At 41.9% G+C, this 57,368-nt stretch carries 49 protein-coding genes, 1 tRNA gene and 2 pseudogenes; 29 read left to right on the top strand and 23 right to left on the bottom strand.

From position 1 onward, the window contains the following. Positions 1–484: 484 nt before the first annotated feature. Complete coding sequence (locus V7K21_RS17870) at positions 485–808, bottom strand: hypothetical protein (protein ID WP_335176446.1); 324 nt, start codon at positions 806–808, stop codon at positions 485–487. 563 nt (positions 809–1,371) lie between these two features. Between V7K21_RS17870 and V7K21_RS17865 the strand changes: the two genes are divergently transcribed. Next, entirely contained in the window at positions 1,372–3,042 is a 1,671-nt protein-coding gene (locus V7K21_RS17865) for an ABC transporter ATP-binding protein (RefSeq protein ID WP_335176444.1), read from the top strand. A 56-nt stretch (positions 3,043–3,098) separates the two neighbouring features. Here V7K21_RS17865 and V7K21_RS17860 read toward each other — a convergent pair whose 3' ends face one another. After that, positions 3,099–4,040, bottom strand: coding sequence for a hypothetical protein (locus V7K21_RS17860; protein ID WP_335176442.1), 942 nt, complete (start codon positions 4,038–4,040; stop codon positions 3,099–3,101). 1,016 nt (positions 4,041–5,056) lie between these two features. Between V7K21_RS17860 and V7K21_RS17855 the strand changes: the two genes are divergently transcribed. The 5 genes from V7K21_RS17855 to V7K21_RS17835 all read left to right on the top strand — a co-directional run bounded on the left by V7K21_RS17855 (position 5,057) and on the right by V7K21_RS17835 (position 9,401). Beyond that, entirely contained in the window at positions 5,057–5,788 is a 732-nt protein-coding gene (locus V7K21_RS17855) for an alpha/beta fold hydrolase (RefSeq protein WP_335176440.1), read from the top strand. A gap of 94 nt (positions 5,789–5,882) precedes the next feature. After that, positions 5,883–6,461, top strand: a complete 579-nt coding sequence (locus V7K21_RS17850) for a hemerythrin HHE cation-binding protein (RefSeq protein ID WP_335176438.1) — start codon at positions 5,883–5,885, stop codon at positions 6,459–6,461. A 463-nt stretch (positions 6,462–6,924) separates the two neighbouring features. Beyond that, positions 6,925–8,754, top strand: a complete 1,830-nt coding sequence (locus V7K21_RS17845) for an FAD-dependent oxidoreductase (RefSeq protein WP_335176437.1) — start codon at positions 6,925–6,927, stop codon at positions 8,752–8,754. Positions 8,755–8,861: 107 nt separating this feature from the next. After that, the gene (gene patX, locus V7K21_RS17840; protein WP_442948898.1) at positions 8,862–9,104 is read left to right on the top strand and encodes a heterocyst-inhibiting protein PatX; all 243 of its coding nucleotides are present in this window, start codon (positions 8,862–8,864) and stop codon (positions 9,102–9,104) included. Positions 9,105–9,149: 45 nt separating this feature from the next. After that, positions 9,150–9,401 carry a hypothetical protein gene (locus V7K21_RS17835; RefSeq protein ID WP_335176433.1) on the top strand — a complete coding sequence of 84 codons (252 nt, stop codon included), beginning with the start codon at positions 9,150–9,152 and terminating at the stop codon, positions 9,399–9,401. A gap of 457 nt (positions 9,402–9,858) precedes the next feature. Here V7K21_RS17835 and V7K21_RS17830 read toward each other — a convergent pair whose 3' ends face one another. Further along, on the bottom strand, positions 9,859–10,917 hold the full coding sequence (locus V7K21_RS17830) for a class I SAM-dependent methyltransferase (RefSeq protein WP_335176431.1): 1,059 nt from the start codon (positions 10,915–10,917) through the stop codon (positions 9,859–9,861). Positions 10,918–11,207: 290 nt separating this feature from the next. Between V7K21_RS17830 and V7K21_RS17825 the strand changes: the two genes are divergently transcribed. Continuing rightward, complete coding sequence (locus tag V7K21_RS17825; protein ID WP_335176429.1) at positions 11,208–11,408, top strand: hypothetical protein; 201 nt, start codon at positions 11,208–11,210, stop codon at positions 11,406–11,408. Between the two features lie 121 nt (positions 11,409–11,529). Here the strand turns inward: V7K21_RS17825 and glnA are convergent, their stop codons facing one another. After that, positions 11,530–12,954 (bottom strand): type I glutamate--ammonia ligase, encoded by a 1,425-nt coding sequence (gene glnA / locus V7K21_RS17820; RefSeq protein WP_335176427.1) that lies wholly within the window; start codon positions 12,952–12,954, stop codon positions 11,530–11,532. A 357-nt stretch (positions 12,955–13,311) separates the two neighbouring features. Between glnA and apcB the strand changes: the two genes are divergently transcribed. From apcB to V7K21_RS17805, 3 genes are all read left to right on the top strand, one after another. Then, positions 13,312–13,821: an allophycocyanin subunit beta gene (gene apcB / locus V7K21_RS17815; RefSeq protein ID WP_335176425.1), complete on the top strand. Its 510-nt coding sequence runs from the start codon at positions 13,312–13,314 to the stop codon at positions 13,819–13,821. A 511-nt stretch (positions 13,822–14,332) separates the two neighbouring features. Continuing rightward, entirely contained in the window at positions 14,333–14,767 is a 435-nt protein-coding gene (locus tag V7K21_RS17810) for a DUF29 family protein (RefSeq protein ID WP_335176452.1), read from the top strand. Continuing rightward, entirely contained in the window at positions 14,768–15,586 is an 819-nt protein-coding gene (locus tag V7K21_RS17805) for a TlyA family RNA methyltransferase (RefSeq protein WP_335176423.1), read from the top strand. Here the strand turns inward: V7K21_RS17805 and V7K21_RS17800 are convergent. Together V7K21_RS17800 and V7K21_RS17795 are read right to left on the bottom strand one after the other, a co-directional pair. Then, positions 15,583–15,840: a Calvin cycle protein CP12 gene (locus tag V7K21_RS17800; RefSeq protein WP_335176421.1), complete on the bottom strand. Its 258-nt coding sequence runs from the start codon at positions 15,838–15,840 to the stop codon at positions 15,583–15,585. The two genes, V7K21_RS17805 and V7K21_RS17800, sit on opposite strands and share 4 nt — an antisense overlap. Positions 15,841–16,254: 414 nt before the next feature. Next, positions 16,255–17,601, bottom strand: coding sequence for a GTP-binding protein (locus tag V7K21_RS17795; RefSeq protein WP_335176419.1), 1,347 nt, complete (start codon positions 17,599–17,601; stop codon positions 16,255–16,257). A 683-nt stretch (positions 17,602–18,284) separates the two neighbouring features. Between V7K21_RS17795 and V7K21_RS17790 the strand changes: the two genes are divergently transcribed. The 4 genes from V7K21_RS17790 (at position 18,285) to V7K21_RS17775 (ending at position 23,083) form a co-directional block, all read left to right on the top strand. Beyond that, a complete protein-coding gene (locus tag V7K21_RS17790; protein ID WP_335176417.1) occupies positions 18,285–19,979 on the top strand; it encodes an ABC-F family ATP-binding cassette domain-containing protein in 1,695 nt (564 codons plus the stop codon). A gap of 295 nt (positions 19,980–20,274) precedes the next feature. Beyond that, positions 20,275–21,873, top strand: a complete 1,599-nt coding sequence (gpmI, locus tag V7K21_RS17785) for a 2,3-bisphosphoglycerate-independent phosphoglycerate mutase (RefSeq protein ID WP_335176415.1) — start codon at positions 20,275–20,277, stop codon at positions 21,871–21,873. 150 nt (positions 21,874–22,023) lie between these two features. After that, the gene (gene secG, locus V7K21_RS17780) at positions 22,024–22,257 is read left to right on the top strand and encodes a preprotein translocase subunit SecG (protein ID WP_012410686.1); all 234 of its coding nucleotides are present in this window, start codon (positions 22,024–22,026) and stop codon (positions 22,255–22,257) included. 10 nt (positions 22,258–22,267) lie between these two features. Beyond that, positions 22,268–23,083, top strand: a complete 816-nt coding sequence (locus V7K21_RS17775) for a peptidase (protein WP_335176412.1) — start codon at positions 22,268–22,270, stop codon at positions 23,081–23,083. A gap of 81 nt (positions 23,084–23,164) precedes the next feature. On the opposite strand, the gene V7K21_RS17770 is transcribed toward V7K21_RS17775, so the two are convergent. From V7K21_RS17770 to V7K21_RS17750, 5 genes are all read right to left on the bottom strand, one after another. Further along, positions 23,165–24,313 carry a glycosyltransferase family 4 protein gene (locus tag V7K21_RS17770; protein ID WP_335176410.1) on the bottom strand — a complete coding sequence of 383 codons (1,149 nt, stop codon included), beginning with the start codon at positions 24,311–24,313 and terminating at the stop codon, positions 23,165–23,167. A gap of 354 nt (positions 24,314–24,667) precedes the next feature. Then, positions 24,668–26,308: an MFS transporter gene (locus V7K21_RS17765; protein ID WP_335176450.1), complete on the bottom strand. Its 1,641-nt coding sequence runs from the start codon at positions 26,306–26,308 to the stop codon at positions 24,668–24,670. After that, a complete protein-coding gene (recO, locus tag V7K21_RS17760) occupies positions 26,295–27,224 on the bottom strand; it encodes a DNA repair protein RecO (protein ID WP_335176408.1) in 930 nt (309 codons plus the stop codon). Before recO ends, V7K21_RS17765 begins: the two co-directional genes overlap by 14 nt. Positions 27,225–27,691: 467 nt before the next feature. Continuing rightward, the gene (deoC, locus tag V7K21_RS17755; RefSeq protein WP_335176406.1) at positions 27,692–28,372 is read right to left on the bottom strand and encodes a deoxyribose-phosphate aldolase; all 681 of its coding nucleotides are present in this window, start codon (positions 28,370–28,372) and stop codon (positions 27,692–27,694) included. Positions 28,373–28,453: 81 nt separating this feature from the next. Next, positions 28,454–29,722, bottom strand: coding sequence for a DNA cytosine methyltransferase (locus tag V7K21_RS17750; RefSeq protein WP_335176404.1), 1,269 nt, complete (start codon positions 29,720–29,722; stop codon positions 28,454–28,456). A 288-nt stretch (positions 29,723–30,010) separates the two neighbouring features. Between V7K21_RS17750 and V7K21_RS17745 the strand changes: the two genes are divergently transcribed. Further along, positions 30,011–31,291: a glycosyltransferase family 4 protein gene (locus V7K21_RS17745; protein ID WP_335176402.1), complete on the top strand. Its 1,281-nt coding sequence runs from the start codon at positions 30,011–30,013 to the stop codon at positions 31,289–31,291. A gap of 926 nt (positions 31,292–32,217) precedes the next feature. Here V7K21_RS17745 and V7K21_RS17740 read toward each other — a convergent pair. Further along, positions 32,218–32,394: a hypothetical protein gene (locus tag V7K21_RS17740; protein ID WP_335176400.1), complete on the bottom strand. Its 177-nt coding sequence runs from the start codon at positions 32,392–32,394 to the stop codon at positions 32,218–32,220. Positions 32,395–32,487: 93 nt separating this feature from the next. Here V7K21_RS17740 and rsfS point away from each other — a divergent pair, with 93 nt between their 5' ends. From rsfS to V7K21_RS17715, 5 genes are all read left to right on the top strand, one after another. Continuing rightward, entirely contained in the window at positions 32,488–32,946 is a 459-nt protein-coding gene (gene rsfS, locus V7K21_RS17735) for a ribosome silencing factor (protein WP_335176398.1), read from the top strand. After that, on the top strand, positions 32,943–33,443 hold the full coding sequence (locus tag V7K21_RS17730) for a CGLD27 family protein (RefSeq protein WP_273768532.1): 501 nt from the start codon (positions 32,943–32,945) through the stop codon (positions 33,441–33,443). The genes rsfS and V7K21_RS17730 overlap by 4 nt, the downstream gene beginning before the upstream one ends. A gap of 227 nt (positions 33,444–33,670) precedes the next feature. Further along, positions 33,671–34,624, top strand: coding sequence for an asparaginase (locus tag V7K21_RS17725; protein ID WP_334961887.1), 954 nt, complete (start codon positions 33,671–33,673; stop codon positions 34,622–34,624). Positions 34,625–34,670: 46 nt separating this feature from the next. Then, a tRNA-Met gene (locus V7K21_RS17720) sits at positions 34,671–34,747 on the top strand. Between the two features lie 103 nt (positions 34,748–34,850). After that, complete coding sequence (locus V7K21_RS17715; RefSeq protein ID WP_335176396.1) at positions 34,851–36,308, top strand: YcjF family protein; 1,458 nt, start codon at positions 34,851–34,853, stop codon at positions 36,306–36,308. Between the two features lie 286 nt (positions 36,309–36,594). Here the strand turns inward: V7K21_RS17715 and V7K21_RS17710 are convergent, their stop codons facing one another. Further along, entirely contained in the window at positions 36,595–37,644 is a 1,050-nt protein-coding gene (locus tag V7K21_RS17710; protein ID WP_335176395.1) for an anti-sigma factor antagonist, read from the bottom strand. Positions 37,645–37,842: 198 nt separating this feature from the next. Between V7K21_RS17710 and V7K21_RS17705 the strand changes: the two genes are divergently transcribed. Further along, positions 37,843–38,640: a 7-carboxy-7-deazaguanine synthase QueE gene (locus tag V7K21_RS17705; RefSeq protein WP_335176393.1), complete on the top strand. Its 798-nt coding sequence runs from the start codon at positions 37,843–37,845 to the stop codon at positions 38,638–38,640. Between the two features lie 281 nt (positions 38,641–38,921). Here the strand turns inward: V7K21_RS17705 and V7K21_RS17700 are convergent, their stop codons facing one another. Beyond that, positions 38,922–39,566, bottom strand: a complete 645-nt coding sequence (locus V7K21_RS17700; protein ID WP_335176391.1) for a DUF3318 domain-containing protein — start codon at positions 39,564–39,566, stop codon at positions 38,922–38,924. Between the two features lie 57 nt (positions 39,567–39,623). Then, a complete protein-coding gene (locus V7K21_RS17695) occupies positions 39,624–40,202 on the bottom strand; it encodes a hypothetical protein (RefSeq protein WP_335176389.1) in 579 nt (192 codons plus the stop codon). 544 nt (positions 40,203–40,746) lie between these two features. Here V7K21_RS17695 and V7K21_RS17690 point away from each other — a divergent pair. Continuing rightward, positions 40,747–41,082 (top strand): annotated as a pseudogene (locus V7K21_RS17690) (transporter substrate-binding domain-containing protein); the annotation flags it as partial. Positions 41,083–41,144: 62 nt separating this feature from the next. Here V7K21_RS17690 and V7K21_RS17685 read toward each other — a convergent pair. Next, the gene (locus tag V7K21_RS17685; protein WP_335176387.1) at positions 41,145–41,963 is read right to left on the bottom strand and encodes a methyltransferase domain-containing protein; all 819 of its coding nucleotides are present in this window, start codon (positions 41,961–41,963) and stop codon (positions 41,145–41,147) included. Between the two features lie 103 nt (positions 41,964–42,066). Between V7K21_RS17685 and V7K21_RS17680 the strand changes: the two genes are divergently transcribed. Then, the gene (locus V7K21_RS17680; RefSeq protein WP_335176385.1) at positions 42,067–42,951 is read left to right on the top strand and encodes a LysR family transcriptional regulator; all 885 of its coding nucleotides are present in this window, start codon (positions 42,067–42,069) and stop codon (positions 42,949–42,951) included. A 4-nt stretch (positions 42,952–42,955) separates the two neighbouring features. Here the strand turns inward: V7K21_RS17680 and V7K21_RS17675 are convergent, their stop codons facing one another. The 6 genes from V7K21_RS17675 to V7K21_RS17650 form a co-directional block, all read right to left on the bottom strand. Next, on the bottom strand, positions 42,956–43,582 hold the full coding sequence (locus tag V7K21_RS17675) for a retropepsin-like domain-containing protein (protein ID WP_335176383.1): 627 nt from the start codon (positions 43,580–43,582) through the stop codon (positions 42,956–42,958). A gap of 338 nt (positions 43,583–43,920) precedes the next feature. After that, positions 43,921–45,051, bottom strand: coding sequence for a hypothetical protein (locus V7K21_RS17670; protein ID WP_335176382.1), 1,131 nt, complete (start codon positions 45,049–45,051; stop codon positions 43,921–43,923). Positions 45,052–45,207: 156 nt separating this feature from the next. Continuing rightward, the gene (locus tag V7K21_RS17665; protein WP_322672299.1) at positions 45,208–46,611 is read right to left on the bottom strand and encodes a ferredoxin:protochlorophyllide reductase (ATP-dependent) subunit N; all 1,404 of its coding nucleotides are present in this window, start codon (positions 46,609–46,611) and stop codon (positions 45,208–45,210) included. 176 nt (positions 46,612–46,787) lie between these two features. Continuing rightward, the gene (locus V7K21_RS17660; protein ID WP_335176380.1) at positions 46,788–47,576 is read right to left on the bottom strand and encodes a DUF5331 domain-containing protein; all 789 of its coding nucleotides are present in this window, start codon (positions 47,574–47,576) and stop codon (positions 46,788–46,790) included. Between the two features lie 32 nt (positions 47,577–47,608). Further along, positions 47,609–48,475, bottom strand: a complete 867-nt coding sequence (gene bchL / locus V7K21_RS17655) for a ferredoxin:protochlorophyllide reductase (ATP-dependent) iron-sulfur ATP-binding protein (protein WP_012410753.1) — start codon at positions 48,473–48,475, stop codon at positions 47,609–47,611. 740 nt (positions 48,476–49,215) lie between these two features. Beyond that, a complete protein-coding gene (locus tag V7K21_RS17650) occupies positions 49,216–49,470 on the bottom strand; it encodes a TIGR02450 family Trp-rich protein (protein ID WP_335176448.1) in 255 nt (84 codons plus the stop codon). Between the two features lie 711 nt (positions 49,471–50,181). Between V7K21_RS17650 and clpB the strand changes: the two genes are divergently transcribed. Then, positions 50,182–52,800, top strand: a complete 2,619-nt coding sequence (gene clpB / locus V7K21_RS17645; RefSeq protein ID WP_335176378.1) for an ATP-dependent chaperone ClpB — start codon at positions 50,182–50,184, stop codon at positions 52,798–52,800. A gap of 77 nt (positions 52,801–52,877) precedes the next feature. Here the strand turns inward: clpB and V7K21_RS17640 are convergent, their stop codons facing one another. Next, positions 52,878–53,435: an SRPBCC family protein gene (locus tag V7K21_RS17640; protein WP_335176376.1), complete on the bottom strand. Its 558-nt coding sequence runs from the start codon at positions 53,433–53,435 to the stop codon at positions 52,878–52,880. Between the two features lie 420 nt (positions 53,436–53,855). On the opposite strand from V7K21_RS17640, the gene V7K21_RS17635 reads away from it, so the two are divergent. From V7K21_RS17635 to V7K21_RS17615, 5 genes and pseudogenes are all read left to right on the top strand, one after another. Further along, positions 53,856–54,050, top strand: coding sequence for a hypothetical protein (locus V7K21_RS17635; RefSeq protein ID WP_335070295.1), 195 nt, complete (start codon positions 53,856–53,858; stop codon positions 54,048–54,050). A gap of 181 nt (positions 54,051–54,231) precedes the next feature. Beyond that, complete coding sequence (gene rd / locus V7K21_RS17630; protein ID WP_335176374.1) at positions 54,232–54,396, top strand: rubredoxin; 165 nt, start codon at positions 54,232–54,234, stop codon at positions 54,394–54,396. A 49-nt stretch (positions 54,397–54,445) separates the two neighbouring features. Then, the gene (locus V7K21_RS17625; RefSeq protein WP_335176372.1) at positions 54,446–55,681 is read left to right on the top strand and encodes an NAD(P)/FAD-dependent oxidoreductase; all 1,236 of its coding nucleotides are present in this window, start codon (positions 54,446–54,448) and stop codon (positions 55,679–55,681) included. 60 nt (positions 55,682–55,741) lie between these two features. Then, positions 55,742–56,794: a UDP-3-O-(3-hydroxymyristoyl)glucosamine N-acyltransferase gene (gene lpxD, locus V7K21_RS17620; protein WP_335176371.1), complete on the top strand. Its 1,053-nt coding sequence runs from the start codon at positions 55,742–55,744 to the stop codon at positions 56,792–56,794. A gap of 345 nt (positions 56,795–57,139) precedes the next feature. Beyond that, a pseudogene (locus V7K21_RS17615) lies at positions 57,140–57,368 on the top strand (hypothetical protein); the annotation flags it as partial.

The following is a 57,368-nucleotide window of genomic DNA, read 5'->3' as shown; positions in this document are numbered from 1 at the left end:
TTTTTTGATCTTTTTCTTCTGGATTCATGCTTGAACACTACCATCTTTCTTCCCTCATGGGAATATTCCTGACATTCCTACCTGGGCAGTTACGAGAATTCTTAAAGAATTACTATTAGAACTGATCAGCGTGTCACAAACTATATAAGGAACGAACCGCAAAGGGCGCATAGACACGTTCGCAAAGCGTCTCGCAGAGAAGTGGCTTCCCGCAGGGTAGGACACAAAGAAAGAAAGAAAATTTAGCGCAGCCTTACAAAGAAATGGTATAAGTCAAAATGTAGCCTAAACTGTCCATATTTGCAGTAAATAGTCACGATTAAGAGTCAGGTAATTAAAAAATCGAAAAGATATAGCTGTTCTTTCTTTTGAAGTGGATGGAAAAAGTGGTTTATTCAACACACTACTTTTGATTTCCGCACTCTTCAGATATACGGAGTTTTTTCAAAAATAAAATAGAAGTACTATAGAACAATGATAATTATTACTTAGATAAGATGTTAGGGTTTTGCGGGGTCTGTGGTATTTTTATCTCTGGTACTAAATCAATCTTAAGAACAGGTTTAATTGAGCGCAGTTGCCTTTGTCTAAGAATTTGAATTTCTCTCTCAAGAGAATCTTTTCCTTGCCTAAAAAAGTCTTGAGAATTATATGGAACCAAGTCACGGGATAAATGTTGAGCTTGTGCTGAAGTAAAACTAGGAAGGGGTTGTTGAGCATTGGCAGAAGTTTCTACAACCAGCAAAAAAGCTGTTAAAACTACCAAGGGTTTTATTTTTCTATATCCGGTGAATATCGAATTCAACATGATTAATACATTTATTGGATGAATGCTGATTCAAACCATCTTGTGTTGGTCTGCTTATTAGCAAAGTACACTTATTGGCTTACTAATTACCTCCCACAAATGGATGAATTAATTACTAGAAACTGAGCAAGGTACAAATGATATCAAGCTGATGAAGATTAATTAGCTCAATAGTAAAAATGCTTGCCTCTTAACATAAACAGATAAAACTTGAGACCAGCGGTATAAATCAGTATGATAGAAGATTGGCGGATCTCGTCACTATCTTTGGATTGCTTGTCGGTAGATACATTAGGTTGATCCAACCTCAACGTCTCTGTTGTAGAACTGTTGTTCATCGAAAGTCGGCAGGAAACTCCATCTCCTTGTGGGTGGAGTTTTTTATAAAGGCGATGCCAACTCTTGGAGATGCTACGCGTAGCTGCTTCCCCGTAGGGGTAGGGCAGGCTACGCCTACGCTAAGACAATAAAGATGTTCGCATAACGGAGGTCTAATACTAATCTGATAGACTATCTTAAATTTGAAATTATAAAAGCTGGTAGCCTACGGCTAATAACTAACTATGAGTAAAGCCTTATTCTGTATCGAAAATCTGCGAGTTGCTTATCCTCACAGGAGTGGAGAAGAAGCAAGCTGGGCGGTTGATAATGTATCTTTGAGCTTGCAACCAGGTGAAAGAATGGGATTGGTGGGAGAATCTGGTTGTGGTAAGTCAACTATAGGACGGGCAGTAATGCGTTTACTACCAGTGTCTAGTCGTATTCAGGGACAGGTGACATTTCAAGAACAGTCAGTGTTTGACTTGACGCCTAACCAGTTGCGGAAATTTCGGGGAGAGGCGATCGCCTTAATTTTTCAAGATCCGATGACACGCCTCGATCCGCTGATGACAATTGGTAAGCATTGTATCGAAACCCTTCAGGCGCACTCATCAGAATTATCAACGCGAGAAGCCAAAAAAAAAGCACTTGCTACCTTGGAAAAAGTGAATATTCCGGCTAGTCGCTGGAATCAATATCCCCATGAGTTTAGCGGTGGAATGCGTCAACGAGTAGCGATCGCCTTAGCTTTACTCCTCAACCCCAAATTAATTGTTGCGGATGAACCCACCACCAGTTTAGATGTCACAGTTTCCGCACAGATTTTGCAAGAATTAACTCGCCTGTGTGGTGAAGAAAACATGGGATTGTTGTTGATTTCTCACGATTTAGCAATGGTGGCTGAGTATTGCGATCGCATTGGCGTTATGTACAACGGCAAGATCGTGGAAATGGGTTCTACAGAAACTGTATTTAGACATCCTCAACATGAGTATACGCGATCGCTCTTAAAAGCAGCTTTACACATTCAAGCAGTAAATGATGGTGGAGAATTGATAATTGTCAATGATGAACAAAAGCAATTACCAATTATTAATAAGCAATCCCCAATTTTGAGTCTCACTGAACTCAAGCAATATTACACCATAGAACCTAACTTTATCGAACGACTATTGAACACACAAACGCAGACAATTAAAGCAGTAGATGGTATCAACCTGGATCTTTATTCAAAAGAAATTCTCGGCTTAGTCGGGGAATCAGGTTGTGGTAAAAGTACGCTCTCACGAACAATCTTGCAACTAATTCGTCCCACGAGTGGTAAAGTTGAGTTTTTAGGACAGGATTTAGCTAGACTGTCGCGCCAAGAAATTCGCTCCTCACGGCGACAAATACAAATGGTTTTTCAAGACCCTCATGCTTGTCTCAATCCAGCGATGACAGTGGGACAAAGTATTGCTGACCCTTTATTTATCCACAATCTTGCCGATCCCCTTAAGGCAAAAGAACAGGTTTTGTGGATGCTAGAGAAAGTCGGGTTAACACCGCCAAAAGTGTATTATGAGCGTTATCCATCAGATTTGTCTGGTGGACAACAGCAAAGAGTTGCGATCGCTCGTGCTTTGATTACTCACCCTAAACTTTTAATCTGCGATGAACCTGTGAGTATGTTAGACGCTAGCGTGCAGTCGCAAGTGCTGGATTTGATGTTGCAATTAAAGGAAGAATTTGAGTTAACTTATCTGTTCATCACTCATGACCTTTGGTTAGCTCGATTTTTGTGCGATCGGATTGCCGTGATGAATAGCGGTAAAATTGTCGAACTCGGTCTGACAAAAAATATTTTTGCTAATCCTCAGCATCCTTACACCAAAACCTTACTAGCTGCTGCTCCATTGCTAGCACGTGCTTAACTAAATTAAGATGAGGAGTTATAAGTTTCAAATTCCTAACTCCTAACTCCTAACTGTTAATTCTTTTCTCTTCCCTCAAGTAATTTAGTTGTTTCTCCACTCGCACCATATAGCTCAACGAATCTTTTAAACAGCAACGCTGTCTCGTGATTTGAAGTCCTGCTTAAGTTGAATAAACGCTCTATCTTTTTCTCACCCAAAGCTCTTAGATACGGCAAATCTTCAAAGAGTGTCAAACAAGAAGCAAAATGCAATATTATTTGTAATAATGGCTTTGGCCACTCTAAGTCACTATAAATGTCTATAAATAGGTGATGTTCTGAGTCATTTAAGGGGAAAGCATTAAATATAACAATTATTCTTTTCTGATTATAGACTGGAATACTCAGTTCAATAGTGTAAAGAGTATGTAATATTAAATCAACCTCCACAGTCGGTTGTCGCCAAATCCTCAAAGGATTACCTGGCGAATCTAATATTGTTTTAAACTTGATTATCCCACCGCTATTTGTGGTTTCAAAATGGCTAATATTAATAATTTTAAGATTATTAAGGCTAAATCTATGAACTGTTTCCAAATGTTTTAAGTTCAATAGATGATAGATTTGGCAAATATAAGGAAACGGTAAAATATACTCCTGACTTATCATGTGAAGCTTTTTCAATTGAAGCTTGTTAGCTTGCGTCCGATTAAGATATTCTTGATATTGGTTGGGCGCTAAATCATTGCTATTGAAGCTTTCCTCAGGCTTAAGATATAGCCAACTCAAAAAAAAGAAAGAGGCTGTAAATAGCTGAAATATTTCTAAGGGAGATAAATAACCATCAGCAAATGCAGCTATGCTTCTATCGGTTATTCCGAAAAGCCAAGATGGAATACCAAATACCCAGATATTACTTTTAATTTTATCTATAAAAAGTGCTATATCAACATTTGAGACATTGCTATCTTGATTTATACTTAATTTCTCAGTTTTTTTCAAACAATTACTAAACATAATATAGGGATTTTACTTGATACTACTAATCCATAAAGTTAAGATTTATATTAATTCTAAATACCAATTTATAGTTCCAACCTCTATCTTTAGATGTATATACAAATGGGATTGATTCATATCGACTGAAAATAAATTATCATGAGTCTGACTAAAAAATTTAAGCCATTGTTTGATGTAATCTTAAATCCTATGTATATCCAGCCATAATCAAATTATTTGTAACTCTTGCTCTTATAAGGATTCGACATTGTATTCTCTAATGGAGAAATTTAAAGTAACAACTTTGCTAATATATTTCTGCTAGCTGAGATCAAAAATTGAAATTATTTCGCCTTTACAAAAGCGGTATCTAGATATTTAGACAGGACTTACGCAAAAATAGCCAAAAAGCTTAATTTATCGTAGATACGTAGTGGCCGCAGGCTACCATCAACGCTAACGCGCAGCGTCTCATCGAGTTGAGAAGCATTAGTAGAGTGTGCGTAAGTCCTATTAGAGAAAAAGTTTATTTTTCCTGATATGAGAAAATTTTCTAAGTAATTAATATAAAAAATTACCTATATTAAGTAAATACACGAGATACCTGAGATATGGGCGCTCGTATATAGCGCTTCCCATTCAGATTATATTGCGAGGCCTAGGGGCACGGCACGGCAGTTGCCCCTACGCGTCTACCTCACGTAAACGGGAACCGCTATATCAAAAGGGTATTTCTAACTCGTCAGCAAGACAAAATCCTGTTAAACCTCTAGACGGGGGAAATTTTTGTATAACTTCACAGAGAAACGGTATTGAAGGACTAATAATAATTATTTGCAATAATTTCTCTAATGTTGTAAGCTTTTCTAAAATATATTGAATATTTTTTTCAATAAGTTTTTACAGGAGGTTTGACACACTGGTAAGCCTGACTGGAAAAATCAGCTGTAATCAGGTATAGGAATTTGGGATTATTCGTTACAAAATTCTTAATCAGTGAATTGAGAGTTTATTCTATTTACAGGAAAATCAGGATGTCTAAACTACCGGATGTTCTTTGGTTAAATACAAGCCCTAGTTTGCAATACTTTGCTCAACCACTACTTTGTTACTTATCATCTCAAGTGACAATCCAAGAGTGGAAATATTGCCAAAGTCAAGATGAAGCAAGTTCACTAGATGCTGCTGTTGTTCTGCTTCACGACTACCTCAAATCTTGCAATCAACCTGTTCATTTGATTGGTCATAGTACAGCAGGATTACTAGCTCTACTCTATAGCCGTCGCTATCCAGAAACAGTTAAGTCTTTGACGCTATTAGCAGTGGGTGTTGATCCAGCAGTTGATTGGCAAGCTCATTACTATATTCACTGTCAGTTTTTAAGTCGCCGAAAGCTTTTAACTGATATGGTTTATAATTTGTTTGGTTATCAGGAGAAATGTACTATCAAGAGTCTGACACATCTTCTGGAGCAAGACTTAGATTGTTCGCTCTCTCCTCATTCTCTGTTTGAAAGCGTGAGTATTACTCCAAACAGAGTTTCAGTACCTTTGATGGTTTGTGGTAGCTTAAACGATATTGTTGTCACACCTGATGCACTGCAAGGATGGCGATCGCATTTTAAGGAAGGCGATCGCCTATGGTCATGTTTTGAAGGAGGGCATTTTTTTCACTTTTCCCAGTATCAGCTTGTAGGAGAACAGCTACTCGACTTCTGGAAGTTTATCCGTGTGTCAGATTCGCTGTATGCCTGTTTGCGACTTTAAGTATTAGATGATAATATATCTCAAGAAAGATGCGCCAAGTCAAACAATTGTGAGAGCTTAATCGTGTCCTAAATTATTTCAGGAAAGTCTAGAAATGGTTGTAGCTTTAGATGATACCAAGCGGAGCGCGATCGCTACAGAGCTAGCAGATTTGAAAGCTATACAAGAGTTACTAATTGCTAATGAACAAAAAGTACTACCTGCTGTAAGCAACGATCAAGAAATTAGCAAGCGCCTAAACGACTTTCTCAAAGATGATCAAGAAAATCTCACAGTAATCGAGCAAGTCATCTCTAAATTTGGTGGTGGTTCAGCCCAGCCTAGAGACACTATAGGGCAGTACGTTGAGCAAGTAAACCGGATAATAGATGGGAATGAGCTAACACTGTACCAAAAGTTTTCTATTCACGAAAGGATTAAGCACCAAGCCGTAATGACTGGTTTAATTATCCATAAGGCTGCACAGGTGGTTGGTGATGATGTCAAAGAAGCTATTGGGCCACTCAATCAAGTGAACTTTGAGAATCGTGCCCATCAAGAACAATTGAAAGGTGTGTTGGAAGTTTTGGGTACAAGAGAACTTACAGGTCAAGACCCAGATCAAGGTGTTTGGGCGCGGACTCAAGATGCTGTTGCAGCTTTGAGAGGTGTGTTTGAGGGTTTGACAAAGTAAATACAACTGAAGACCGCCTCGACTTCGAGTTGGGTAAATGCCAATTGATAAAAATCGTAATAATCTCTTTTGATTTAGGGAATCTGATCGTGATCGCACTCAGTTTGAGATAAAAACTGGAATGCGATCGCTTTTTTTTAGGAGAATATAGCAGTTCTCGTTTGAATGCAACACATGGTGGGGGCACAGCATTCCTTATTGGTGTCAACTTAAGGTGAAAGTCAGTAAGCGAAAAAGCTTTTGGAGGTGTCTCGAAAAGAAGTCTCTGACTGAGAATGCCTAATGAGAGGCTCCGCCTCAAGACTAGCGGCACCGCAATGAAAGAGCATTTCCAGCCAGAGGCTGGAAACGAGGTTTTAAACGCGTTTGCGCTTAAACACCTATAAGCATTGCTGTGCCCCTACGAGTGGTCTGTATTCTATGTAATTGAGAACCGCTGTCGGAACTCCAATGAGGTTAAGCAATGGTTAATCAGACATACACAGCTGATGTCTTAGTTGTTGGCGGGGGAACGGGAGGCACTGCTGCTGCTATCCAAGCAGCGCGACGGGGAGCCAAAACGATTCTAATAAGCGAATTTCCTTGGTTAGGGGGAATGCTAACTTCAGCTGGGGTGTCTGCACCCGATGGCAACGAATTAGAAGCTTTTCAAACGGGATTATGGGGTGCATTTTTGCAGGAATTGCGACAACGACAGCCCGGAGGATTAGATCACAGTTGGGTCAGCTTTTTTAGTTACGATCCTCATATTGGGGCAGAGATTTTTGCCGATTGGGTGCAGGAATTGCCAAATCTGTACTGGATTTCTGGACAAGTGCCAATAGATGTGTTCCGCCAAGGTGATTCTATTACTGGTGTCCGCTTTGCTGATTTTGCTGTCACAGCCAAGATTATTCTCGACGCTACAGAATTAGGAGATTTATTGGCTTTAGCTGAAATACCTTACCGCTGGGGTTGGGAATTGCAATCTGAGTGGGAAGAACCCAGCGCCCCAGTGACTTTTAACTTTTTAACCCAGAGATATCCAGTGCAAGCGCCCACTTATGTAGTGGTTATGCAAGACTTTGGTAAAGCCGTCGCCCCAGAAATTCCGCCTGCCCCTAACTATAATCCATCCCTGTTTACAGGTGCTTGGGATGGTTATAGAGCAGAGACATTTTTGAATTATGGACGTTTGCCTGATCGCCGATTCATGATCAATTGGCCAATTTGTGGTAATGACTACGGCGAAGGAGTAGGGCGGCTGATAGAGTCAGATGTATCCAGAGGTGAATTCATCCAAGAATCTCGCTGGCATAGCCAAAATTTTGCCCATTTTATCCAAAATCAGCTTGGTCATCGCTATGGTTTAGCAAAAAAAGTATTTCCTCACGCCCCTACAGCTTTTGCACTGCATCCCTATTACCGAGAAAGCCGCCGCTTAGTAGGGCTAACTACTGTCCGAGAACAGGATATTTTGCCGATTGCTGGAGGGAGAGTTGCATCTATATTTAATCATGGGAATTTTTGCGTAGGCGTAGCCCGCCGCAGGCATCGCAAAGCGTCTTTGATAGGAGAAGCGATCGCTATTGGTAACTACGCTAATGACCATCATTATCCTGGTGTTCAATTCCCACTGCAACCTAAATCTATTCGCTGGGGGGGACGCTGGACGGGAACTCCTTTTACAATTCCCTACAGTTCTCTAATTCCAGCCACAACAGATGGTTTCTTGGTTTGTGAAAAAAATATTTCTGTCTCCCACATTGCCAATGGGGCCACCAGATTACAACCTGTGGTTATGGGCATTGGTCAAGCAGCGGGGATGGCAGCGGCGATGTGTGTTGAGTTAAACTGCCAGCCGAGGGATTTACCTGTTAGGGCGCTGCAAACGGCTTTATTATCAGATAATCGCTCAAAAGCAGCAATTATTCCTTTGTTTAATCTTCCGCCCAATCATTCGGATTGGCTGCACTGGCAACTGTATTACTTAAATAACCCACAAGCCTATCCAGCTAATGGTTATTGCCCTTGCCTATCGGGGAATGAGTACCCTGACTCTACTTTAGACAAAGCATTAATTCGGGAAAGTAACTGTTTCAAAGGCATTTTCTACCGCTTGGATCAGCAGGAATACAGATTCACTGTCACAGCACCAGCCGCATATCAAGGTCAAAATTGGCAGCTTGTGACTTTGCGATCGCATATCGACGAGCAATTACGCGATTATCCCCACGAACAATTAGTTACATTGTGGGGCCGTCAGAATCACTTTGGTAATTGGTTATTAGTCGAACATTTAAACGAGGGATAAGAAGAGTTTATTTTCAGTAAAACAGAATACTTTTTGATTAATTGTCCGGATATTCATTAAAAAGCTAAGTATCAGTGAAGTGGAGAGTTCCAAAATAGACATCTGCTATGCGTGCTGCCATTTCACTTTTAGTCTCGAGTCTGGTGTTCGGCCCCTTAGCTTTTAACTGCCAAGCAATGGTCAATCACTTATCCTATGCGCTGCTTTCTACGCCTGCTTCAAAACAGTGGCTATCGGCGGCATCTGAACAAAATTCAGATGATGTGCCACGTCATCGCGGTAGTGGGCGCAGAGAAGTGACGCAAAAATTCGGAATATATCTATGCTGTGGTTTAACTACCGTAGGGTAATGCCTCTTTTTCCAAAGCAACCAAAGTATCAGAAAACAAGATGTTGTGCTAACATCTTTTACACAAGTTTTCTGGCAGAGATATATACAGTTGACACCCGAAAATCTTCAGCGATCGCTTAGTATTTCAATTGCAAGCTTTGTATATATAGTTGGTGTCAATCCTGCCGATCAAAATGCAAATTCAATTAAGTGCTTTGATCAACAGCATCACCAACTCCTCAAAAGCAACACAACTGTTGCTGATATTCCTGGGAAACTCTGCGTCTCAATCCTCAACTGCTCTATAAATAGATAGGCTATCACTTAATCTAAAGCACATCTAATTCAGACATTTTGCTTGTTGAGGAAACAGTCTTAAGGTAACTTCACTTTATTCCCCAATAGGTTTTCTTATACATTGAGTAGCTGGCTTATCTACATCAGCAAGTAATTGATCTTCGCTCCGACACCTATTTAGCGTCCTTTGCCGAAGCATAAAATCCCTTTCGTTTTATCTGAACTTAGCTAGGGCATAGATTTGCACAAGTAGTATACGTTTATTATAGGCAACAAATCTTACTATTCCTGACCTACTCTTGCACCCTGGATCGTTCTCCTCGCAGATGGCTCCCAACGAAATAAATATTAAGAAGGATCTACTAAATCATCTGAGTCATCTTAATTATTCTACACCCTAGGACAGATGCAAAATTTTGCATCTGTCCTTTTTAGATAAAGTTTACTTAAAGAAAAGGTAATGAAAAGGTATTGTCTCAAGCTGGCTTATGAGCAATGAAATACTTGCTCATAAAATGGACTTGCGTCTCAATATTCTCAAAGCCTACTTTCTGTAAACGTTCTAGCAAGTTATCACTGCTGTAATGCTTGTAATAGGGTTCATGGAAAGCTTCGGGGAAAGAATCCATCATATATTCCAACTCAGGTGAATCACTCAACTGAATTGAGTCACAGATAATAAAGACTCCTCCTGGTTTTGTTACCCGGAAGCATTGCTCAATGACTGTCTGACGTACAGTTGCTGGTAACTCATGGAAGAGAAAAACAGAAGTTACAGCATGAAAATAATCATCTACATAGGGTAACTCTTCGGCATTGGCTTGTAAAAGTTGCGGCAGTTCTCCTGGAATTTGGGATAGTAGTTCATTTGCTTTACGTAAATAAGCTGGTGACAAATCCGTACCAAACAGAGATGCTTGCGGCAAGGCTGCCCGAATCAACTTTAGAGTCCGCCCAGTTCCACAAGCTACATCCAAAATACGGGCTTGCCGTGGTACAACCGAATCAATTGCTTTTAGTCCTTGCTTGAGGGGAGCGAGAATCCGCCGCCGCATTGGATCAGCCGCCCCACCAAAAACAATTTCTACTTGTAAGTCATATAAATTGGCTGACAAATCACTCAAGTAGCCATTGCTTTGGTGATGGAAGTTCTGCACGTAGTAGCTGGGATAACCATCTGTATCAATTTCCGGCGAAAAATCTTGGTAATTCTGTTTTTGAACCCGCTCCCACGTTTTAGGGGAATCTAGCCATATCAAAGGATAGTAGCGGAAAAACTCATCCCAAGGGTTGTCAAAGAGCAAACTTTCCGGGTACACGCCTTTTTCGGCATCTTGCCAGTCTGCTTCTAGCAACTGATTCAATCTCTGTTGAAGTTTGAGTAAAAGCTCATTCGGGATGGGTTTGGTCTTTTGTTCAAGTGTCGGATACACCAGGTTCCTCAACCGTGAACTTAATATTTTGTGAGCCAGACCAAAGTAATTTTTGCTCTGTTGAAAAGTCTCATAAGTCAGCTTAGTTAAACTCTCAGGCATAAAAATAGCTCAAGTTTTGATTAATTCCATGTAAATAATTGTAACGAAAAAATTATTTACCGTTGGAAAGGTAGAGGCTCCCTGGTGAGACAAATCTGAAGCCAGATGATTTTAGCCATCAAAGGTAAATTAATGAAGATTTTTCGAGCTTTAGGAAAAAATAGCTGAGATTGTCAGCAAAGGCAAACAGAATTTTTAGTAAAAAGTAGCTTCTGTTACAGAATTTTTGCTATATTAGTTTACTGGCAAACCATAAATTATATATTCCCAAAATAGAGAGGACTATGATTATGTCTATCGCAGATAAATCTCGTGCGTTAGTGGTGCGTGAACATCAGCAAGTCAAGAATCGCCAACAATCAATACTGATGCGGGCTGCACAAGAACTTGGTCTTCCTGAAGAAGCATCTCACTACTGGAATCCGATTCAAGGCAAGGTAGATGCTAACGCTCGGATGATTTATGGGTCTAGTCATGCTTCCATGAGCTAAGTTTCAAGAGTTTTAAGGTTGATTTCTGAGTGAATGTCTCAACTGACAACTCTAGAAAAAAAAGCCACCCTCTACTCTAGGGTGGCAAAACTTGTTATTCTTAGTTAGATACAACTCTTAATTAAGCATCGTAGTAGAGGTAAAATTCGTAAGGATGAGGACGCAGCTGCAACTGCTTGACTTCGTTACCTAGCTTGTAATCAATCCAATTTTCGATAAAATCTTCCGTGAAGACGCCTGATTCTGTCAAGAAGGCGTGATCTTTTTCCAATGCTTGCAACGCTAGTTCTAAAGAACCTGGAGTTGAAGGAACCTTTGCCAGTTCTTCTGGAGAAAGTTCATAGATATTCTTATCTAAGGGTTCACCAGGATGGATTTTGTTCTTAATGCCATCAAGACCAGCACAAAGCATCGCAGCAAATGCCAAGTATGGGTTAGAAGTAGCATCTGGACAACGGAATTCTAAACGCTTGGCTTTGGGGTTAGTTCCAGATAGAGGAATACGGATAGAAGCAGAACGGTTCCCTTGGGAGTAAGCCAAGTTTACAGGAGCTTCATAACCAGGTACTAGGCGCTTGTAGGAGTTGGTACTGGGATTGGTAATTGCCAACAGCGCTGGTGCGTGCTTGAGAAGACCACCAATGTAGTACAACCCCATATCGCTCAAACCAGCATATTTATCACCTGCAAACAGAGGTTGGCCGTCTCTCCAGATGGATTGGTGACAGTGCATTCCCGAACCGTTATCGCCAAAAATCGGTTTTGGCATGAAGGTGACGGTTTTACCGTATTTCTTAGCAACATTCTTGATGACATATTTATAAATCATCAACCAGTCAGCCGCTTCGATCAATTTCCCAAACTTGAAACCAAGTTCGCACTGACCACCAGTGGCAACTTCGTGGTGATGCTTTTCAATGGGTACACCTAATTGTGCCATCGTCAACAGCATTTCTGTGCGGATATCTTGGAAAGAATCCGTTGGTGAAACTGGGAAGTAACCTTCTTTGAAACGTGGTTTGTAACCCAAGTTGGGTTTTTCATCAGTACCGGCTTTACCGGAATTCCAAGCACCTTCTTGGGAGTCTATGAAATAGTAGCCTTCGTTGGCGGTTTGGGCAAACCTAGCACTGTCAAAAATAAAGAACTCAGCTTCAGGACCAAAGAAAGCTGTGTCACCAAGACCAGTAGAAACCAGGTAATCTATTGCTTTTTGAGCAATAACGCGTGGGCAACGGTTGTACCATTCACCCGTGCGGGGTTCTTTAATACTACAAATTATACTTAGCGTTGGCTCTTTCATGAATGGGTCGAACCAAGCAGTGTTGGGGTCGAGTACCATCGTCATGTCCGATTCGTTGATCGCTTTCCAACCCCGGATGCTGGAACCGTCAAAAGGTACACCATCAGTGAATGCAGTCTCATCAATTTGGTTTTGGTACAGTGTGAGGTGCTGCCAAGTCCCTACTGTATCGATGAATTTGAGATCAATCAGTTGAATTTTATCATCTTGAATTTTCTTCAAGACTTCTTGCGGTGTTGTCATTGTTACTCCTTCTCTACCAATTTCCTAAAGTAATACCAGAATCTTCTAAAGCATCCTAACCCTGCTGATCTCAATCAAGCCGTGACACACCAGAAATATCTTAAATACTAGACATTAGCAGATTTTGTAGCTTGTGCTACAGATATCTGGATTACAGGTTATATTAACCTTTCGGTGATCATCTGTACAAAACTGGAAAGTTCATCACATAGGGGTCAACTTTGGCATAGAATCCTTAAATAGTGGATAAATTGTTTTTGTGCCGAATCTATTTTTAATAGCACAAAAATTTAATGGTGCATAAGTACAGCCAAATAAATATCAAACCATAAATAGCAAGGATTGGGAGAAGAAGGAATGCGCGATGCGGTAACAAGTTTAATTAAGAATTATGACCTAGCTGGTCGGTATTTTGACCGGAATGCGATCGATAGTCTGAAGTCTTACTTTGACAGTGGTACAGCAAGAGTACAAGCTGCAGCAGCAATCAATACCAATGCGGCTGCACTTGTCAAGCAGGCTGGTTTACAGTTATTTGAAGAACTGCCAGAATTGATTCGCCCCGGTGGAAATGCTTATACAACTCGTCGTTATGCAGCTTGTCTACGGGATATGGACTACTATCTGCGCTATGCCACCTATGCGCTGGTTGCTGGAAATACAAATGTGTTGGATGAGCGTGTGCTGCAAGGGCTGCGGGAAACTTACAATTCTCTAGGAGTGCCTATTGGCCCTACAGTTCGTGGTATCCAGATTCTCAAGGATCTGATTAAAGAACAGGTGACAGCCGCAGGTGTGGTTAATAGTGCTTTTGTGGATGAACCATTTGATCACATCACACGCGAGTTGAGCGAAGAGGATATTTAGCATCTAGCCCTAGTGATTAGAAATCGCAAAACTATACAAATAAAGTTCGCCTAAGTGGACTTAATATGTATCGCACTTTGGCTTTATTGGCAAGGTGCGTTTACTTTTTTTAATGCAAAAAACTATTTGTTGTATGACAAATTAATTAGTAGTACAACAAGAATAAGTACTGGAAAAATTTTATACTAGCTCTTCTGATGTTTATTATTGATATAAATAATTTTTGCCAATAATTTTATGAGTATTAATGATCTAGAATTTCTGTATGGTGCGGCTTTTCTTCGACTCCTCAAAGGAACATTTTATATTTTTACCAGTTATTTATCTTATATTCATTCATCTCTTTATACTATAAAAAGCTCAAATCAAGAATCAGCTATCCTATTTAAAATATCAAAAAAATCCTTACACAAAATTGGTATAAGTAAATGTGGGGTAGACTTCAATGCAACCAACTGCGATCGCTCCAGATCCGCCACAATAGAAGTTGCCGATGTTTGAGGCGCTGATTATGGAAGAATTATTAACCCTGAAAGACTTGCTTGTTGAAGGCGATGTTCAAAGAGCATTGCTTATAGTCGAAGAATTAACAGAAATGAGCCGAAATGACATAATCAAGACAATTCGTAGCTATGCGGTGATTTTGCTGTTGCATCTGATTAAACAACAAGCTGAAAATCGCACGACTCGCTCTTGGGAAGTCTCAATTCGGAATTCGGTTCGAGAAATTCAACGGGAAAATAAGCGGCGTAAAGCAGGGGGCTATTATTTCACGGCAGAAGAATTATTAGAAATCTTAGCAGAAGCCTATTTAAATGCCATTGATGAGGCAACGCTTGAAGTAGAAGAAGGTCGTTATGAGCCAGAAGAACTAGAAAAGCTGATTAACCGAGAAGAAATTATCAATCGTGCTTTGACTTTAATTTTACCAGGAGAGTCTAATTAATTGGCTAAACAGCGACTCGACACACTATTAGTAGAGTTAAATTTATGTTCTTCTCGCGCCTTAGCACAGCGGTTAATTCAGGCGGGTGAAGTTACTGTTAATCAGCAGGTAGTTGATAAATCTGGTACAGAAGTTGATATTTCTGCTCAAATAAATATTAAGGAGCGATCGCCTTTTGTTTCTAGAGGCGGTGAAAAACTCTCCAAAGCTTTATCAGTATTTACCATTCCCATAGCAGAGCGCATTTGTCTAGATGGTGGGATTTCTACTGGTGGTTTTACTGATTGTCTCTTGCAAGCTGGAGCAAAAAAAGTTTACGGAATTGATGTTGGTTACGGACAAGTTGACTGGCGGTTGCGAAATGATTCGCGGGTAATTTTGCGGGAACGCACTAATTTACGACAACTACGACCAAATGACTTATATGGGGAGGATGACCCGATTCCTGATTTGGCTGTGGTCGATGTATCGTTTATTTCTTTAACTAAGATTTTACCTGCTTTGTGGCAACTAACTCAAGCTAACCGAGAAGCTGTATTGTTAGTCAAGCCACAGTTTGAAGTCGGCAGATCCCGTGTAGGTAAAAAAGGCGTTGTGCGTGATCCAAACGACCAAGCTGATGCCATTTTCCAGGTGTTGCAAACAGCCCACCCATTAGGATGGAAATACAAAGGCTTAACTTGGTCGCCGATCACTGGCCCTGCTGGGAATATCGAATATCTTTTGTGGTTGGGAATGGAAAGTGAAATACCATCGCCTAATTTAGAGGCAATTAAGCAAATAACGCAATCAGCAACAGCTGATTTACGGAAGAGTTAAACGTCGTATATTAGACACTCTACAGAATCAGGATGGGTATCGCAATAATTTTCTAGAGAGGTTTTCTTTTGTTTTGCTTGGTGTTGATCAGCTTTCTCAGCTTGCAATTCTTCCACAATGTCCCAGGCTACGGCACAACCAGCAGAATTACTGCCATCTTGCTCACAAGTTGTGCGGGCTTCAGTAATAGCTTCAGTAATAGCTTCTTCAATATTTGCCTTCCTGGCATCAAATGAGTTTAGGCTAGTTGTCATGATCCTTTCACCTTTAGTTTACAGAGATAGATATTAACCGCAAGCTTTCAATGACCTCAGAAAGCTCACGCTCCGGGCGACGCAGGAGCGTCGCTAACGCTACGCTAATGCCAGTCCCTCTTTGTTGGAGCAACAAGACCGGGCTGGCTCACATTTCCAGTTTAGATAGGCTGACTACAAGAGGCGGTAGTAAACACCGTCATCTTTTTCGCAAAATTGAGTGGGAATTACCCTATTGTCATCTTTGATTCAAAAAGGTAAGGAAATTCCACTAGTTGTGGTCACTAATAGAGATGGTCATGTTTTCAATCTTGCATCCAAAATTGGGAATGTCAGTCAATTGTCATAAGAGCTTGATAGAAGTTGATAAACACTTATAAACAGCAACAAATGGGAAACAATTTTTATTTATTCTCAATACTTTATGCCTAATTCTTGTCGCAGACGATACAGAATTGTGTTCTGGTCAACTTGAGAGAGAATTTCTTGAATGACGCTGCTAGCGCCCAACTGTCCCCAAGTGCAGCCTTTTTCGAGATACACTTGGGCAGCTTTGCCAACAGAGTATGCTCCATAACCGGCGATACCAGCTTGAGCGATCGCACTGCCAGCAAAGGCAGTAATATTGCTGGGATTGTCACCACTGGTGATTGCAGCCGTACTTTTACCCAAACCCAGAAGAAAACTACTACCTAATTCTCCCAGCAGTAAGCCACCGGAACTAAATAAAATTGTTTTTAAAATTTTCCCAGCTTCATAGCTAGTCATTGGTAAACCATACAATCTAGCTAGAGCGCGAATTAAAGCTAAATCGGCAACAGTTCCGCCAAGGATATCTAAGAAGGCGATGGGATTGAGCATTACTGCCAAAGCTTTGTATTTGGTAAATTGCCAGACGATATTTTCGGCTTCTTGTTGGCGTAAGTCGATGGTTTTTTGAGCGATCGCGGCTTCTGCATCCCGTGCTTGGATCAGTGCATTTAAAGCGAGAAGCGATCGCCCTTCTCGATTAAGAATATTCAGAATAGTCTCTTTTAGTTCGTCTACTTGCGGTGGTGGTGTCTCCCATTCATAACTGACACGTCCATCAGCCCACTCAACCCGTACTTCCATTGGTGCTGGTTCTGCCGCCACCATCACAATTTCATCAGGTAGTAGAGGCTTTGCTTGAAGATGTCCTGCACCGAGTTGTTGTAAATTTTGGTAAATCGCTCCCTGGTCTGTATCTGGGTAAAGGTCTATCTTGTTAAATATCAAAATCAAGGGTTTTTGTGCTTGACGCAATTCTAGCAGTGCCTGATACTCAATGCGCGTGATATCACCAGACACGACAAACAAAATCAAATCTGCCTGATGTACCACAACTCGTGCCATGTCTGCCCGTGACTCACCCTCAATTTCATCTAATCCAGGGGTATCAATTAACTCTACTAGTACCTTACCCCCTGGCTGCCAACGCACGGAACGCGGCCATTGAGTGACACCGTTCAGGGGCCCAGTTTGCAGAATCTTGTCTCCCAACAAGGCATTTAAAACTGCTGACTTACCACGACTCACCAAACCAAAAGCCGCAATTCTAATAATGCTAGAGTCCAGCTTGTTGAGTGTGGAGTTCAAAGCTTCCAATTCCGGTTTCACTAAACCTGCCAATTCTGGGTTAGATGAAAGCTGTCCTGACTTGCGAAGATATCCATACCAAGACAGCGCTTGTCTGAGACTAGCGCGGGCACGATTTAAGTGAGTTTCTTGCAGATTACGCACGAAGTTAGATTGATTCAAGGTTGGACAAACAACAGGCTACATATCCATTTTGATCTAATTCCATCAGATGCTCAAAAAATGCTTAAACTGATCAGGGAATCAAGGTACTATCCTTAGCATAAACCCCTCCACAAGTGTTCTACTTACAAAAGGGAACACCTTATTTAGTTTACAGACCTCTCCTCGATCTCCCAGAGGAGTGCTGTTATTTGGATCACTCACTATCTTGTTTTTGTTCTTTTTTTCCTTTTCCAAATTTTTTTAAACTTTAGATTTCAAATTATTCAACTCTAAAAGAACCAATTGTTCAGAAGAGTTTGCATAAGCTGCGTAGCAAATTGATTGTATAAATAGTGAGTCAAGTACCAGATTTGATCAGGAAGCTTTTGAACAAGGTGAGGTTAAAGGTAAACTAAAAGCATTACCATCAATGTTGGTTGGCAGCAGTGTTGAGTATAAAATAAGTAGCATTGGCTTTAGATTTGAGTCTCAAAGAAGTCAGACAAGTAATACAATGTCAGCCTTGAAAAGGATGTGGTAAGTTTTATGCGTGAGTAAAGCGAAATTTTGTTTGCGCCCTTGAGACTTGACTGACGACGAATTTATAGTTAATTTTTGTTAATATTGGAAGCGGTGTTAGTACTTCGTCCTTAACCACCCACTCCCTACCTGAGAGAAACTTAATGCTGCGATTAGAACATATAAGTAAAATTTATCCCACAGGCGAAGTTCTCAAAGATATCAACTGGGAAGTTAAACCAGGCGATCGCATTGGCTTAGTCGGTGTCAACGGTGCGGGAAAATCCACCCAACTCAAAATCATCTCTGGGGAAATTGAACCTACCGCCGGCGAAATTATTCGTCCTAATAGCTTACACATAGCTTATCTCAATCAAGAGTTTGAAGTAGACCCCAGCCGCACGGTTAGAGAAGAATTTTGGACTGTCTTCAAAGAAGCCAACGAAGTACAGTTGTCTCTGGCACACGTACCACAAGAGATGGAAACGGCTAACCCAGAAGAACTGGATCGACTGATCGACAAGTTGGATCGCTTGCAGCGCAAATTTGAAGCCTTGGATGGCTACAACTTAGATGCACGCATCGGGAAAATCTTACCAGAGATGGGGTTTGGGCTAGAAGATGGCGATCGCCTCGTCAGTGCCTTCAGTGGTGGTTGGCAGATGCGGATGAGTTTAGGTAAAATTCTTCTGCAAAAACCCGACTTGTTGCTGCTGGATGAACCGACTAACCACCTGGATTTAGAAACTATTGAGTGGCTGGAAAATTACCTCAAAGGGCTAATTACTCCAATGGTCATAGTCTCCCATGACCGGGAGTTCCTTGACCGCCTCTGCACCCAAATTGTGGAAACTGAACGTGGTGTTTCCGCAACCTACCTTGGGAACTACTCAGCATATTTAGAACAAAAAGCTGAAAGTCAATCAGCACAACTGAGTGCTTACGAACGCCAACAGAAAGAATTAGAGAAACAGCAAACCTTTGTTGATAGATTTCGCGCCAGTGCTACCCGTAGTACCCAGGCAAAAAGCCGGGAAAAGCAACTCGACAAAATTGAGCGCATTGAAGCACCCATTGCGGGAGTCAGAACTCTCCACTTCCGTTTTCCGCCTGCACCCCGTAGTGGACGCGAGGTAGTAGAAATTAAAGACTTAACTCATATCTATGATGATAAAATTTTGTTTTTGGGAACGAATCTCCTAATTGAAAGAGGCGATCGCATTGCATTTCTGGGACCCAACGGTGCTGGTAAATCTACCCTTCTACGCGTGATTATGGGTATGGAACCACCCACAGAAGGTAGCGTAAATTTAGGCGATCACAACGTTCTTCCTGGTTACTTTGAGCAAAATCAAGCTGAAGCCTTGGACTTGAAAAGAACTGTCATGGAAACTATCCATGATGAAGTTCCCGACTGGGATAATCAAGAAGTCCGCACGCTTTTGGGACGATTTTTATTCACTGGTGATACTGTATTTAAGGCAGTTGGCGCATTAAGTGGAGGAGAAAAAGCTCGTCTGGCGTTGGCAAAAATGCTCTTACGTCCCGCGAACTTACTAATTTTAGATGAGCCGACAAACCACCTCGATATTCCAGCTAAAGAAATGCTGGAAGAAGCGCTTAAAAATTATGATGGTACGGCAATTGTAGTTTCTCACGATCGCTACTTTATTTCTCAAGTAGCGAACAAAATCGTCGAAATTCGTGATGGTGAATTCCGCGTTTACTTAGGAGATTATCATTACTATCTGCAGAAAATTGCCGAAGAAAAAGAACAAGCGAAGTTAGCTGCAATAGAAGCCGAAAAAGCAGCGAAAAAAGCTGCTAAAGCTGCTAAAGCTTCCACGAAAAGGAAATAAGAGGTTGGATAATGCCTTAGTAGTAGTAGCAAGAAAACGCTACTAATATACTTAGCGTTATAAAAGCTACTGCAAAACAAAAATGATTTTCCTTAGTTAAGAAGTAGCAATTGCTACTTCTTAACTAATCAATAATTTAAAAATCATAAAATACACAAGATTTAACAAGCTTAAGAAAAATCTAAGAAAACTATAAAGTAATTAATAAAAGAATTTAATAAGCATATCTCTCCTTGCGGCGTGGATTAGCAATGGTATCATTCGGGTATTACAAAAAGTAAAGGGCAATTTTACTATGACCAAAGCACCTGTTGCTCCTGTGGTGCTAGTCATTTTAGACGGATGGGGCTACTGCGAGGAAACGCGAGGAAACGCTATTGTTGCTGCTAAAACTCCAATCGTGGACAGTTTATGGGCAGCTTACCCGCATACCCTCATCCACACCTCAGGAAAAGCTGTAGGGTTGCCAGAAGGTCAAATGGGCAACTCGGAAGTTGGTCATTTGAACATTGGTGCTGGGCGAGTTGTACCGCAAGAACTGGTACGCATCTCCGATGCAGTCGAAGACGGTTCTATTGCCTTAAACCCAGCACTCGTCAAAATTTGCCAGGAAGTTCGCTCTCGGAATAGCAAGCTGCATCTAGTCGGGCTTTGTTCTGAGGGAGGGGTACATTCGCATATCACCCATCTATTCGGACTACTTGACTTAGCCAAAGACCAGCAAATTCCAGAAGTTTGTATTCACGCCATCACCGATGGTCGTGACACCGCCCCAACTGACGGTGTAAGAGCAATCACACTGCTGCAAGATTATATAGATCGCACAGGAATTGGGCGCATAGTCACCCTCAGCGGTCGCTACTACACGATGGATCGCGATCACCGCTGGGATCGGGTCAAACGCGCCTACGACGTGATGACTCAAGATAGTGTTGGTAATGGTCTCAAGGCTGTGGAAATCTTGCAAGCATCTTACGCCTTAGGGATAAAAGACGAATTTGTTAACCCAATCCGAATTGCTCCAGGCGCGATAGAACCAGGGGATGGGGTGATATTTTTTAACTTCCGCCCCGATCGCTCCCGACAACTGACTCAAGCTTTGGTCAGTCCGACGTTTAACGGTTTTGAAAGACAGCAAATCACACCGTTGTCCTTTGTCACCTTTACGCAGTACGATTCAGACTTACCCGTGGCTGTAGCCTTTGAGCCTCAGAATCTTAGTAACATTCTGGGAGAAGTGATAGCCAATCATAGTCTGAAGCAGTTCCGCACTGCCGAAACAGAAAAATACGCCCACGTCACCTATTTCTTCAATGGGGGATTGGAGGAACCTTTTGCTGGAGAAGACCGAGAACTGGTAAGCAGTCCGATGGTAGCGACTTACGATCATGCCCCAGCCATGTCAGCAGCAGCAGTTACAAATGTAGCGATCGCTGCGATTCAAAAGGGTACGTATTCTCTAGTTGTGATTAACTATGCCAACCCAGACATGGTAGGTCATACTGGTCAAATCGAAGCTACCATTACAGCAGTTGAAACAGTTGATCGCTGTTTGGGACGCCTACTAGAGAGCGTTATTAAAGTTGGCGGTACAACAATTATTACTGCCGACCACGGCAACGCTGAGTATATGCTAGATAATGGGGGTAATCCCTGGACAGCTCATACCACCAACCCAGTCCCCTTTATCTTGGTGGAAGGAGAAAAAGTCAAAATCCCTGGATATGGTACAAATGTCGAACTGCGAAGCGATGGCAAGCTATCCGACATCGCTCCCACAATTCTAGAGATTTTACAGCTGCCTCAGCCACCAGAAATGACCGGGCGATCGCTGCTGAAAACAGCAGAATATGAACTGCAACGCACTCGCACCCCTGTGCAAGTAGGGCTGTAAAAAAGTTAGGAGTTAAGAGTAAGGAGTTAATAATTAAAAGTGAAGAGTGATGAATTAAGACTTTCCTAACTCCTAACTCCCAACTCGTAACTCCTAACTTCCCACCCTGACTCCTCTTTTTTAAAACTTTTTATAAATGAGATTCTTACCATGACAGCTACTAATATCGTGCAAGGCATTTGGGCATTTTCCGCCACTGGTTTAATTATCTTGGTTTTACTGCATAGCCCCAAAGGTGATGGCATTGGAGCCATTGGCGGACAAGCCCAGCTATTTAGCAGTACCAAGAGTGCAGAAAACACTTTAAACCGAATTACTTGGGCATTGACAGTAATTTTTCTCGGCTTAACAGTAGTTTTAAGTGCTGGTTGGCTGCCTAAATAAGGATAGGTTAATGGGGAAAATAACCCAACACCCGATACTTAACATCCTAATAAATTTAATTTCACGGCGGTTAATTACAGCTCTTGCCTTGTTTATTGGCACAGGGCTGTTAATCATTTTTACAAATCTCCAGTCGAGCGATGGGTTTACAATAATACTAAAATCTGTATATTCAGGCTTAATAATCTCTCTCCCTCCCTCATCTTCCCCAAAACCCCATTCCTTACCGCCCACACTTGTACAGTGGCAAGATAGCACTAACAGTGGTGACTACTTTTCCCAAATCACAACAACCCAAGTTGGTTATTTGGTCTGGTCACAATTTCCCGTTCAAGTTTACGTAGAACCACCAAAAGCCATCAGTGAAAAACAAGCTCAAGCATGGGTTAACGGTGTCTTGCAGGGTGTGCAAGAATGGAGTACTTATTTGCCTTTGATAGTAGTCGAACAGCCAGAAATTGCTGATATTACAATTGTGCGAAAAGCGCCACCTCTACAAATTTCCCCTGGTAGTAATATACCCCGGGCGCGATCAGCACAAACTATTTACGAGTTATACACCAGCAACAAAGTTTTATCCCACCGCTTCACCATCTTTTTAAGCCCCAGTCAAACAGGTGAGTATCTCATTGCAGCCGCCCGCCACGAATTTGGTCATGCATTGGGAATTTGGGGCCATAGTCCGCTACAAACCGATGCACTATATTTTTCTCAAGTTCGTAACCCGTCGCCTATTTCTGCCAGAGATGTAAATACTTTAAAACGGGTTTATGAACAGCCAACCAGTTTAGGATGGTTTTTGGTGGATAATTCAAAGATTAATTGATCAATATCATCACTTATAAGAAAGTGGACTTCGTTTGTGTAGTAGTGAATTCTATTCGCCCAATACTGTTTCAAACATCCTCTAAGCTCTGCGACTTAGTGGTAGAGGTCGCTGTGCTAAAACTTCTTTATAAAGTTCTTCGAGTAGACTAATATTCTTACTAAGGGTATAGCGGTCTAATACACGCTGTCTGGCTTTTTGCCCCAGTAAGGTTGTTAACTCCGGATGGTCTTGCAACACTGGCAAGAGGGTTCTTAATTGCGATCGCGCTGTTTTGGTACTAATAACTACACCTGCGCCCTTTTCCAATACTTCTCCATCTGCACCCACGTCTGTTGCTAAACAAGCCAACCCACATGCCATTCCTTCTAACAGAGATAGGGACAAACCCTCTACCAATGAAGGCAAAACAAAAACATCTGCGCCCCGCAAAATTTCGATGCGTCGGTCTTCATCAGCAACAAATCCCAACCACCTAATGCCGTACTCTGAGCCAAAAAACGGCTCTAAAGAAGACTTCAAAGGGCCGTCGCCAACAATTAGCAACTTACTACCAAGCCCCATTGCAGACTGCTTCCAAGCCCGGAGGAGGGCTTCGACATTTTTCTCTGGTGCTATTCGACCCTGATAGACAAACAAGCGTTCGGCTTTAAATTCTGCTTTGACTTTAGAAAGTCCTGGAGAATACTTGGCGGTATCAACACCGTTAGGAATTACGGCAATATTTTCTTCTCTCACGCCCATCCGTGCCAATAATTCTCGCTGAATTTGGGAAAATACAATCACGCGATCATAATTAACTAAAAAAGGCGCGTAGAGCTGATAAGCCAAAAGTTGTGTTCCCGATATCAGCTTTGCCCCCTTGCCAGCAAACGGTGTGTGAAAAGTGGCAATTAGGGGCAACCTCAGTTCCTCACAGATTTCCGGTAGAAGAAAGTCTAAAGGAGATAGCGTCAATGAAGCATGGACTATATCTGGCTTGATTTCCCGCAGCGACTCCGTTAAAACTTTGGTGGCTTTAAAAGTGGGAATTGTATAAACCTGGGACTTGTAAATGAAAGGGAGGGAAACCTCTCGAAGATTTGGCCAATTGTCAGGTTCAGACTCTTCCTGGGCGAAGTGAAGAAAGCTAACTTGATGTCCCCTATCTAGTAAGGCATTTGTAATTTCTCGACTATAGGTGACATTCCCGCAAAAGGGTGATTTTTTTCCAATCCAGGCTATACGCATTCTTTATTTAGCTGTAAGAAAAGCGGGTTTAATCTATTACTTGTGTGTCCTTTGTGATTTTTATTTTATCTAGCTATACTTGCTGGTTTTTTTTATTCTTACAGATTTTCACCACAATATAGTTTAAGCAGCCTATTTTAAGCTGATTAAACCAGTGGATTTATGGCTTTATTTCTTCTACTTATAAGTTGTTAATTTATGATATTTAAACAACTTATTCTGACTAATGTCAGATTGATATCCCGCAAGTATGTGATAAATTTTCACTGACCACAGTTTACCATGAACACAAAAGCTTTAAGGAAATTAGTAATTACTTCAAGGTAATGAATAATAACTCCTGTTAGCTAATAACTACTTATGTGAGTTATACCAGGTTAATATACCTCCTGAAAAGACGATCGCTGCTAATCCCAAAAAAACTACCTGTAATCCCAAAAAGGTTTCTGCTACACCTGTTAATGCCAAAGGTAAGGAGAGAGCAATATTAATTACATTGTTCTGCAAGCCAAAGACTTTACCACGCATTTCTGGAGGTGTTTCTGTTTGAATCGCTGTTTGCATGGGAATACCTACTAGCGCCCCAAAAATACCCAATAGCGCTACTAGTAACAGGACTAGCCACAATTGGGTTGTAAATACTGATAGACCAATCAGGGATGCTGCCATGCCCATACAACCGCACAGACTTAGTTGCCTATAGGAGAAGCGTTGACCAAATTGACCGAGAATTGTTGCTCCAGCAGCAATGCCAACACCGCCAGATGCTAGTAAAAAGCCGAACTGGGAGGCTTTCATGTTAGGAATTATTTCTGCCATGCGAACAGCTAGAACAGTTAATGCTGCAAACACAGAAAACAAGATAATCAGCTGAAGCAAAGCATTGCGGACGCGATGATTTGCTTTGAGATAGGCAAAACCATCCCGCAAGTCAGAGAATACATGAGGGAATTCTGTATCGGGGTCGTGGTGTTTTTCGTTAGTTGCCAAGAGGAATAAAATTATTCCTGCGATCGCATAACTACCACCTACTAAAAGTTCTTTGCCCAAACTACCATTACCACCAATTTGCAGCCAAAGTCCATCAGCGATCGCTAACAATGGTTCCCCGACGGCAAACCCAACAATCACCGATGCCATCATCGTTGTCGTGTAAAGCGAATTTGCCGAGAGCAAATGCTGTTCTTCTACTATCAAAGGAATTGCCGCCTGTTCTGCAGGTGCAAAAAACTGCGTCAGTGTGGAAACTAAAAAAGTCACACCCAGGATGATTAAAAAACCCACTGGCAGCACTCCTATGGGTTTCCAATCATGAGTTAACCACAGCAGGAAGGGAATTGACAAAACCAGGATGCCGCGCCAAATATTCGTTGCCACTAGCACAGCCTTTTTCGACCAGCGATCAACAAACACACCAGCAACGGAACCAAACAATACGGCTGGAATAGTAAAAGCCATCATCAAGACTGATACCCAACCACTAATACTCTGATTACTTGCTTGAAACTGAGTATTAATCAAGGCAATCATCAGCACCAAATAAACTTTATCTGCTAGTTGGGAGAAAACTTGACCACCCCAAAGAGCCAGGAAATTAAGGTTTTTAAATACGGGCAAAAACCCCTTCTGTTTGACATTTCCTAAAACAGCTTCTGAACCTGAACCAGAGCCATCTAATTTCGGTGGTTCTTTTTCTGGGGGAGAGCCTGCTGGCAAACTTTGCCCGTTGGCATCTACCTCAGCAGTGGTTAATTTGTCCTCAGATTGTGTTTCTGATTGATTATGAACATCAGTTTTTGGAATCTCCTCTGTCCAACTTTGCTCGTTTTTAGAAACGTCTTTTGGAGACATTTCTTGGCTATTGATTTGACTAGGTGTGCAGTTGGAAACGGCACTCAAGTGATTCTTGACTGGAGGATCTAATGCCCCATTCTGTTTTTTGACAAGGCTTGGTGACAAAGGCAGGATTTTTTTATTTAAATCAGACGGTTGCATCATGGTTGGCAGCAAAATAAGAGTCGAGCAAGGTAGCAGAGCGAATAGGGCGACCTAATTGATACTGAGCATACTGGCGCAAAATCTGCTCAACAGACAACCAGTTATGATCTCTAGCACCATCAATTTGCATTATCTCTGGTTGTGACAGATGTTGAAGCAAAGTCAATTCCATAGCACCCAGACGACTAGAAATCACAGGTATTTCTTGCCGATGCACAACAACTGTTTGGGAGCCAGGTTTTGGAGGTGATGGGATAATAGGGTGATTGGGTGATGGAGAAAAAGATGAATTCCTTTGTATCCCCCTCTTGCTTTCTCCCTCTGTTCGTAAACGTTCCCAAGCTTCTAAGCAAACCGCTCCACCCGCAGGAATGCTAAATCCTACCTGCCAGTTAGGGTCTGTAAAGTCTGGCTTAAGGGGGCCCCCAGATAGACAACAGATTTGCACTTGTGGTGTTAGTCCTGCTAAGGCTAAAAGATGAAACACCCCATGAACCAGATGAGCCAAAACACCAGAGGCATTTGCATTAGACAATGCCTCCAACCGATGGAGATGTTCATTGAACAACTCATAAAGTTCTTCTTGGGGTTGTTCGCTCAAAGCTTGACACAGGACTATTTCTGCTAAATACTGACTAGCAGCCAATTTTCCCAAATCTTTAGCTAAACCAGGATAAGTTTTTAACGTCTGTGCTTGGGTAATTTTATCAAGTGATCGCCCTTTCGCGATCAATAGTTCATTGACAACAAACATACCACTCCTGCCGCCCAGGCTTGAGTTGTGCTTACGTGCCCCTGGAGCCACTGCTCGAATCAGTCCCAACTCCGGTGTCAAAATCGTCACTATTTTATCTGATTCTCCCAGCACCTGGGTTTTAAGATTAATTCCGGTTGCTTTGTAGGTTCTACTCATTAGTAATTAGTCATTAGCCAATCAATTTTGGATTTGGGATTTTAGATTAACCCCATACTCAAGGTAGGGGCTTGCGAAAGGAATGCAAGGATTTTAGATTTTTCCATAGTTGAAACTAGTTGCTCTCAAACCAGGTTTAAATTTTGAATCCTCAATCCCTTCGCGTGACGCTCGAATACTCGCTACCGCTGCGCTAACAGCAGTCACTCATGGGGGAAACGCCTAAGACCCTTACGGGTGACGCTCGAATACTCGCTACCGCTGCGCTAATGCCAGTCGCTTCTCCCAAGGGGAGACGCTGCGCGAACAAGTCGGGAAACCGCAAGGGCGCGCTAGCTCACCGCGCTGCTTCACCAAAATCCAAAATTTAAAGTCTAAAATTGGTCATTGGTCATTAGGTTAGGACAAAGTAGAAATGACATAGACGTGCCCGCAGTTTCCCGCAGGGTAGGACGAGAAACAAATGACTATTCACCCTTTCCCAGGTTATCGCGCTGGCGGATCAAATCGATACCGCGAGATGTGCCTAATCTAGTAGCACCAGCTACGATTAAGTCTAGAGCTTGATTGATAGTATGGATACCACCCGAAGCCTTAATTCCCACACTTTCTTTTGCCAATTCCTGCAAAAGTCGCACATCTGCCACTGTTGCACCACCATTCCAACCTGTACTAGTTTTTAAGAAAGCCGCCCCCGCCTCCATAGCTATTTCAGCAGCTATTTTTTTCTCCGCATCTGTCAACAGGTTGGTTTCCAAAATTACCTTGACAGTTTGCCCAGTCTCTTCACAAATTTCGGCAATTTCCCGGTGGACTTCTTCAGTTTTACCAGCTTTCAACCAGCCCAAGTTCATTGCCACATCCAACTCAGTGGCCCCATTTTCTGCTGCTTCTTGAGCCTCATACAGCTTGACTGCTGAAGTCGTTGCACCAGAGGGAAAACCAATCACCGTACAGACTTTTGGGTTCTTGCCGTGGAGGAGTTCGACTGCTTGTTTGACATAGGCGGGATACAAGCAAACCGCCGCAAAATTGAATCTGTATGCTTCTTCACACCACTGCTTAACCTGCTCTGGAGTAGCCGTTGGCGTTAACAGGGCGTGATCGATAAATGGCGCAATATCAATATCTGCATAGTCTGCTGCCATCGTGTCTTCTGCCAGTAGTTGATTATTAAACTTTATAAAAAATTAAAACATTTCTTATATATATATATTAAACCACATTTATTACGAGTTTATTCTGAAAACAAACTGTTGACTTATTTGGGATGTGGGCTTTGGATATTTTCCGTAATTACTGTAAGTCTTTAAGTTGACATTAGGCATAGTAAGGTTAGGAATATCAACAGCATTTTTCACGCAAGTTCCTAAGAAGTCAATAATAGTTTTAGCTAAAGCCTTCGATGCCAAATAGGGGACGCCATTACCAATAGTTTTAAACATATTCGTGAGCGACATATTCTCTGGAAGTACAAAATTTGCAGGCAAAGATTGTATGGCTAAAGCTTCCGCCACAGATATTCGCCGGATTTTGTAGGGGTGCAAATGTACTTCATTATTTCCATAGCAAGCTGTCGGAGAGTAACGCCATCTGTGCAGACGCTTGAAAGACTTTTTAGAATCATCTCCTTCATCAATAGCAGCAAATCTTGTGATCCCTGCCCTTGGTTGAAAACAGTTTTCCGCATTGGGATGCTTCAACACGTTATTTTTTCTAAACCAGTATTCTACGGTGAGTTCTTGAGGGATGCCATCAGGACAAGGCATTATGGAATTTTCTTGGAATGGTTCGCACTTACGCCAAGGATAAGCAAAAACCTTTTTTTGAGGATATAAAATGTGATTTACCCAAGGAAAATATCCCTCAGGTAGTAACTTTTTCCTACCGACTTTTATTCCTATATCCTTGATAAAATTATTTCGGAAACCAATTAGAATAATTCTTTCTCTATCCTGGGGTACACCATATTCTATAGCATTAATTAACCGTTCTGTTAATATATAGCCTGCTTCCAGTAATTGTTGCTTGAGCGATTCAAAAAATAAACGGTGCTTTGTCGTTTTCCACAACCCCTTAACGTTCTCAAATAAAAAAAAATCTGGAAGATTGCGGCAAATTAATTCAACGTAAGAAGCGGAAAGCTTGCCATTATCTCCTAAACGTCCTCTATTTTTCCCGCCAATAGAAAAATCAGGACAGGGAGGCCCGCCAATGAAGCCCACAATATTATTAGATTTGCGGCAGTCTTGTACTAACTCCCGGAAGTGTTGTGTTTGTAAACTTTCGAGAAGTTGCGTGACATCTCCTGCTTCTCCGTCATGATACCCGTATTCTGGCAATGGGAGATTGAGAACCTGCCGTGAATAGCGGTATGCTGCCATGAATGAGGAAAAAATTTCATTGACGTAAACAATATTAAAACCACTGGTTTCAAAACCTAAATCTAGGAATCCTGAACCAGCAAAAAAGGAGAAAATACAAGGGCGATCGCTCATTGAATAACTAATATTGTGAAACGGTTTTAATTCATATCGAAAAACATAGGGTTTATACTTACGTACCAATTAGAAACTAACACTTCAAATAGTGCTCAGGATAGTAAAAAAGATTTACAGATTCCCTAAGTATTTCATATCCAAGTTTACTCAATCTTTAAGAAAAATCCCTGACATAAAAAGAGTCTGAAGTCACAATTAAATATAGGAGTTTCCAAGCTCCAAATCATGTTTAAGACAAATATTTGTCATTAAATAAAAAACCGGGTTACTTCGGACTAATTTTTTATGCGGATTTTAATTTACTCCTACAACTACTATCCAGAGCCAATTGGTATTGCCCCACTGATGACCGAATTAGCAGAGGGACTAGTGAAGCGTGGGCATCAAGTGCGCGTAGTCACCGCTATGCCCAACTACCCTGAGCGTCAAATTTACCAGGAATATCGGGGCAAGTGGTATGTCAACGAATACAAAAATGGCGTTCAAATTCAACGTAGTTACGTTTGGATTCGTCCCCAACCCAACCTATTAGATCGGGTATTACTAGATGCTAGTTTCGTTGTCACTAGTTTTGTGCCTGCCCTGATCGGTTGGCGCCCAGATGTTATTCTCTCAACATCGCCATCCTTGCCAAGCTGTGTACCAGTCGCTCTTTTAGGATGGTTACGCGCTTGCCCTGTAATCTTAAACCTACAAGATATATTACCAGAAGCAGCAGTTCACGTTGGTCTACTGAAAAATAAATTGCTTATACAGTTATTTACAGTGTTGGAAAAATTTGCTTACCACACTGCTAGTAAAATTAGCGTCATCGCCGATGGGTTTGTGGACAATTTGCGATCCAAGGGCGTAAAAGCTGACAAAATTGTGCAAATTCCCAACTGGGTTGATGTAAATTTTATCTGCCCTTTGCCTAAAGAAAATAACCCTTTCCGCGTAGCACATAATCTGAATGGCAAATTTGTAGTACTTTATTCTGGTAACATTGCCCTAACCCAAGGCTTAGAAGGCGTCGTCAAAGCTGCTTCTGAGTTGCGCCATATCCCAGATATTGTTTTTGTCATCGTTGGAGAGGCAAAAGGTTTACAGCGATTGCAACAGGAATGTCTAAACTGCGGCGCAGATAATGTTTTGCTACTGCCATTTCAACCCCGCCAACATTTGCCACAAATGTTAGCAGCTGCTGATGTTGGCTTGGTAGTGCAAAAGAAAAATGTTGTATCCTTCAATATGCCGTCAAAAATTCAAGTGCTACTTGCCAGTGGAAGGGCCTTAGTTGCCTCTGTCCCTGACAATGGTACAGCAGCAAAAGCTATCAGGCAAAGTGGCGGCGGAGTTATCGTTCCTCCAGAAGATCCTCGAGCTTTAGCAATGGCAATTTTAGATTTGTACAAAAACCCCGAAAAAGTTAAAACTCTAGGTTATAAAAGTCGTCAATTTGCGGTTGAACACTATGCTTTTGAGCAAGCTTTAAATCAGTATGAGTCGTTGTGTTACTCATTGACGGTAGATCGTAGAGCAATTCAGTCTACAACAGTTACAGTATCGAGAGCAGAAAGCCCATGAGGATGTAACCAACTTAGAAAGTCGCAATTGTACCCTCACTATCTAAGATAGCAACAGATTTTGAGGGTGGTTAATTCGGGAGGTTTAAGTCAAGAGCAGTTGTATTGTAGTTTTTAGTAGACAGCCGAAAGTATATATGTGACGTTACCTGCAAATTATTAGTACAGCATGGTGGAAAAAATTATCCAGAAGACAGCAAGGCATTAGCTTCTGACCTGAGGCGGAGTGTCTCCAGCTTTGCTCAATCTCTCTCACCTGCTATCTGACTTTTTCCGTTAAGTCGTGAAACAACGAAATAGTAAGGGTTTCAAAAAATAAATATTGTCAATAAGTTAAAATTAATGACAATAAATCACGATATAATAGGGCTTTGGGCTAGGGGTAGAGTAAGCGATCGCTCAATTAAGGAGATAACGGGAAAAGTCAGCACTTGCTACCTGGTTTGAATCTAGAGTTTTCTTCTTAGCTGACTACTGAAAGTATCCCACCTCTTTGAGAGTAATTAGGTGAGTTACTTCGTTTCTTGTAACTCGAGTTTTGTTCCGTTTGAATGCCACCTTTTCACCGAGTTTTTGGACAACGTAAGTATGTCGATAAAAATCTTCATACCACCCTTTTTTTTCTTATACCCTTTTGGGACTTCCAGCGCATAAAGCCTAATTTCGCTGGTTTGTAGTAACGGTGATTCAAGTAGTGACTTAGATGAGAGTTATCCATAAGGACTTACTTACGGGACACCACTTTTAGGCTAGTAGCTCTTTTTGCTTTTATCCCCGCTCCACCAATTGAGGGCTAGTCTCTACAGTGGAAGATATGTTTTAACTCCTACGTATAGAAGACAGGGCTTGTCGTTTTCTAGGGTACTTACGCTCACTTGTAAGGTTATGAAGTTGTCATCTACAAGGGATTAAAGTGCGAACTCAATCCTAATGAATTACCCTGTAAAAGCCAGTCATCCCCCGATTGCTCGGTTTATACTGAACGAATCGCACTTGAAAAGCTGCATAATAACCATCCGCAACTGCTGATTGCTGATGTCGAAATATAAACAGCCAATTATCAAACCAGCTTCCATAGACACCTATTTTTTTGTTAGTATTCAAAAAAACCTATTGACACATTTTCAGATCAATTGTTTGTTGTTTGTAAGTAAATGTAAACAATTGTTTCAAAAGAAAGAAAGCACATGAGGTTTAATGACTGATTATTTCCAAGGAAATTTCCCATTACAATCTGTCCCACTGACGAAAAGTGTGGTAAAGAGCCACGCCCAAACTGAAGAGACGAGCGCAAAATTAGCTGCAACAATAGCAGAAGCTGCATCAGACCGCAAAGCGGGTGAGATTTTATTGCTCAAAGTAGCAGAGGTATCTTACCTAGCTGATTACTTTGTAATGATGACTGGCTATTCTAAGGTGCAAGTAAGGGCGATCGCTCAAGCAATTGAAGGAAAAGTCGAAACTGAGTTGCAACGGCGTCCTATAAGGACAGAAGGAAAAGTCGAGGGGAGTTGGGTACTACAAGACTATGGTGATGTGATCGTTCACATTATGATGCCCAAGGAACGGGAGTTTTATAATTTAGAAGCGTTCTGGATTCATGCAGAGCGTATTTCCCTTCCAGAATCTGATGAGGGTGAGGGTAAGCCAACATGATTAGGTCTTCGGTTTCAAATTGCCCAGTTCCCACAGACCAACAACCGCTCAATGAGTACGAAGAGCTAAAAACTTCCTGGCTGTTTCGTGATAGCACTTTAAATTGGCGCAAGTATATCACGAAAATTGTTTGGATTTGGAGTTTATCTTGGCTGGTAGCAGGACCTGTCGCTGCGGCAAGTTTTCCTCCCCATAAGTATATTGCACATTTTATCGTTTGTGGTGCAGCAGGAGCGAGTGTCGGAGTAGTGCTGGCACTGGTAAGGTTGTACTTAGGCTGGTTTTACGTGTGCGATCGCCTTTGCAGTCCCACAGTATTTTATGAAGAGTCCGGCTGGTATGACGGCCAAACTTGGACGAAGCCACAGGAAGTCCTTAACCGCGATCGTTTAATTGTGGCATACGAAATCAAACCTATTCTGCGGCGGTTACAATTTACCGTTGCTGGCTTGGCGGGAATGTTCGTTATTGGTACGATAGTTTGGCATTTGTTTTAAAAGTTAGGAGTCAGGAGTTAGGAGTGATTAATGAAGAGTCCTGAGTACCGAGTACTGTGTACTGAGTTAAAATACCGCCTATACCGAGCGGTGCATATACTGAGAGCATCAAAATGAAGTACTTTTTACTTTACTCAGGACTCAAAACTCACCAGTGAGTTTGGTTAATAATTCATAATTCTTAACTCCTAACTCCTAACTAAAAAAAAGGTGATAAATATAAACCCATGACAATGGGAAAACGAACTCAAGCCACAGCACTGGAAGTCCGGTTGCTGCGGGAAGGTATTATTGAATCCAAGCATATAGTCCAGGCTGTTGTATGCGACGAACGGGGACGGGTTCTAACCGTAGCTGGAAATTCTGAAACTGCAACATTTATTCGTTCAGCGCTTAAACCATTTCAGGCACTCGCAGTCACCACCACGGGTACACTGGAGCGCTATAACCTCAGCGATCGCGACTTAGCAATTATCACAAGTTCCCACAAAGGAAGAATAGATCAAGTCCGACAGGTATTTAACATCCTTTGGCGGGCTGATCTTGATCCGACTATACTTCAGTGTCCAATTCCTGAAGGTAAACGCAGTCCTCTGGAGTACAATTGCTCTGGTAAACATGCGGGAATGTTAGCCGTTTGTCAGCAGCGCCATTGGCCCTTGAATAACTACTTGGATCGCAAGCACCCAATACAGCAGTTGATTTTGGGCAAAGTAGCAGAGTTACTGCGAATGCCAGCTGAAGAATTTATCAGCGCTCATGATGACTGTGGCGCACCGACTTATCTGATGCAACTCGGTCATATGGCGTCTTTGTATGCGTTGCTAGCCTCTAGTACCAATTTGGATATGGAGCGCATCGTCCGTGCTATGACTCATCACCCCGCTATGGTAGCAGGAGATGGAGAATTTGATACGGAACTAATGCGCTTAACTCCAGGGGAACTGGTCAGTAAAGCTGGTGCCGAAGGAGTCCAGTGCATTGGTAGACTCGGTGAAGGGATGGGATTGGCAATCAAAGTCATGGATGGGGCAAAACGGGCAAAACATGCAGTTGCTATTCACTTACTCCAACAAATGGGTTGGATTAGTCCCAGCGCCGCCGAAAGCCTCTCTGAAAAGTTTGTGACTTTGGGAAAATACAAGCGTTTAGAAGTAATTGGAGAATTATCATTTTTGTAGTTGCCAAACTCTTGACTATAGGTTATGCTATAAAAGTTAAGAGCGACGCGGGATAGAGCAGCCTGGTAGCTCGTCGGGCTCATAACCCGAAGGTCAGTGGTTCAAATCCACTTCCCGCCACCAAATAAAAGATAAAACAAAACCCTACAATCAATAAAGATTGTAGGGTTTTGTTTTATTTTGATCTATTCTGGAAGAAATAGCCATCCAAAAAGCGCGGAGAATCATGGTTGTGAAGTTGCAGCGACCAATTTTAGTGGGAGGATTGGGACTGTCCTTCTCCCTGTGGATGTTACAAAGTTGGCATCATTCTATAGTGCAGGTGGGTGAGTTTGGTTTATTGAGTGCTTTAGCTATAAGCGGTAGTTTGTGGTTATTCCAGCAAAATCGCCCGAAAGACAGTTTAGAGCAGCGAGATGGTATGCTCGTGGATCGGGCGGCTGGGGAAAGTGCGATCACTAAAACTGAAGCCGTAATAAACCAACTGGCACAAGAAGCAGAAAACCATCTGGCATTAGAGACACTCAGAGAACAAGTTGCCCAATTATTGTTGGAATTAGACAGGCAAGAAATTAAAGTGGCTGTGACTGGCGGGAAATCCGTGGGTAAAAGCACTTTAATTCAAATGCTAAAGCCAAATGTAGAGACACGGAATTTAGTGTCTTTAGAAGAGACAGCACCTTTATTTAAAGAAGTAAGTGACAATTCAGATGCAGCTATTTTGGCAGAAGTGGCAAAATCTGATTTTGTTCTGTTCCTGACAAACGGTGATTTGACAGACTCAGAATTTCAAACTCTACAACAGCTAAAAGTAGTAAATCAGCCTACAATCCTGGTTTTCAACAAACAAGACCAGTATTTAACCGATGAAAGCGCTAGCATCTTACTGTCATTGAAACAGCGGATGCAGGGAAATGTAGTTGCAACTGCGGCCTCTCCCATTGCCATCAAAGTCCGAAAGCATGAGGCTGATGGTTCTGTACAAGAGTGGATGGAACAACCAGCACCAGCTATCCAGCAGCTGACGCAGCAGTTGGACGAAGTTTTGGCACAGCAAGGACAACGGCTGGTTTGGGTAACTACCATCAGAAAAGCCGGGTTATTGAAAGCTGAGGCGAAAAACTGGCTGAATGCAACCAGACGCGATCGCGCCACCCCAATTATTGAACAATATCAGTGGATAGCTGCTGCTGCTGCCTTTGCTAACCCAGTACCAGCCCTTGACATCCTAGCGACTGCGGCAATTAATGCTCAGATGGTAATGGATTTGGGTAATATCTATCAGCAGAAGTTTTCTCTGGAACAGGCACAAACCGTAGCTGGAACAATGGGAAGTTTGATGCTGAAACTGGGTTTAGTTGAACTTTCTACAAAGGCGATTAGTACTGTTCTTAAAAGTAATGCCGTTACCTTTGTTGCTGGTGGTGTGGTGCAAGGAGTAAGTGCAGCTTATCTGACTAGAGTAGCAGGATTAAGTCTAGTTGAGTATTTCCAACAGCAGGAAATAGCGATAGATTCCGGGACTGGTTTAAATTTGGAGAATTTGCGGCAAACTTTGCAAAAGGTATTTGGGCAAAATCAGCAAATTGGTTTTTTGCAGGGGTTTGTTAAGCAAGGTATGAAGCGTTTGTTGCCAGAGGTGCAGCCGATTGAAGTAGTTGGTATTCAGAAGGCAGTGGGTTAAGTTCACGCAGAGGCGCAGAGTTTTTCTTAGCATCTTTGCGCCTTTGCATTAGGCTGAAAAATAATTATTTAGGTTTTGAAACCAGCGCTTTTAATATTGTTTATGTCAAAGACATTTTCTCACAATTCATGCCAGTATATTGCCATTTATGCAAGGATTCACTTTTTGCTTGTTAAGCAGAGGATGACACTTACATGGTACTGCAAACCTTAAATACACCCCAAGGGGTGTATTTAAGAATTCTCGTGATTGGAGTTACCAAAAAATTGTGAATAAAGGTAGTTAGCTAAACAGCACCACTGTTTCTCTTAAACAGAATAGCTATAGTTTTGAAAATTAGCTTTAAATCGTACACCAAACTCCAATTTTTTTGATACTGCAAATCCAGACGAATTACATCTTCAAAACTACGAACTGTAGAACGCCCATTTACTTGCCATTCGCCAGTCATACCGGGTTTTACATCTAAACGTTGCCACTCCGGTACTTCATAGCGTTCCACTTCATCAGGTGTAGGTGGTCGGGTGCCTACTAAACTCATCTCTCCTTTAAGGACGTTCCAAAATTGGGGTAGTTCATCAAAGCTCGTTCGCCGTAAAAAGCGCCCTACCTTGGTAATTCTGGGGTCATTCTCATTTTTGAAAAAGGCACCTTGCACTTGGTTTTTGACTTCAGATTTCTTCGCTTCCGCATCCACACACATGGAGCGGAATTTCCAAATTTCAAACCGCTTCCCCATCCAACCACAGCGGGTTTGACTAAAGAAAATGGGACCAGGATCATTAATTTGAATAGTGATCGCAATCGGAATAAATAAGACTCCTGTAATTAATAAACCGATCACTGACCCTACAATGTCTAATAACCGTTTCATCCAAGATGCCACAGAAGGGTGAGTAGTGGGTAACTGCTCTACTTTCCGGGAAGTTGTCTTCCGAATATCTACTAAATCTTCTTGTTCTATTAGCGATACCTCATCCACAAGCTCTAAAGGAAAAACTTGATCCAATCCCGTGAGTTTTAGGACTGCCATTACCTGAGGTGTTACATTCTGCAGTGTTAATGCAATCCCTTTAGACTGGGCGTATTTAAAATTACTTACCAGGGCACCTAAACCACTACTATCCATAAAAGTAGTTTGGTGAAAGTCAATAACGATTTGCTTAGGATGTGAATTGGGTTGGATTAAGCTTTGGCAGGTTTGTTTAAAACCTAAAGCCTCCAGCACACTCAACCGCGTGGGCACCTGCATTATAGCCGTGTCATTTAGGAAATTAACTGGAAAATCGACCTCTGTCGGTTGGCTAGTCATGAAGCTTTGCACTTTCGTTGCCATGTATAATGTAATCTACCAAACATTATTTTGTCCTATAAAATTACTTAATCTAACATTGGAATCAGTAGTAATAAGGACTAATTGCTATTTACCGGGGCTGAGATTGGAGATCGCTAGCGACGATTCACAATAGAACAAGAAGCCAAAAAACATCCTTGCTGTTGTGCTAACGCAGCGCGATCGCGTTGCTCTGATCAAATGATTCCTAAAACTACGGTTACACCTACTGCACGGCTAGTTGAGGTCTTTTCTGCCATTCAAGGGGAAGGACTGAATGTAGGGACGCGTCAAATATTTATTCGTTTTGCTTTGTGTGATTTGCACTGTTACTTTTGTGATAGTGTCCACACTTGGAATGCACCTGCTACTTGTCGGATAGAGCGATCGCCTGGATTGCGCGACTTTGAAATCCACTCTAACCCTGTCCCATTACCCATATTAATCGAATGGGTGGAACAGCAAAATCTACCTTGTCTACACGATAGCATTAGCTTAACTGGAGGCGAACCACTTCTTCATGCCCCATTTTTAATGCAGTTTCTCCCCCAAGTGCGAGCCATAACTGGTCTACCTATATACTTAGAAACTGGCGGACATCGCCCAGAACAACTGGCGATGATTCTCCCCTACTTAGACTCTGTGGGTATGGATTTCAAATTGCCCAGTGTCAGCGGTGAAAGTCATTGGCAAGAACATGCTAAATTTCTCCAATTATGTCATGATTCATATTTAAATGTTTTTGTCAAGATAATTGTGTCTCAAAACACAGATCCAGCTGAGTTGGAGCGTTCAGCTTTGCTGGTGGCAGAGGTTAGTCCAGATATCTCAGTATTTTTACAACCTGTTACGCCTTTGGCAGCATCTGAACAATTCTCCCCAATACCTGTACTTGCCCCTACGGCTGATCAAGTTTTGACGTGGCAAGCTTTAATGAAGGGGTTTGTCAAGCAAGTGCGTGTGATCCCTCAGACGCATAAAATGCTAAACCAGCTGTAAAATTTAAGTTTGATAAAGATGTAGTCAAGAAAAAAGTAAGATTTTATGAAATAGGGATTGAACTGCTGCTAATCAAGGAGGCAGCAGCCCCCTCAATAAGCAATCTAGTTATCTCAATCAAAAGACCTTTAAGAGGTTTTACGCAGTAAAACCGTCCCTCTGGGAGTCGGAGAGAGAAAGACTTGAACTAAAGATTCAAGGCAGGGAGAGGTTCCTCGAACTCATGTTGATTTAGGTATTTTGTGGGGTGGGCAATACCCACCTAACCTACTTTCTGATTTCTACAGTGCGCCCTCATCTGGAGTTTTGGATTTACCTTTTGCCTTATTAGCACTGCGTTTGAGGGCAGAGAGTCTTGCTTCATATTTCGACCGTTGGCGCTTACTAGGAGTATTATCAATCAGGGTTTTTAAGGCGCTACCTAGACTTTTGTAGGCATTAGGGAGGCTATAACCAAAACGAGTCGCTAAGGCGATCGCTTTTTCATCAGCATTTAGCAATTCTTTTAGTTGCTTTTCACCACTATTCTTTTGGTACAGTCGCCAGCCTGACACACCACATAGCGACAAAGCTAACACTAGAAGCAATCCATCTTGTACCCACAATTCGCCCACTGCACCACCTAAACCAATGGCTAGTGCTGCCATTTCCCAACCATCTTTAGGAATTGTGTCATTTTGAATGCGAGCAACTTCATGCCAGAACAGCAGATTACGCTGATCCATTGCGAGGGCATCCCATTTCACCAAGTCAATTTGAATTTCTACCTGGTCTTTACCAATTTCTTCGCAACGAACCAGGGGTGGATTGACCTCAGTTGTGCCTTCAACCGTGACCCAGCTCTGTAATTCTGGCGGTAGTAAGCCTTTCAACCGCCGTAATTCACTCATTTCCGCTTTGGCAGAGGAGGTTGCATAGGATGTCATAATATCCAGCCCCAAAAAATTTCAGTTATATTGTGAGGGTATCACTTTGGAGTATAGCTATTTAAGTGATGATCCGTCTGACTCGCCCTTAAAACTTCCTCGCTTTTTTCGTGCTTCCATTGCTTTTTCCAGCAAATCTAGCAATCCTGGGGCTTCTTCTTGAATACTGAGTAACAGTCTTTCCCCAAGTTCTACATTCCCCGGATCAAGACCTGTTGCCATCACTTCTTTCAGGCGAGGTATTGCTATACCATCCACAATCTGAATTAACCCACTCAAACAACGGTGAAATTGTCTTTCTGTGAGAATCGAGTCTTCTAGAGGAAACTCAATAATGGCACGGATTTCGCCATCGGATGGGTCAAACTCCCATTGCAACATTTTGGTTTCCCAGGAAATAGCAAGCATTGTCTGTAGGATAGCTCCCTTGTGAGGATGGTCTTGAATTCCTGCCAGAACTTGGGGGGCAAATACCCGGAAAAATTTTCCCTCTTCATCCAATTGGACAACTATTAGGAAATCTTCTAGGTTATCAGCCTCCACACCTGTTATAATTCTGTCTTCTTCATTATCAAAACGGTAGTCCCAACCAAGGTTGTCTAAATAGTTGGCAATCTGTTTGAGGTTAGCTCCCATAAAAGCCTCATCAGGAACGTGGAGCAGTTGTTAACAGACCTAGTTTAACCTGCTAGGGGTAGTTGTTTAGGTTAGTGTGGATACTTCTGATTACATAGAAGTATGCAATTAGGGCATGGAGCATTGGTCAAACAGGGCATTGAACATAGGAAAAACAGATGCTCATTCTGCGCTGTAAATAATATTTTATGAAGGAGTCTTGCTCATTATTAAAGAGGCGATAATCACTTTTATCAAAATATTAGCCAGTGAAGGATAGAACACTAACTCCCTTAAATTTTAATATTATTTTATAGGTTTAATGAATGTATTGCTAGCTCAAGCATAGTGGCATGATTTGAAATCAAACTTGAAAGCTGAAGTTTAGTTGAGATAGTTTATGCAAGCATCTGAGGCTTTTGAAAACATAAGTAAAATCTTCAAAGAACGCTTTTAAAAGCGAATAAATATAGCACAGAGACTGGTAAAGTTTAATATTACAAGCAACAAATTGTTTTCATTAAATAATCGTGGTGAATAATACATTTTTTATTGTCTAGTAATTATGAGGTTTATGCGTAAATCAGCTTTCATTCTAGCGATCGCACCCCTAGTCTTTTTGATCGCTGCTTGTGGTGAAAATTCAGGACAAACAGCAAGTACACCCGGCACTCCCGGTAGTAATCCACCCGCACCAGCAACTAGAAATCGCTGGGATAGTATTAAAAGTCGTGGTCAGCTAATTTGCGGTGTCAGTGGTGAAGTGCCAGGGTTTAGCTTTGTGGGAACTGATGGTAAATATAGCGGCATTGATGTAGATGTCTGTCGCGCGATCGCTCGTGCTTTAGCCATGCAACCTAAAATTATGCTGTTTGACGAACCCACCTCAGCCTTGTATCCCACAGGAATCAAAAGTGCTAACAAACCGCCAATTACAAATTTCCTCATGAAACCACCTTGTAATCAATAAACCTTTTGTCCCACAACTTCACACCAAGCTTGAGCAAAAAATCCATCTGGGTGCTGACTCCATTCTCGCAAAGCACTACTCATTGCTGTAATCGTAGGCGTAGCCCGCCGCAGGCATCGCTCATTAGTCCAACCTTTCTGTACAGCTCGATCCACCTTTGCAGAAGCCTCAATTAGCAGCGCCAAATATTCTGTAGCCTCACTCAGCGGCTCATAACATTGATAAGAAGCCGAAGCTTGGATATTAGTAAACCCACTTTGGCGCAGCAGGGCGCGTAACTCTCTACCTACGTAAGGATTACCAGAATTTTGCTGCTGGAGCCACTTGTAGTAAGAAAATGCTTTTTCCAGTTCTGGTGTAGACGGCGCAATCAAAAACCCGCCCCAGTCAGGACTACGAAGCCCAACAATTCCCCCCGGTTTCAAAACTCGCCACAGTTCCCGCAACGCCTGCGCTGGTTCTTGGAGGTGTTCAAACAACGCATGGGAGAAGATTGCATCAAACGAGTTATCTGGGAAGGATAAAGCATAAATATTTCCCTCCAGAAAATTAGCATTACTGACACCTTGGGTGAAAGCACTCTCAGCAGCTATCCGAATTTGAGACGCTTCTGTGTCAATACCTGTAAGCGTACCAGGGGCAATGACTTTTGCTAAACCCAAAGCGATCGTCCCAGGCCCGCAGCCACAATCTAACAATTTCATCCCTGGACGAAGATAAGGCGTGAAAAACGCACCATGAGTATCCACACTGCGATTTGCCATGAAATTCGTCGCATTGCTTGAATACCCTGGAGTATACTTCTCTGGCATCGCTCTGACTCCCTACGATATCTGTATGAGTATCATAAGTAGGTAGTTTTCAGATGTCCAATATATATTTATATCAAATTGAAACTTATAAAATATAAAAAAAATGGAATTGCGACACCTGCGCTACTTTATTGCTGTAGCTGAAGAACTGCACTTCAGTAGAGCCGCCGAGCGATTGCACATTGCTCAACCGCCTTTAAGCCAGCAAATTCAGCAACTAGAGACGCAATTGGGGGTAGAACTATTTCAGCGTAAAACCAAGCGACAGGTGCAGTTAACGGAAGCTGGGCAAGTTTTTTTGCAAGAAGCTTATCAACTTTTAGCTCAACTCCAAAAAGCAATTGAGCTAACCCAAAAAACGGGAAGAGGTGAAAAAGGACTACTACGAATTGGGTTTACCAGTTTGGTAACTTATGATTTGCTTCCTGTGATTTTGCGACAGTTCCGAGAACAGTTTCCAGAAGTAGAGTTGATTTTGCAGGAATTAACCACAACTCAGCAGGAGCAAGCGCTACAGGATCGCCGCATCCATGTAGGTTTTGCCCATCCACCCTTAGAAGACAACACACTCAATCAAGAGTGCATTCAGCAAGAAGCTTTAATTGTGGCTATGTTGGAAACTCATCCCTTAGCTGAAAAAGAGTGTATCTCAGTGCGATCGCTTATGGATGAAAGTTTCATCATGTTCCCGCGGCATTTGGGGCCCGGACTTTATGACCAAATTGTGAGTCTTTGTCAGCAAGGAAATTTCAGCCCAAAAGTGACTCAAGAAGCGATTCAGATGCAGACAATTATTGGGTTAGTTTCAGCGGGAATGGGAATTGCGATCGCACCGTCTCCATTGCAAAATCTTCAGAGGGTTGGTGTGGTGTATCGCGCTGTAGAGGAGAAAACACCATTAGTAGAAACGGCTGTAGTGTGGCAACAAGAGGATATGACACCTGTACTAAGGGAATTTTTGCAAGTTGTCAGAAGTATTTGTGGTTAATTAATTAGTTGTCTGCACGCCATGTAAAAATAATTCGTTCATCAGCTTGCCTAAACTCAATATTAAATTTATCAAATACAACTTCTCTTCCTAAAAGTAATTGCTCTCCACCTGTATTAGTTTGTAACCATGCCACAGCAGCAATAAAACTATGTTCATCAATTGTCATTTCAACATTACGTAAAACATACTCAACTCTTCCGCCGATGGTTTCTGCTAATAACGTTGATTCAGCATCAGCCAAAGCGGAGCCTAAATCTTGACCGACTTTGAATGAAATTAAACTTAATTCAGCACCAGAGTCTACTAACATCGTTGTAGATATTTCTATATTTCTATGCTTTAATTTTACATGATAATTTGGTTGCCAGTCATGCCGAGCAACTGTACGAAAACGAATTGGTAGAATTTGGATAGAAGCAGTGCGGCGCGGAACTAAGTAAATTGAAAATATCTGCTTTGACGTTTCTGCTAATTCTAGAACTTCACGCAAGTTTTCACTGTGAGCGATTAAGCCATTAGCATTGTAAGCAATATATTGATTTTTATATAAATCTAATAACATCTGGCGATTCTGGTTTAGCCACTTCAACATTTGCTGACTTTCATCGGGAGAGGGTGTTTTATTCATAGATTTTGCAACTCATAAATAGATTGAGTATTGCACATCTTATTTGTAACTTTATTTGATGGATATCACGTTTAAGCGATCGCTCTTTTGTTTTGCTTCACATCCTCTGGTTAAAAAAGAGCGATCACTATTACATAAACTACAACTCAATTTGGGAATACTGAGTAAAGCGCAGGTATTTGCTTTGCAGCATTGACGCGACTGGCTACCAGACATTGTGGTACTGAGTATTTAGCAAATAAGAGATAATTATGGAAACGGAGAAGTAAAACCTGAAGGCGCAGAATTGATGTATGTCATTCCATTCAAACCTTTAAAGTTACAGCCTTCCATCTGAATTAAGTTCTCTCTCCCTTTGCGTCTTTATCATCATCAAGGTCTTTATGAAGATATACGCCATTGGTATGAAGAAATCTGAGTAATGCAAAACGTATTATTCTTTCTAAACCAATGTAAGTTGGTATTCTCTTGAGAACCTTTTTTAAATCTTTGTCATCCACATTAGGTTCTAAACCAGGTACACCAACTTCATTTATACTTATATACATTTGTTCTATATATGGTTTAAAACTTTGGACTGTATGAACATACTTACTTCTTATGTCATAAGCTGCTTTTATATTTATTTCAATACATTCTTCTTGAAGTTTTACACTCTCATCATTACTTTCTGTTTTACTAAAAAAATTTTCGTTAAGTAAACTTTTGAGAGTTAAATTAAATTTTTTCCTGACTTGATATAATCTACTTTTTAGATATTTAATATCACTCTCTTCACCCATACAGGCTAATCTAATAAATATTTTTTTTAATTTTTCATCATATAATTCATTATCAGTATAATCATAAAAATTTGACAGGATTTCTCCACAAGTAATTAGATCAAGATATGCTTTTTCTATATCCTGATCCATTATTTGAAGTGAATTAAGATAAAATTTGCCAGCAGCCAAGAAGTATCTATGTAATTTTTCAAATTGAGCATTGCGAGTTAATATAAATTTGATTATTGCTTCACACTTATCAAATGCAAGTGGAATTTCAAGGTCTTTTCGGGGTAAATGATTAGTGATACCAACATGGTCGTTAGATATTGAAAATATTGGTTCATAATTTGGCATCCAAAAAATTCCATAACTTTCTAATATTCCATGATTATCAAACCTTTTTCCATAATAAACAGCAAGAGCAATAGATATAATGTCACCAATAAATGAATAATCAGGAATTACTATTTGTTGATCTGGTTCAGGTAGAAAATCAAAAATGCAAACATAGTAATATCTACTCATTTGACTTTCATTATATTCATTATCTTTCTGTGTATTGTATAAAGCTCGATTTCTCATACTTGGATGTGCTGATGCAATCAGTAATTCATCATCTTCATAGTCACCATTGAATCTAGCTGGTGATGAAATTAAACATTTATGAATATTAGGATGTGATCTGAACTTTGAATTATCCATAATTAAAGTTATAAGTTTCAAACGTGAAAGTAAACATTAATGTGTACAAATCTAACATAACTTTCATCCTCTTCTCCGAGCCTCTGCGTGAGATAAAAAAAAGGCGAACCCGAAAGCTCGCCCTAAATTATGCTGTTGCTCAATCCAAACCCAAATCTAAATCTTTGCTTCTTCTCTCACCAACTTATCCCAACCCAAATCTTTCAAATTATTATTCCGACGCAACGGACGAGTCACCAACTCTAATATGTCACGCGCATTTGTAAAGCCGTGAATTTGAGCAAAAGTGAACTCCACAGACCACTTAGTATTAATACCGCGTGCTTCCAACGGATTAGCGTGAGCCATACCAGTAATTACCAAGTCTGGTTTCAACTCATAAATCCGTTGAAGTTGATTGTAATTATCCGGCTTCTCTACAATCCTTGGCAGAGGTGAATTCATTTCCTGGCAAGTTTTCTCTAATAGCGCCAACTCAGCAGCTTGATAGCGCTTATCCATATAGGGAATGCCGATTTCGTGAACAGTCATCCCGCAACGGATTAAGAATCTTGCTTGGGAAATTTCCAGCAAGTTATCACCCATGAAGAATACAGACTTACCGCGAATTAGTTTCACATAATCTTCCAAGCCTGCCCAAATTTGTGCTTCCCGTTCATCCAAACCCTTGGGAGTAATACCGAACACCGAGCAGATTTTCTCAATCCAAGCGCGGGTACCATCGGGACCAATGGGGAAGGGTGCGCCAATGAGTTTACACTTGCGGCGGCGCATTAAGGTGGTAGCAGTACGGCTAAGAAAGGGGTTGACACCAGCGACATAATACCCTTCTTCTAGTACTGGCAGTTCAGTGAAGCGCTTCGCAGGTAGCCAACCGGAAACTTTGATACCTTGTTTCTTCAGTTCCAAGGTTAACTGAGTAACTACGGGGTCGGGAAGGGAGCCGAAGAGAACCAATGGTGGGTGATCCACGTACTCAGATTCATCTTGGGCGACATCTTCTTTCTTCTTACCGAAGTTGAGCAATTTAGCGATCGCATTGCGTTCACTTTTCTCTGTTTCCGCCACAGGAGCCTTATCAGGACAACGGTTAGCCATTGCTGCTAATACGGTGTCTTCCCCTTGGGTGAAGGCGTAATCTAGACCGTTTGCCCGCGCTACAACGATGGGAATACCGATTTCGGATTCCAGTTTTGGTGCCAAGCCTTCCAAATCTGTTTTAATAATTTCGGTGGTGCAAGTGCCAATCCAGACAATTACACTAGGATTGCGATCGCGTTTAATCTGCAAGCACAACCGCTTCAACTCTTCATAATCATTCAGTTGTGCCGAAATATCGCCCTCTTCCAACTCTGCCATTGCATAACGGGGTTCAGCAAAAATCATCACCCCCATCGCGTTTTGCAAGAAGTAGCCACAAGTTTTTGTCCCAATCACCAAAAAGAAGCTATCTTCAATTTTTTGGTATAACCACGCCACGCAGCTAATTGGGCAAAAGGTATGGTAATTTCCAGTTTCACATTCAAAGTTTAAAGCTTCTGGTTGTTGAGCGACAGTCATTTTGGTTTTTTCTCCCCTTGATATTTAATGGCAGGTCAACCAATTTTAGATTTTAGATTGACAATTTTAGATTGAAGACTGGGACAACAAAAGTAGCCTCTGTCTGACGACAATTTCCCTAATTCCTAATCCAAAACCCCGAATCTAAAACTTAAAATTGCGAGGAACGGCAATAATTAGGCATTGGGGAAGAGACGGGCAATTTCTGATTCATCAAAAACGCCTGCTGGCAGTTCTTCCCCTAAAAAATCGTTACTTTCTTCAGTCTTTTGCAAGGCTGTTTCATCACTCCAGACATCTGACAACACGTCTTTAAACGCATTTTCATCTAGTGGACTATCTTCAAGCGCCTGGTCGTCATCCAGCTTTAGTTCGATTGCAGGTGTTGTATCGAAGCTAATTTCCCCAAACTCATCTGCTTCTAAATTAGAGGTTTGGAGAGACTCATCTTTTGAGTCGTGTCCATTGGATAAGGAAATATCGCCAAAGCCATTTTCGGTTTCCTCCAACTCGCTGATTCCCAGGCTTTGCTCATCGGAATCCAGGATTACCAACTCTTGAACTACCGCCACCGACCCAATGCCGTTTGTATGAGAATGTGTCAATGTTTCATCTTCGGGCTTTTTCTCAATGACAACTGCTGCTTCTTCTACGTATTTTTCCGGTTCTGGGTTAATGAGGAAGCGGTTACCAAGAGCAAAATCTGGGTCAAAATGCAAATCCAGCACCTCAATCAGGGTATCGGCGTCAGGATTAAGTTTGGCAAAGGGCAACATTAACTGCGCTAGCTTTGGCTCTAGGGCGTTAAGAACTCCCAGGATGAGGTAAGAAGGTGGTCGCTTCCCGCCATCAGGGGTGTACACTGATTCCACTTCCATGTGCAGGGTAATCCAGTCCCGATTATTCTGGAAAAATTGCAACCACTTTTGCTTTATTGAATCTGTAAAGCTGTGAAAGAAAGCCATATTATTGTCCCCCATCCTGAGAACTTGGTGATTTATACAATCATCAAGTCTAGTTCCTCTTCTGAATTAGGAACCTGGGGTTTACCCGGATTTAGATAAAAATCAGACAACAAAGAGAACAGCTCACGATCTGGTGTGTCGTTAGGTACAACACCTTCGGGACGCGCCAGAATTTGGTCAGCGATGTTGAGATAGTAGTCGCAAACGTAGTCCAGGGAAGGATCTTGCTCTGCCATCTCAAACAAAGTCTTACCCTTCACACGGGAAACACGGATATCTTCAATCAAAGGTAAAACTTCCAAAACTGGCATTGGCACAGCTTCTATATATTTTTCAATCAAGTCGCGCTTGGAGGTGCGATTGCCAATCAACCCAGCTAGACGCAGTGGGTGAGTTCGTGCTTTTTCACGGACTGAAGCAGCAATGCGATTAGCCGCAAACAAAGCATCAAAGCCGTTGTCTGTAACAATCAAGCAGTAATCTGCATAGTTGAGTGGTGCTGCAAAACCACCGCAAACTACGTCACCCAGAACGTCAAAGAGAATTACATCGTACTCATCAAAGGCGTTAAGTTCCTTAAGTAATTTTACGGTTTCACCAACTACGTAGCCACCGCATCCAGCACCCGCAGGTGGTCCACCAGCTTCTACGCAATCAACACCGCCATAGCCTTTATAAATCACATCTTCCGGCCAGACATCTTCGTAGTGATAGTCCTTTTCTTGGAGGGTGTCGATAATTGTGGGAATCAAAAACCCAGTCAGGGTAAAGGTACTGTCATGTTTGGGGTCGCAGCCAATTTGCAGCACTTTCTTGCCACGTTTAGCTAGGGCGACTGATATGTTACAGCTAGTTGTGGATTTACCGATACCACCTTTTCCGTAGACTGCTAGTTTCACTGTTGTTTGCCTCTTATAGCTTTTTGTCAAACTTGTGGCTCAAAAATTTGTCTTCACCTGTCCTGAGATGGCGATGCATGACGTCTGTGAATGTCATTATTGTGCAAATTACATAGAAAAGAAAGTGGCTCTTAATTTGTAAAACGGTCTTTTTCAATGAATTAGAGCTTAATTCTGCTTATTTGGATTTTAATTGTTTTCAAAGCCTAAAATAGCTCTAAAAAACCTTAAAAAATAGTTTTTATTACTTACTTTTATAAAAATAGTGACAATATAAAAAATATTCAATTGGCTTTTTTGAATGCTTTTCATAGAATTAGCTGATGGTATTACAAGGTGTTTTCAGGGATTGGGGCGCAGCATCAAGGGTAAACAGAACTATATGCAGACCGATGCCGGAAATACTACTGCAATTTGCGTTAGCGTAGCTCACCGTACCCCTACGGGGAAGCAAGCTACGCGTAGCGTTCCGCAGGAAAGGTATCGCAGATAATTTGGTAGTTTTCAGTCGGTAGCCAAGACCCTTTAATTGCTGCTTGAGAGTAAGTTAGTCTGATTTTGTAAAAAATTATTAAATTGCCAAATATTATCTAAGATTATTAAAATCTTTCATATGTGCTGATTGAAACATTATGTATCGCTCATACTTAGAAATACATGTTATTGATTTGCTGCCGCCAGTGAAGGAGGTGGCAGCCTACTAATGGGCATTCCCAGTCTCTGACTAGGAACGAGGCAAATTAGGACACCTCAGTTTCAAATTCCTGGATTTCCTGTAATGTTTGCCAGCCCGCTTGCCACTGGGAGTTATCTTGTAATAATTTGGCATTTATCCAGAAACGGACTTTAGGATCACAAGCAGCAACCATTTCGGCGTAAACCCACTTAGCCTGATTTTTCCGGTTGATAACTTGGAAGTGCCGCCAACCGTCTACTTTTTGCTGTGCTGTCCACTTAGAACCAACTAGGTAAGGAAATTTAGGTTTTTTAGTCATTTGTTTTTTAGTCATTTGTTATTGAACATTGGGCATTGTTATTCTTCTTCTGCCCCCTGCTGCCTCACTCCTACGGCTAAGATGTCACCAAATCGCCGTTACGGGTAAACTTATGAGAATGCAACTCACTATCTTGCTGGACGCATAGCGAAAACCATCTGATATGGCTCCAGCACGTGTTGATGTTGTTGGTAATTTTGCGCTTTTTCTTAAAAAGGCGTTGTCTTACGACTTCATTAGGGCAAAGAATTTCTAGCGATTTTCAGGTTGATACTCAATCTGGCAAGATTATAGGCATTACTTCCTCTGGAAAAGTCACTATAGAATATTTGGAGATGAACAGTACTTATAAAGTGGCAGCCTGACAATTATGGATTCGCTTGAGTTTGTTTCCGTAGTTATATAGCACAACAATAAATGGGAAATCGGGACTACGGGAAAATACGACTTTTACAAGACGTGAACACCGATCTAGGCGATCGCTCTGCTGTTCATACAATATCTATAAATGAGAACAGAAATTTTCTTTACTTGGTGTTCTAGTGGTAGCCTGTCTTGAAAAGTGACGCTCCTGCGGACGCTCGTTCCGACGCTCCCACGTCGCTAACACTACCGCTTTGCTAACGCTAACGCTGCGCTAACGGCGGGAAACGACGCGATACACTTTTCGCTGCAACAAGCTGCTGCGCCTTTACATTCCTGAAAAAGCCTATGCAACCTACTAATCCTAACCAATTTACAGAAAAAGCCTGGGAAGCGATCATCCATAGTCAGGATATTGTTAAACAATATCAACAACAGCAAATTGAAAGTGAACACCTGATGAAAGCGCTGCTAGAACAAGATGGTCTAGCAACTCGGATTCTCACCAAGGCAGGTGTTAACCTTCAAAAACTGCGCGATCGCACCGAACAATTTTTCCAACGTCAGCCAAAAGTATCCGGTAGCAGCAGTTCTGTTTATTTGGGACGAAGCTTGGATACACTGTTAGATCGGGCAGACGGATATCGCAAGGAGTTTCAAGATGAATATATTTCTATTGAACCTTTATTGCTGGCTTACGCTAAAGATGACCGCTTTGGCAAAGCTTTATTCCAAGAATTTGGTCTAGACGAAGGCAAACTAAAAAATATTATTAAACAAATTCGTGGGAGTCAAAAAGTGACCGACCAAAATCCAGAAGGCAAATACGAAGCACTGGAAAAATACGGGCGTGACCTTACAGAAGCCGCGCGTAAAGGTCAACTCGATCCAGTGATTGGGCGAGATGATGAGATTCGCCGCACTGTGCAAATTCTATCTCGCCGTACCAAAAATAACCCTGTGCTAATTGGTGAACCGGGTGTTGGTAAAACTGCGATCGCCGAAGGATTAGCACAGCGCATTATCGCAGGTGATGTACCCCAATCCCTCAAAGACTGCAAGCTAATCGCTTTAGATATGGGTGCTTTGATTGCGGGGGCAAAATTCCGCGGTGAATTTGAAGAACGCTTGAAAGCAGTATTAAAAGAAGTTACTGAATCTAGCGGCAAGATTGTTTTATTTATTGATGAAATTCACACCGTTGTCGGCGCTGGTGCAACCCAAGGGGCGATGGATGCTAGTAACTTGTTAAAACCAATGTTGGCGCGGGGCGAATTGCGCTGTATTGGGGCGACAACTCTGGATGAATACCGCAAACATATCGAAAAAGATGCCGCACTGGAAAGACGCTTCCAACAAGTTTATGTCGATCAGCCTAGTGTAGAAGATAGTATTTCGATTTTGCGCGGGTTGAGAGAACGTTATGAAACCCACCATAGTGTGACGATTTCTGATAGTGCTTTAGTTGCAGCAGCTATATTGTCCAGTCGGTATATTTCTGATCGCTTTTTACCTGACAAAGCTATTGACTTAGTAGACGAAGCGGCTGCTAAACTTAAAATGGAGATTACCTCCAAACCAGAAGAACTCGACGAAATCGACCGCAAGATTCTGCAATTGCAAATGGAGCAGTTGTCTCTGCAAAAAGAAAGCGATCCAGCATCTCGTGAACGTCTAGGAAGACTGGAAAAAGAAATTGCCGATCTTAAAGAAGAACAAAGAACACTGAATACTCAATGGCAATCTGAAAAAGATATCATTGACAAAATTTCGTCAGTTAAAAAAGAGCTTGAACGTGTTAACCAGGAAATTGAGCAGGCCAAACGTAACTACGAACTTGAAAAGGCTTCGACGTTGGAATATGGGAAGTTACCCGATTTGAATCGCAAATTAGAAGCAGTAGAAGCTGAATTGGTAAACACTCAAAGAAGTGGTAAATCACTATTACGGGAAGAAGTAACAGAAGGTGATATTGCCGAAATCATTTCTAAATGGACAGGGATTCCGCTCAGCAAGTTGGTGGAATCAGAGAAAGAGAAACTGCTGCATTTAGAAGATGAACTTCACCACCGGGTGGTTGGACAAGAAGAAGCAGTCACAGCGGTAGCAGATGCAATTCAGCGATCGCGGGCTGGACTGGCTGATCCGAATCGTCCCATCGCTAGCTTTATTTTCCTTGGGCCTACGGGTGTGGGTAAAACCGAGTTGGCGAAAGCGCTGGCGGCGTATATGTTCGATAGCGAAGATGCGCTGGTGCGAATCGATATGTCTGAGTATATGGAAAAACACGCCGTTTCTCGCTTAATTGGTGCGCCTCCAGGATATGTAGGTTATGAAGAAGGCGGACAACTTACAGAAGCGATTCGGCGGCGTCCTTACTCAGTGATTCTCTTCGACGAAATCGAGAAAGCACACCCCGATGTCTTCAATATCTTCTTGCAAATTCTCGATGATGGTCGCGTCACTGATGCCCAAGGTCATAAAGTGGACTTCAAGAACGCTATTATCATCATGACCAGCAACATCGGTTCGCAATACATTCTTGATATCGCCGGAGATAACGCCCACTACGACGAAATGCGCCGTCGAGTCATGGAGGCGATGCGGAATAGCTTCCGTCCAGAGTTCCTGAACCGCATTGACGAAATCATCATCTTCCACGGTTTAGATAAGAAGGAATTGCGGCAAATTGTGCTGTTGCAAGTGGAAAGATTGCGGCAAAGACTGAGCGATCGCAAAATATCCCTCAAGCTCTCGGATGCAGCACTTGACTTTTTAGCAGAAGTAGGCTATGACCCCGTATATGGGGCACGTCCACTGAAGCGGGCGATTCAGCGGGAGTTAGAAACTCAAATTGCCAAAGCCATCTTGCGCGGCGAATTCAACGACGGCAACACTATTTTTGTAGATGTGCAAAATGAGCGTCTTTCTTTTAGTCGCCTACCTGTTGAGGTATTTACTAGCTAATTCAGTAAGTAATAACCTCCCGCAAAGACGCAAAGTTAAATAAATGCGTCTTTGCGTTTTTTGTGACATTACTTTTACTAATTCTTACAAAGCACTTGTCGCATTTTACGCATATTTGCAGGCAACTCTAAATTCATTGCTTGTTGAATAAAAATTGATGGAATCGGTATAAGAGGTGTAGCTTGCACAGTATAAGCAAGTATTGTGCCATCACCACAATCTTTTAATTCTAAATTGGCGTGGAAGTCCTCAAAAGTCCCTTTTTCCATGCGAAATTGGATTTGCTGCCCCAGCACTTCCATGACGTTGAGGTAAATTTCAACTTGAGCAGTGAAAAAGAAAAAGGCTTTCTGTGCTGCTTGATACAGGTGTTTCACTTCACCTCTGTACATCACTTCGCTTTTAGTGATGTCAGGAAAATATTGCACCCACCGGGGATAATCAGTTAATTGCTGCCAAACTTGCGATCGCACCATCGGCAAATACATCCAGGCTGTGACAGCGCCACCCCACATCTTGTGCGATCGCGTTTCTACCAAAATTTCACCTTGTACCAGTAACCTTTGCTTGTCTTGACTCCAAGCCATATCTGAACCTGCAATAATTGAGTCTGATATATAAGAAGATGCAGACATAATGATTTTAGTTACTCCTCAACTCATCCACCTAACGGAGTTGAAACTACAAGCTATAAAACTTGATTTAGATCCAACCCACTAAATTTTAGTTCCAGTTTAATGCCTATGTTTTCCATAAATAGTGAATTTTCAGTAATTATTTCAGTCACTTTACTGTAAAAACTGTAGTTCTTATCACAATTAACACAATTAATACTTAAGTTAATTTTATCAGAGCAATATTTGGAGATGAAAAACTGCGTTGTTAACAGCTAGAATGGCACAAACACAACCTAATATCAAGCAGCTTACCCCAGCGTTTGGATAGTATCTCTCTATTTTTACGTGTTATTTCTGATGAAACTGCAAAATCATCGTAAGTTCATATCTTCTTGTCAATATCAAGTGTAATCTCTGTTGAGTTGAGAGGAAAACTAAGTGAGTCAATCTTCTTTAAATCGTAGATTAATCCAGATTTTTGGTATTCTTCTTGGCATTAGTGTAGCTGTCTGGGTACTAAGAGGCTTTGGTATTCTCACTTTTATTCCAGGTGGAATTATTTGGCTACTACTACTAGGGGCGATCGTGATCGCCATTATCAGTTACGCCCAAAGGAGATGGTGGCGTATTTAATCTGATTTCTTTTGAGGATAGCTGGGATAATCTCGGAAATTTCCCCCCAAGGGTACACGCCTTTATTTAATGATTTTCATGCCCTAATCTGCTCTTAAGAATTGTGGCGTGCCTATTTTGACACACTGCCAAAAGGATTTAATAGGGAAGCAAGGCCAACAATTTACTAGGGGAAACGAACATGGCAAAGTATATATGTACTGTTTGCGCCTATGAATATGACCCAGAACAAGGCGATCCAGATAGCTACATAGCACCGGGAACAGCCTTTGAAAATATACCAGATGATTGGTCATGTCCAGTTTGCGGTGTCACAAAAGACCAATTTGAACTAGTTGAAGAGTGAAAATAACGGCTAGCCTAGTAAAGTACGTGCTATAGAGAAATTTTAGAACTTGCTACCGTTACGAATCGTAATTATTGGGGGTGGGGCAGCGGGATTTTTTGGCGCGATCGCTTGTGCTAAAGCCAATCCTGATGCCGAAGTTACTTTACTCGAAGCCAGTCGCCAACCTCTAGCGAAAGTGCTAATTTCTGGTGGCGGCCGCTGCAACGTCACTCACGCTTGCTTTGACCCTGAGGAGTTAGTCCAAAATTACCCCAGAGGCGCAAAAGCTTTACGAGGTGCTTTGACTCGTTTTGGCCCTCAAGATACAGTAGCTTGGTTTGCTGCTAGTGGAGTCTATCTAAAAACTGAAGCTGATGGCCGGATGTTTCCTGTCACCAATACTTCAGAAACTATTGTGGAATGTCTGATTAAAGCGATGGCAACATCTGGGGTAAAACTCCGTATCGGTACACCTGTAACTTCGGTGAGAACTTCCACAGATGGGGGGTTTGATGTTTTTGTGAAGTCGGGAGATCCGATAAAATGCGATCGCCTACTTCTTGCGACCGGCAGCAGCCTTGCGGGTTATAAAATTGTCCGAGAGTTAGGTCATCAAATTGAAGCGCCAGTACCCTCGTTATTTACCTTCAACATTGTCGATCAAAAGTTGAGGGAGTTAGCTGGAGTTAGCGTTAACCCTGCCCAATTGCGGTTATCTGTGGGCGGAAAATCCCAATTACAACAAACTGGGCCATTACTAATTACCCACTGGGGTTTGAGTGGCCCCGCAGTTTTGAAGCTTTCTGCTTGGGGTGCAAGAGTTCTGCACGAAAGCCGCTACCAAGCCAGATTATTGATTAATTGGCTGCCCCATTTGCGCCAAGAACAAGTGCGAGAAAAAGTTTTAGCAGTTAAGGATGAATGGGGAAAGAAAGCGATCGCATTGCATCGCGGCGTTGATCTACCCCATCGTCTCTGGCAATATATCATCGCCCGTGCAGGGATTACCACAGAAGATCGTTGGGCAGAAATATCTAGTAAAACCTTAAATCAACTAGTGCAAGAACTTACTCAGGGACAATACTTAACTAACGGTAAAGGAGCCTTCAAAGAAGAATTTGTTACCTGTGGCGGCGTCCTCCTCAAAGAAGTCAACTTCAAGACGATGGAAAGTAGGTTAGTTCCTGGTCTTTATTTTGCCGGAGAAATCTTAGATATTGATGGCGTCACCGGTGGGTTTAACTTCCAAAGTGCTTGGACAACTGGGTATTTAGCAGGGGTAGCAATGGCGACTAGCAACTAGTACAAAGCGGCAAAAATAAAGCTACCATCCTTTGTAGATAAATTTTGAACACACCCAACAATGAAATTCAGCGAAATCCTCCGCCAATTTGGTGATGCGCCCACCAATCATAGCCTAACTAGCAACCCAGACCATGACCCAGAAATTACAGGGGTAGCAGCCATTGATGAAGCTAGCAACGGTACTCTCAGCTACGTAGAAGGTGCAAAATTTGGGTCTTTTATCGGCAAGACTAATGCTAGTGCTTTAATTTTGCCCCAGGACGAAAAATTACAGGCGCTTGCACAGGAGAGAGGTATTGTCTGGCTAGCGACCCCAGATCCGCGATTATTATTTGCCAAAGCGATCGCCCTTTTTTACCAACCATATCGCCCCGTCCCAGAAATTCATCCCACCGCTGTGATTCACTCCACCGCAAAAGTTGGTAGCGATGTTTACATTGGCCCCCATGCTGTGATTCAACAAGGGGTAGAAATTGGCAATGGCGCAATGATTCATCCGAATGTGGTGATTTATCCAGATGTTAAAATAGGTGATCGCACCACCTTACACGCCAATTGCACCATCCACGAACGCACCCACATCGGTGCAGATTGCGTCATTCACAGTGGTGCTGTCATCGGTGCAGAAGGTTTTGGTTTTGTTCCTACCCGGACTGGTTGGTTCAAAATGGAACAATCCGGCTATACAGTTTTAGAAGATGGCGTAGAAGTTGGCTGCAACAGTGGCATTGACCGCCCATCTGTCGGAGAAACACGGGTAGGTCGCAATACAGTAATTGATAGTTTAGTGCAAATAGGTCACGGTTGCAAAATTGGTTCTGGCTGTGCGATCGCAGGTCAGGTTGGCATGGCAGGAGGTGTTCAACTGGGAAATCGCGTTATTTTAGCTGGACAAACAGGAATAGTCAATCAAGTGAAGATGGGAGATGGGGCAATGACATCTGCTCAAACTGGAATTCACAACGATGTTGCACCAGGAGAAATTGTCTGTGGAACTCCAGCTCTTCCTTACAAAGTATATCTCAAGGTATGTGCTGTTTATGGTCGCCTGCCAGATATGTATCAATCGTTAAAACAATTGCAACGTAAATTAAAAAATAGCAATGATTAATAGGAGTCAGTAAGTGAAAAGATAAAAGTAAAAAGAGAAGAAAGACTTAATAAGTTCTGTTTTGCCTTTTTACTTTTGCCTTCTCGCACTTGATTTGAGAGAAAGATGAAATTAAAACTGTGTAGGCGTAGCCCATCGCAAACATTGCCTACACATCAACTTAGATAATTGCCTACATCCTCATATTAATTTACCAAAATCATTAATTTTTGCCTTGAATTCAACTACTGAATAGTAGCAACAAGCTACAGGAATCCGATTTGATTTTTGAACAAAATAAACAAAAACAGCAACATTCAAGCTTAGAACTCGGAAGTTGAGCCTCTGAACTCGGAAGTTAAGCCTTTGAACTCGGAAGTTAAGCCTTTGAACTCGGAAGTTAAGCCTTTGAACTCGGAAGTTGAGCCTTTGAACTCGGAAGTTGAGCCTTTGAACTCGGAAGTTGAGCCTTTGAACTCGGAAGTTGAGCCTTTGAACTTGGAAGTTGAGCCTTTGAACTCGGAAGTTGAGCCTTTGAACTCGGAAGTTGAGCCTTTGAACTTGGAAGTTGAGCCTTTGAACTCGGAAGTTGAGC

This window comes from Nostoc sp. (assembly GCF_036919595.1).
Lineage (GTDB): Bacteria > Cyanobacteriota > Cyanobacteriia > Cyanobacteriales > Nostocaceae > Nostoc.
The sequence above is the reverse complement of the archived record's forward strand: the minus strand, read 5'-3'. Positions and strand labels throughout refer to the sequence as shown.

What these genes read in the sequence shown, in the direction of transcription:
- V7K21_RS17870 (WP_335176446.1), bottom strand. Translation starts at nt 808, where the DNA reads ATGTTGAATTCGATATTCACCGGATATAGAAAAATAAAACCCTTGGTA.
- V7K21_RS17865 (WP_335176444.1), top strand. Translation starts at nt 1,372, where the DNA reads ATGAGTAAAGCCTTATTCTGTATCGAAAATCTGCGAGTTGCTTATCCT.
- V7K21_RS17860 (WP_335176442.1), bottom strand. Translation starts at nt 4,040, where the DNA reads ATGTTTAGTAATTGTTTGAAAAAAACTGAGAAATTAAGTATAAATCAA.
- V7K21_RS17855 (WP_335176440.1), top strand. Translation starts at nt 5,057, where the DNA reads ATGTCTAAACTACCGGATGTTCTTTGGTTAAATACAAGCCCTAGTTTG.
- V7K21_RS17850 (WP_335176438.1), top strand. Translation starts at nt 5,883, where the DNA reads ATGGTTGTAGCTTTAGATGATACCAAGCGGAGCGCGATCGCTACAGAG.
- V7K21_RS17845 (WP_335176437.1), top strand. Translation starts at nt 6,925, where the DNA reads ATGGTTAATCAGACATACACAGCTGATGTCTTAGTTGTTGGCGGGGGA.
- patX (WP_442948898.1), top strand. Translation starts at nt 8,862, where the DNA reads ATGCGTGCTGCCATTTCACTTTTAGTCTCGAGTCTGGTGTTCGGCCCC.
- V7K21_RS17830 (WP_335176431.1), bottom strand. Translation starts at nt 10,917, where the DNA reads ATGCCTGAGAGTTTAACTAAGCTGACTTATGAGACTTTTCAACAGAGC.
- V7K21_RS17825 (WP_335176429.1), top strand. Translation starts at nt 11,208, where the DNA reads ATGTCTATCGCAGATAAATCTCGTGCGTTAGTGGTGCGTGAACATCAG.
- glnA (WP_335176427.1), bottom strand. Translation starts at nt 12,954, where the DNA reads ATGACAACACCGCAAGAAGTCTTGAAGAAAATTCAAGATGATAAAATT.
- apcB (WP_335176425.1), top strand. Translation starts at nt 13,312, where the DNA reads ATGCGCGATGCGGTAACAAGTTTAATTAAGAATTATGACCTAGCTGGT.
- V7K21_RS17810 (WP_335176452.1), top strand. Translation starts at nt 14,333, where the DNA reads ATGGAAGAATTATTAACCCTGAAAGACTTGCTTGTTGAAGGCGATGTT.
- V7K21_RS17800 (WP_335176421.1), bottom strand. Translation starts at nt 15,840, where the DNA reads ATGACAACTAGCCTAAACTCATTTGATGCCAGGAAGGCAAATATTGAA.
- V7K21_RS17790 (WP_335176417.1), top strand. Translation starts at nt 18,285, where the DNA reads ATGCTGCGATTAGAACATATAAGTAAAATTTATCCCACAGGCGAAGTT.
- gpmI (WP_335176415.1), top strand. Translation starts at nt 20,275, where the DNA reads ATGACCAAAGCACCTGTTGCTCCTGTGGTGCTAGTCATTTTAGACGGA.
- secG (WP_012410686.1), top strand. Translation starts at nt 22,024, where the DNA reads ATGACAGCTACTAATATCGTGCAAGGCATTTGGGCATTTTCCGCCACT.
- V7K21_RS17775 (WP_335176412.1), top strand. Translation starts at nt 22,268, where the DNA reads ATGGGGAAAATAACCCAACACCCGATACTTAACATCCTAATAAATTTA.
- V7K21_RS17770 (WP_335176410.1), bottom strand. Translation starts at nt 24,313, where the DNA reads ATGCGTATAGCCTGGATTGGAAAAAAATCACCCTTTTGCGGGAATGTC.
- V7K21_RS17765 (WP_335176450.1), bottom strand. Translation starts at nt 26,308, where the DNA reads ATGCAACCGTCTGATTTAAATAAAAAAATCCTGCCTTTGTCACCAAGC.
- recO (WP_335176408.1), bottom strand. Translation starts at nt 27,224, where the DNA reads ATGAGTAGAACCTACAAAGCAACCGGAATTAATCTTAAAACCCAGGTG.
- deoC (WP_335176406.1), bottom strand. Translation starts at nt 28,372, where the DNA reads ATGGCAGCAGACTATGCAGATATTGATATTGCGCCATTTATCGATCAC.
- V7K21_RS17750 (WP_335176404.1), bottom strand. Translation starts at nt 29,722, where the DNA reads ATGAGCGATCGCCCTTGTATTTTCTCCTTTTTTGCTGGTTCAGGATTC.
- V7K21_RS17745 (WP_335176402.1), top strand. Translation starts at nt 30,011, where the DNA reads ATGCGGATTTTAATTTACTCCTACAACTACTATCCAGAGCCAATTGGT.
- rsfS (WP_335176398.1), top strand. Translation starts at nt 32,488, where the DNA reads ATGACTGATTATTTCCAAGGAAATTTCCCATTACAATCTGTCCCACTG.
- V7K21_RS17730 (WP_273768532.1), top strand. Translation starts at nt 32,943, where the DNA reads ATGATTAGGTCTTCGGTTTCAAATTGCCCAGTTCCCACAGACCAACAA.
- V7K21_RS17725 (WP_334961887.1), top strand. Translation starts at nt 33,671, where the DNA reads ATGACAATGGGAAAACGAACTCAAGCCACAGCACTGGAAGTCCGGTTG.
- V7K21_RS17715 (WP_335176396.1), top strand. Translation starts at nt 34,851, where the DNA reads ATGGTTGTGAAGTTGCAGCGACCAATTTTAGTGGGAGGATTGGGACTG.
- V7K21_RS17710 (WP_335176395.1), bottom strand. Translation starts at nt 37,644, where the DNA reads ATGGCAACGAAAGTGCAAAGCTTCATGACTAGCCAACCGACAGAGGTC.
- V7K21_RS17705 (WP_335176393.1), top strand. Translation starts at nt 37,843, where the DNA reads ATGATTCCTAAAACTACGGTTACACCTACTGCACGGCTAGTTGAGGTC.
- V7K21_RS17700 (WP_335176391.1), bottom strand. Translation starts at nt 39,566, where the DNA reads ATGACATCCTATGCAACCTCCTCTGCCAAAGCGGAAATGAGTGAATTA.
- V7K21_RS17695 (WP_335176389.1), bottom strand. Translation starts at nt 40,202, where the DNA reads ATGGGAGCTAACCTCAAACAGATTGCCAACTATTTAGACAACCTTGGT.
- V7K21_RS17685 (WP_335176387.1), bottom strand. Translation starts at nt 41,963, where the DNA reads ATGCCAGAGAAGTATACTCCAGGGTATTCAAGCAATGCGACGAATTTC.
- V7K21_RS17680 (WP_335176385.1), top strand. Translation starts at nt 42,067, where the DNA reads ATGGAATTGCGACACCTGCGCTACTTTATTGCTGTAGCTGAAGAACTG.
- V7K21_RS17675 (WP_335176383.1), bottom strand. Translation starts at nt 43,582, where the DNA reads ATGAATAAAACACCCTCTCCCGATGAAAGTCAGCAAATGTTGAAGTGG.
- V7K21_RS17670 (WP_335176382.1), bottom strand. Translation starts at nt 45,051, where the DNA reads ATGGATAATTCAAAGTTCAGATCACATCCTAATATTCATAAATGTTTA.
- V7K21_RS17665 (WP_322672299.1), bottom strand. Translation starts at nt 46,611, where the DNA reads ATGACTGTCGCTCAACAACCAGAAGCTTTAAACTTTGAATGTGAAACT.
- V7K21_RS17660 (WP_335176380.1), bottom strand. Translation starts at nt 47,576, where the DNA reads ATGGCTTTCTTTCACAGCTTTACAGATTCAATAAAGCAAAAGTGGTTG.
- V7K21_RS17650 (WP_335176448.1), bottom strand. Translation starts at nt 49,470, where the DNA reads ATGACTAAAAAACCTAAATTTCCTTACCTAGTTGGTTCTAAGTGGACA.
- clpB (WP_335176378.1), top strand. Translation starts at nt 50,182, where the DNA reads ATGCAACCTACTAATCCTAACCAATTTACAGAAAAAGCCTGGGAAGCG.
- V7K21_RS17640 (WP_335176376.1), bottom strand. Translation starts at nt 53,435, where the DNA reads ATGTCTGCATCTTCTTATATATCAGACTCAATTATTGCAGGTTCAGAT.
- rd (WP_335176374.1), top strand. Translation starts at nt 54,232, where the DNA reads ATGGCAAAGTATATATGTACTGTTTGCGCCTATGAATATGACCCAGAA.
- lpxD (WP_335176371.1), top strand. Translation starts at nt 55,742, where the DNA reads ATGAAATTCAGCGAAATCCTCCGCCAATTTGGTGATGCGCCCACCAAT.